47 protein-coding genes, 2 tRNA genes and 1 other RNA gene are annotated in these 57,671 nt (G+C 56.9%); 15 read left to right on the top strand and 35 right to left on the bottom strand.

The window, feature by feature from the left end; genetic code table 11:
* Positions 1–102 precede the first annotated feature (102 nt).
* The 5 genes from pgi to C8K58_RS29805 all read left to right on the top strand — a co-directional run bounded on the left by pgi (position 103) and on the right by C8K58_RS29805 (position 8,800).
* Entirely contained in the window at positions 103–1,767 is a 1,665-nt protein-coding gene (gene pgi / locus C8K58_RS29825) for a glucose-6-phosphate isomerase (RefSeq protein WP_027605377.1), read from the top strand.
* Between the two features lie 105 nt (positions 1,768–1,872).
* The gene (gene acs / locus C8K58_RS29820) at positions 1,873–3,810 is read left to right on the top strand and encodes an acetate--CoA ligase (protein WP_098480918.1); all 1,938 of its coding nucleotides are present in this window, start codon (positions 1,873–1,875) and stop codon (positions 3,808–3,810) included.
* 15 nt (positions 3,811–3,825) lie between these two features.
* Entirely contained in the window at positions 3,826–4,695 is an 870-nt protein-coding gene (locus C8K58_RS29815; protein ID WP_098480917.1) for an oxygenase MpaB family protein, read from the top strand.
* Between the two features lie 67 nt (positions 4,696–4,762).
* Positions 4,763–5,779: a class I SAM-dependent rRNA methyltransferase gene (locus C8K58_RS29810; protein ID WP_098480916.1), complete on the top strand. Its 1,017-nt coding sequence runs from the start codon at positions 4,763–4,765 to the stop codon at positions 5,777–5,779.
* A gap of 87 nt (positions 5,780–5,866) precedes the next feature.
* On the top strand, positions 5,867–8,800 hold the full coding sequence (locus C8K58_RS29805; protein ID WP_098480915.1) for a DUF748 domain-containing protein: 2,934 nt from the start codon (positions 5,867–5,869) through the stop codon (positions 8,798–8,800).
* Between the two features lie 180 nt (positions 8,801–8,980).
* Here the strand turns inward: C8K58_RS29805 and C8K58_RS29800 are convergent, their stop codons facing one another.
* The 16 genes from C8K58_RS29800 to rlmE form a co-directional block, all read right to left on the bottom strand.
* Positions 8,981–9,601 (bottom strand): BON domain-containing protein, encoded by a 621-nt coding sequence (locus C8K58_RS29800; protein ID WP_027605372.1) that lies wholly within the window; start codon positions 9,599–9,601, stop codon positions 8,981–8,983.
* A 294-nt stretch (positions 9,602–9,895) separates the two neighbouring features.
* A complete protein-coding gene (gene pnp / locus C8K58_RS29795) occupies positions 9,896–12,001 on the bottom strand; it encodes a polyribonucleotide nucleotidyltransferase (protein ID WP_027605371.1) in 2,106 nt (701 codons plus the stop codon).
* A 195-nt stretch (positions 12,002–12,196) separates the two neighbouring features.
* Complete coding sequence (gene rpsO, locus C8K58_RS29790; RefSeq protein WP_003176135.1) at positions 12,197–12,466, bottom strand: 30S ribosomal protein S15; 270 nt, start codon at positions 12,464–12,466, stop codon at positions 12,197–12,199.
* Between the two features lie 115 nt (positions 12,467–12,581).
* Positions 12,582–13,499 carry a tRNA pseudouridine(55) synthase TruB gene (gene truB / locus C8K58_RS29785; protein ID WP_098480913.1) on the bottom strand — a complete coding sequence of 306 codons (918 nt, stop codon included), beginning with the start codon at positions 13,497–13,499 and terminating at the stop codon, positions 12,582–12,584.
* Between the two features lie 3 nt (positions 13,500–13,502).
* Positions 13,503–13,898 carry a 30S ribosome-binding factor RbfA gene (gene rbfA, locus C8K58_RS29780; RefSeq protein ID WP_003176137.1) on the bottom strand — a complete coding sequence of 132 codons (396 nt, stop codon included), beginning with the start codon at positions 13,896–13,898 and terminating at the stop codon, positions 13,503–13,505.
* 159 nt (positions 13,899–14,057) lie between these two features.
* Positions 14,058–16,583, bottom strand: coding sequence for a translation initiation factor IF-2 (gene infB, locus C8K58_RS29775; protein WP_027605369.1), 2,526 nt, complete (start codon positions 16,581–16,583; stop codon positions 14,058–14,060).
* A gap of 27 nt (positions 16,584–16,610) precedes the next feature.
* A complete protein-coding gene (gene nusA / locus C8K58_RS29770; protein ID WP_003212187.1) occupies positions 16,611–18,092 on the bottom strand; it encodes a transcription termination factor NusA in 1,482 nt (493 codons plus the stop codon).
* 47 nt (positions 18,093–18,139) lie between these two features.
* Complete coding sequence (rimP, locus tag C8K58_RS29765) at positions 18,140–18,598, bottom strand: ribosome maturation factor RimP (RefSeq protein WP_003235029.1); 459 nt, start codon at positions 18,596–18,598, stop codon at positions 18,140–18,142.
* 140 nt (positions 18,599–18,738) lie between these two features.
* A tRNA-Met gene (locus tag C8K58_RS29760) sits at positions 18,739–18,815 on the bottom strand.
* A 96-nt stretch (positions 18,816–18,911) separates the two neighbouring features.
* Positions 18,912–18,997, bottom strand: a tRNA-Leu gene (locus tag C8K58_RS29755).
* Between the two features lie 22 nt (positions 18,998–19,019).
* Positions 19,020–19,403, bottom strand: a complete 384-nt coding sequence (secG, locus tag C8K58_RS29750; RefSeq protein ID WP_010206600.1) for a preprotein translocase subunit SecG — start codon at positions 19,401–19,403, stop codon at positions 19,020–19,022.
* Between the two features lie 4 nt (positions 19,404–19,407).
* Entirely contained in the window at positions 19,408–20,163 is a 756-nt protein-coding gene (tpiA, locus tag C8K58_RS29745) for a triose-phosphate isomerase (RefSeq protein WP_015885920.1), read from the bottom strand.
* 66 nt (positions 20,164–20,229) lie between these two features.
* A complete protein-coding gene (gene glmM / locus C8K58_RS29740) occupies positions 20,230–21,567 on the bottom strand; it encodes a phosphoglucosamine mutase (protein ID WP_098480912.1) in 1,338 nt (445 codons plus the stop codon).
* Positions 21,568–21,583: 16 nt separating this feature from the next.
* Positions 21,584–22,435, bottom strand: coding sequence for a dihydropteroate synthase (gene folP / locus C8K58_RS29735; RefSeq protein WP_027605366.1), 852 nt, complete (start codon positions 22,433–22,435; stop codon positions 21,584–21,586).
* An 8-nt stretch (positions 22,436–22,443) separates the two neighbouring features.
* On the bottom strand, positions 22,444–24,354 hold the full coding sequence (gene ftsH / locus C8K58_RS29730) for an ATP-dependent zinc metalloprotease FtsH (protein WP_027605365.1): 1,911 nt from the start codon (positions 24,352–24,354) through the stop codon (positions 22,444–22,446).
* A 200-nt stretch (positions 24,355–24,554) separates the two neighbouring features.
* Positions 24,555–25,205 (bottom strand): 23S rRNA (uridine(2552)-2'-O)-methyltransferase RlmE, encoded by a 651-nt coding sequence (rlmE, locus tag C8K58_RS29725; protein ID WP_015885924.1) that lies wholly within the window; start codon positions 25,203–25,205, stop codon positions 24,555–24,557.
* 105 nt (positions 25,206–25,310) lie between these two features.
* On the opposite strand from rlmE, the gene C8K58_RS29720 reads away from it, so the two are divergent.
* Positions 25,311–25,619 carry a YhbY family RNA-binding protein gene (locus C8K58_RS29720; RefSeq protein ID WP_017139256.1) on the top strand — a complete coding sequence of 103 codons (309 nt, stop codon included), beginning with the start codon at positions 25,311–25,313 and terminating at the stop codon, positions 25,617–25,619.
* A 9-nt stretch (positions 25,620–25,628) separates the two neighbouring features.
* Here C8K58_RS29720 and C8K58_RS29715 read toward each other — a convergent pair whose 3' ends face one another.
* The 8 genes from C8K58_RS29715 to grpE all read right to left on the bottom strand — a co-directional run bounded on the left by C8K58_RS29715 (position 25,629) and on the right by grpE (position 36,093).
* Positions 25,629–26,033 (bottom strand): hypothetical protein, encoded by a 405-nt coding sequence (locus tag C8K58_RS29715; RefSeq protein WP_027605364.1) that lies wholly within the window; start codon positions 26,031–26,033, stop codon positions 25,629–25,631.
* Between the two features lie 28 nt (positions 26,034–26,061).
* Positions 26,062–26,538 carry a transcription elongation factor GreA gene (gene greA / locus C8K58_RS29710; protein ID WP_027605363.1) on the bottom strand — a complete coding sequence of 159 codons (477 nt, stop codon included), beginning with the start codon at positions 26,536–26,538 and terminating at the stop codon, positions 26,062–26,064.
* Entirely contained in the window at positions 26,535–29,756 is a 3,222-nt protein-coding gene (gene carB, locus C8K58_RS29705; RefSeq protein WP_027605362.1) for a carbamoyl-phosphate synthase large subunit, read from the bottom strand. Before carB ends, greA begins: the two co-directional genes overlap by 4 nt.
* Before the next feature lie 104 nt (positions 29,757–29,860).
* The gene (gene carA / locus C8K58_RS29700; protein WP_027605361.1) at positions 29,861–30,997 is read right to left on the bottom strand and encodes a glutamine-hydrolyzing carbamoyl-phosphate synthase small subunit; all 1,137 of its coding nucleotides are present in this window, start codon (positions 30,995–30,997) and stop codon (positions 29,861–29,863) included.
* Positions 30,998–31,256: 259 nt separating this feature from the next.
* Complete coding sequence (gene dapB, locus C8K58_RS29695; protein WP_027605360.1) at positions 31,257–32,063, bottom strand: 4-hydroxy-tetrahydrodipicolinate reductase; 807 nt, start codon at positions 32,061–32,063, stop codon at positions 31,257–31,259.
* A 10-nt stretch (positions 32,064–32,073) separates the two neighbouring features.
* Positions 32,074–33,198 carry a molecular chaperone DnaJ gene (gene dnaJ, locus C8K58_RS29690; RefSeq protein ID WP_065925314.1) on the bottom strand — a complete coding sequence of 375 codons (1,125 nt, stop codon included), beginning with the start codon at positions 33,196–33,198 and terminating at the stop codon, positions 32,074–32,076.
* Positions 33,199–33,516: 318 nt separating this feature from the next.
* A complete protein-coding gene (gene dnaK / locus C8K58_RS29685) occupies positions 33,517–35,430 on the bottom strand; it encodes a molecular chaperone DnaK (RefSeq protein ID WP_027605358.1) in 1,914 nt (637 codons plus the stop codon).
* Between the two features lie 102 nt (positions 35,431–35,532).
* Positions 35,533–36,093, bottom strand: coding sequence for a nucleotide exchange factor GrpE (gene grpE / locus C8K58_RS29680; protein ID WP_027605357.1), 561 nt, complete (start codon positions 36,091–36,093; stop codon positions 35,533–35,535).
* A gap of 254 nt (positions 36,094–36,347) precedes the next feature.
* On the opposite strand from grpE, the gene recN reads away from it, so the two are divergent.
* Positions 36,348–38,021 (top strand): DNA repair protein RecN, encoded by a 1,674-nt coding sequence (recN, locus tag C8K58_RS29675; RefSeq protein ID WP_027605356.1) that lies wholly within the window; start codon positions 36,348–36,350, stop codon positions 38,019–38,021.
* Positions 38,022–38,106: 85 nt separating this feature from the next.
* On the opposite strand, the gene fur is transcribed toward recN, so the two are convergent.
* Positions 38,107–38,511 carry a ferric iron uptake transcriptional regulator gene (fur, locus tag C8K58_RS29670; RefSeq protein ID WP_010562662.1) on the bottom strand — a complete coding sequence of 135 codons (405 nt, stop codon included), beginning with the start codon at positions 38,509–38,511 and terminating at the stop codon, positions 38,107–38,109.
* Between the two features lie 98 nt (positions 38,512–38,609).
* On the opposite strand from fur, the gene C8K58_RS29665 reads away from it, so the two are divergent.
* Positions 38,610–39,137, top strand: coding sequence for an outer membrane protein assembly factor BamE (locus C8K58_RS29665; RefSeq protein WP_027605355.1), 528 nt, complete (start codon positions 38,610–38,612; stop codon positions 39,135–39,137).
* 62 nt (positions 39,138–39,199) lie between these two features.
* Here the strand turns inward: C8K58_RS29665 and C8K58_RS29660 are convergent, their stop codons facing one another.
* Both C8K58_RS29660 and C8K58_RS29655 read right to left on the bottom strand, forming a co-directional pair.
* Positions 39,200–39,502, bottom strand: a complete 303-nt coding sequence (locus C8K58_RS29660; RefSeq protein WP_027605354.1) for an RnfH family protein — start codon at positions 39,500–39,502, stop codon at positions 39,200–39,202.
* The gene (locus tag C8K58_RS29655; RefSeq protein ID WP_027605353.1) at positions 39,495–39,929 is read right to left on the bottom strand and encodes a type II toxin-antitoxin system RatA family toxin; all 435 of its coding nucleotides are present in this window, start codon (positions 39,927–39,929) and stop codon (positions 39,495–39,497) included. The genes C8K58_RS29660 and C8K58_RS29655 overlap by 8 nt, the downstream gene beginning before the upstream one ends.
* A gap of 168 nt (positions 39,930–40,097) precedes the next feature.
* On the opposite strand from C8K58_RS29655, the gene smpB reads away from it, so the two are divergent.
* A complete protein-coding gene (gene smpB, locus C8K58_RS29650) occupies positions 40,098–40,580 on the top strand; it encodes an SsrA-binding protein SmpB (RefSeq protein WP_014719962.1) in 483 nt (160 codons plus the stop codon).
* A gap of 35 nt (positions 40,581–40,615) precedes the next feature.
* On the opposite strand, the gene C8K58_RS29645 is transcribed toward smpB, so the two are convergent.
* Positions 40,616–41,383, bottom strand: a complete 768-nt coding sequence (locus C8K58_RS29645) for an FCD domain-containing protein (protein ID WP_027605352.1) — start codon at positions 41,381–41,383, stop codon at positions 40,616–40,618.
* Between the two features lie 261 nt (positions 41,384–41,644).
* Here C8K58_RS29645 and C8K58_RS29640 point away from each other — a divergent pair, with 261 nt between their 5' ends.
* The 5 genes from C8K58_RS29640 to C8K58_RS29620 all read left to right on the top strand — a co-directional run bounded on the left by C8K58_RS29640 (position 41,645) and on the right by C8K58_RS29620 (position 48,606).
* Positions 41,645–43,339 carry a lactate permease LctP family transporter gene (locus tag C8K58_RS29640; protein WP_027605351.1) on the top strand — a complete coding sequence of 565 codons (1,695 nt, stop codon included), beginning with the start codon at positions 41,645–41,647 and terminating at the stop codon, positions 43,337–43,339.
* Positions 43,340–43,444: 105 nt separating this feature from the next.
* A complete protein-coding gene (locus tag C8K58_RS29635; RefSeq protein ID WP_108574811.1) occupies positions 43,445–46,255 on the top strand; it encodes an FAD-binding and (Fe-S)-binding domain-containing protein in 2,811 nt (936 codons plus the stop codon).
* A gap of 138 nt (positions 46,256–46,393) precedes the next feature.
* On the top strand, positions 46,394–46,672 hold the full coding sequence (locus C8K58_RS29630) for a hypothetical protein (RefSeq protein ID WP_027605349.1): 279 nt from the start codon (positions 46,394–46,396) through the stop codon (positions 46,670–46,672).
* A 94-nt stretch (positions 46,673–46,766) separates the two neighbouring features.
* Positions 46,767–47,163: a transfer-messenger RNA gene (ssrA, locus tag C8K58_RS29625) on the top strand.
* Between the two features lie 186 nt (positions 47,164–47,349).
* Positions 47,350–48,606 carry an integrase domain-containing protein gene (locus C8K58_RS29620; protein WP_108574810.1) on the top strand — a complete coding sequence of 419 codons (1,257 nt, stop codon included), beginning with the start codon at positions 47,350–47,352 and terminating at the stop codon, positions 48,604–48,606.
* A gap of 664 nt (positions 48,607–49,270) precedes the next feature.
* On the opposite strand, the gene C8K58_RS29615 is transcribed toward C8K58_RS29620, so the two are convergent.
* The 6 genes from C8K58_RS29615 to C8K58_RS29590 all read right to left on the bottom strand — a co-directional run bounded on the left by C8K58_RS29615 (position 49,271) and on the right by C8K58_RS29590 (position 55,471).
* Positions 49,271–50,488 carry an OprD family porin gene (locus C8K58_RS29615; protein WP_371921660.1) on the bottom strand — a complete coding sequence of 406 codons (1,218 nt, stop codon included), beginning with the start codon at positions 50,486–50,488 and terminating at the stop codon, positions 49,271–49,273.
* A 349-nt stretch (positions 50,489–50,837) separates the two neighbouring features.
* Positions 50,838–51,641, bottom strand: a complete 804-nt coding sequence (locus C8K58_RS29610; protein ID WP_108574818.1) for an amino acid ABC transporter ATP-binding protein — start codon at positions 51,639–51,641, stop codon at positions 50,838–50,840.
* The gene (locus tag C8K58_RS29605; protein WP_108574808.1) at positions 51,641–52,579 is read right to left on the bottom strand and encodes an amino acid ABC transporter permease; all 939 of its coding nucleotides are present in this window, start codon (positions 52,577–52,579) and stop codon (positions 51,641–51,643) included. The genes C8K58_RS29610 and C8K58_RS29605 overlap by 1 nt, the downstream gene beginning before the upstream one ends.
* Positions 52,576–53,469, bottom strand: coding sequence for an ABC transporter substrate-binding protein (locus C8K58_RS29600; protein WP_218279014.1), 894 nt, complete (start codon positions 53,467–53,469; stop codon positions 52,576–52,578). Before C8K58_RS29600 ends, C8K58_RS29605 begins: the two co-directional genes overlap by 4 nt.
* 29 nt (positions 53,470–53,498) lie before the next feature.
* Positions 53,499–54,290 carry a deaminated glutathione amidase gene (locus tag C8K58_RS29595; protein WP_108574806.1) on the bottom strand — a complete coding sequence of 264 codons (792 nt, stop codon included), beginning with the start codon at positions 54,288–54,290 and terminating at the stop codon, positions 53,499–53,501.
* A gap of 215 nt (positions 54,291–54,505) precedes the next feature.
* Complete coding sequence (locus C8K58_RS29590; protein WP_108574805.1) at positions 54,506–55,471, bottom strand: ABC transporter substrate-binding protein; 966 nt, start codon at positions 55,469–55,471, stop codon at positions 54,506–54,508.
* Positions 55,472–55,586: 115 nt separating this feature from the next.
* Between C8K58_RS29590 and C8K58_RS29585 the strand changes: the two genes are divergently transcribed.
* A complete protein-coding gene (locus C8K58_RS29585; RefSeq protein WP_054092780.1) occupies positions 55,587–56,951 on the top strand; it encodes a PLP-dependent aminotransferase family protein in 1,365 nt (454 codons plus the stop codon).
* Between the two features lie 150 nt (positions 56,952–57,101).
* On the opposite strand, the gene C8K58_RS29580 is transcribed toward C8K58_RS29585, so the two are convergent.
* On the bottom strand, positions 57,102–57,671 hold a 570-nt coding region (locus tag C8K58_RS29580; RefSeq protein ID WP_108574804.1), incomplete at its 5' end, for a TauD/TfdA family dioxygenase.

Below are 57,671 nucleotides of genomic sequence, written 5' to 3'. Positions count from 1 at the left end.
TGGTTAGCGCTGTCTGGAACCCAATCCTTGAGATAAGACTGGATGTTCCGGGCTTTGAAGTGTCCTAAAGGCAGTCCCCGTAATAAAAGGAAACCCGCAGCGATGGCGTACTACCGCACCCCTCATGACGTTACCGCTCTGCCCGCCTGGCAAGCGCTCAATCAACATCGCCAAGCCATGCAGGATTTCAGCATGCGCGAAGCGTTCAATGCCGATCCCCAGCGCTTTTCCCAGTTCACCTTGAGCAGCTGCGGACTTTTCCTCGATTACTCGAAAAACCTGATCACCGGCGAAACCCGCGACCTGCTGGTGGGCCTTGCCAACGAAGTGGGCCTTAAAGACGCAATCAACTCGCTGTATGCGGGCGAGCCGGTCAACTCCTCCGAAGGCCGCCCTGCCCTGCACACCGCCCTGCGCCGCCCGGTGGGCGACAAGCTGTCGGTCAACGGCGTGAACATCATGCCGGACGTGCATAAGGTGCTGAACCAGATCACCGACCTGGTCGGCCGCATCCACGACGGCCTGTGGCGTGGCTACACCGAGAAGCCAATCACCGACGTGGTGAACATCGGCATCGGCGGCTCGTTCCTCGGCCCGGAGCTGGTCTCTGAAGCGCTGTTGTCCTACGCCCACAAAGGCGTGCGCTGCCACTACCTGGCGAACATCGATGGCAGCGAATTCCATGAGCTGACCATGAAGCTGCGCGCCGAGACCACGCTGTTTATCGTCTCGTCGAAATCCTTCAACACCCTGGAAACCCTGAAAAACGCCCAGGCCGCCCGCGCCTGGTACCTGGCCCAGGGTGGCTCGGAAGCCGAGCTGTACCGCCACTTTATCGCCGTGTCGAGCAACAACGCGGCCGCCGTGGCCTTCGGTATCCGCGAAGAAAACATCTTCCCGATGTGGGACTGGGTGGGCGGCCGTTATTCGTTGTGGTCGGCCATCGGCCTGCCAATCGCCCTGGCCATCGGCATGTCCAACTTCAAGGAACTGCTGTCCGGTGCCTACACCATGGACCAGCATTTCCAGAACGCACCGTTCGAACAGAACATGCCGGTGCTGCTGGGCCTGCTGGGCGTGTGGTACGGCAACTTCTGGGGTGCGCAGAGCCATGCGATCCTGCCATACGACCACTACCTGCGTAACATCACCAAGCACTTGCAGCAGCTGGACATGGAATCCAACGGCAAGAGCGTGCGCCAGGACGGCAAACCGGTGTCCACCGACACAGGCCCGGTGATCTGGGGCGGCGTCGGCTGCAACGGCCAACATGCTTATCACCAATTGCTGCACCAGGGCACCCAACTGATCCCGGCCGACTTCATCGTGCCGATCGTCAGCTTCAACCCGGTGTCCGACCACCATCAATGGCTTTACGCCAACTGCCTGTCCCAAAGCCAGGCCCTGATGCTCGGCAAGACCCGCAGCGAAGCCGAAGCCGAGCTGCGCGACAAGGGCATCCCGGAAGACGACGTGCAGAAGCTGGCACCGCACAAGGTGATCCCGGGCAACCGTCCGAGCAACACGCTCGTGGTTGAACGCATCAGCCCGCGTCGCCTGGGCGCCCTGGTTGCGATGTATGAACATAAAGTGTTCGTGCAAAGCGTGATCTGGGGCATCAACGCCTTCGACCAATGGGGCGTGGAGCTGGGCAAGGAGCTGGGCAAGGGCGTATACAATCGCCTCACCGGCGCCGAAGAAACCTTGGCCGAAGACGCGTCGACCCAGGGCCTGATCAACTACTTCCGCGGCCGTCACCGCGGCTGATGCAGGCAACGCAAGGCCAACGTCCGTTTGGACGTTGGCCTTGAACCCTCTCCATACAGGGTGCATCTTTATGACTTGTCGCAAAAACAAGAATAAGGATCGCTCATGTTCGATATCAGCACGTTTCCCACCGCCGATGCCGTCCGCCGGGCTGCGCAACTCAGTCAAGAGGACTACCAGCGCCTCTATCGCCAATCCATCGAACAGCCGGGCACGTTCTGGTCCGAACAGGCCAAGGCCTTTCTCGACTGGATAACACCGTGGCACACCGTCCAGCAGTCAGACATCCAGACCGGTGCCGCCCAGTGGTTTGCCGGTGGCCAGTTGAACGTCAGCTACAACTGCATCGACCGTCACCTGGCGCAACGCGCCGATCAGCCGGCCTTCATCTGGGAAGGTGACGATCCTGCAAAATCGTCCAAAATCACCTACCGCCAACTGCACCAAAACGTCTGTCGCCTGGCCAATGTGCTGAAAAGCCGTGGCGTGAAAAAAGGCGACCGGGTGTGTATCTACATGCCGATGATCCCGGAAGCGGCCTACGCCATGCTGGCTTGCACACGGATTGGCGTGGTGCACTCGGTGGTATTTGGCGGGTTCTCACCGGACGCTCTGCGTGACCGCATCCTGGACGCCGACTGCCGCACCGTGATCACAGCCGATGAAGGCCTGCGCGGTGGTAAGCCGGTGGCGTTGAAACAGAATGTCGACAAGGCCCTGGCCAGTTGCCCCGACGTCAGCACGGTGCTGGTGGTACAGCGCACCGGCGCCCCAGTGAACTGGAGCGAAGGCCGCGACCTCAAGTATCAACAGGCCCTGGATGCAGCGAGCGACCATTGCCCTCCAGAACCGATGGACGCCGAAGCCCCGCTGTTTATCCTCTACACCTCCGGCAGCACCGGCAAACCCAAGGGCGTGCTGCACACCACGGGCGGCTACCTGCTCCAGGCGGCAATGACCTTCAAGTACGTACTCGATTACCGCGACGGTGAGGTGTTCTGGTGCACCGCCGACGTGGGTTGGGTCACCGGCCATAGTTACATCGTGTACGGGCCGCTGGCCAATGGCGCGACCTCGCTGATGTTCGAAGGTGTGCCGAGCTACCCGGACAGTTCGCGCTTCTGGCAGGTCATCGATAAACACCAGGTGAATATCTTCTATACCGCCCCCACCGCCTTGCGCGCGTTGATGCGCGAGGGTCACGCCCCGCTGCAGACGACCTCCCGCGCCAGCCTGCGCCTGCTGGGCAGCGTGGGCGAACCGATCAACCCGGAAGCCTGGGACTGGTACTTCAACGCGGTGGGCGAACAGCGTTGCCCCATTGTCGATACCTGGTGGCAGACCGAGACCGGCGGCATCATGCTCAGCCCGCTGGTCAGCGCCCAGCGGATCAAACCGGGTTGCGCCACCCAGCCGATGTTTGGCGTGCAGCCCGTGCTGCTGGATGAACAAGGCAAGGTCATCAGCGGTGCCGGCAGCGGCGTACTGGCGATCAAGGCCAGTTGGCCGGGGCAGATTCGCAGCGTCTACGGCGACCCGCAGCGCATGGTCGACACCTATTTCAAACCCTACCCCGGTTACTATTTCACCGGTGACGGCGCGCGCCGCGATGAGGACGGTGACTACTGGATCACCGGGCGTATCGACGATGTGATCAACGTATCCGGCCACCGTATCGGCACCGCCGAGGTAGAAAGTGCGTTGGTACTGCATGACCAGGTGGCCGAGGCTGCCGTGGTGGGCTACCCCCACGATGTCAAAGGCCAGGGCATCTACGCCTTTGTCACCCCCATGAATGGCGTCGAACCCAGCGAGGCGCTGAAAAAACACCTGCTGGAACTGGTCAGCAAGGAAATCGGCAGCTTTGCCAAGCCGGAACTGATCCAATGGGCACCGGCCTTGCCGAAAACCCGATCCGGCAAGATCATGCGCCGGATTTTGCGCAAGATCGCCTGCAACGAACTGGACAGCCTGGGTGACACCTCGACCCTGGCCGACCCCAGCGTCGTCGACGGCCTGATCGACAAACGCCTGAACCGCTAGGAAACCCGAGTCGCCATGGAATTTATCCGCAGCCGTATCGAAACCCAGTTGATGAGCCTCACCGGTTTGTCACTGGGCCAGCTGGACCTGGAAAACCCCAAGGGCGATCCGGGCCTGTTCGGGCCGGACTCGGTCAGTTGGCAAGTCCATGGTGACTTCAGCAGCATGCTTATCGGCGGCATCAGCGCCTTGATGCTGCAAGCCCTGCACCCATTGGCCCTGGCCGGCGTGTGGGACCATTCGAATTTTCGCCAGGACATGCTTGGGCGCCTGCGCCGTACCTCGCAGTTTATTTCCGGTACCACGTTCGGCGCGCGCAAAGACGCCGACTGGCTGATCGAAAAAGTGCGCACCATTCACCTGCAGGTGGTGGGCCATGCCCCGGACGGGAGGCCTTACGCGGCCAGCGATCCAGCGCTGCTGACCTGGGTGCATGTGGCGGAGGTGAGCAACTTTCTTGCTGCCCACTTGCGCTATCGCAACCCGCACCTCTGCGGCCGTGATCAGGACCGTTACTACAACGAGATCGCCGTCGTCGCAGAACGGCTCGGCGCGCAGGATGTGCCGCATTCACGCCAGGAAATTTCCGATTACCTTGAGAGCATCCGCCCGCAATTGCTGTGCGACGAGCGCAGCCGCGAAGTGCTGCGCCTGTTGCTGAACGCACCCTCCCCCAGCCTGTTGGCCAAGCCTTTTGGTGCCTTGATGATGCAAGCCGGGATCGACCTGCTGCCGGACTGGGCCAGCACTCTGCTCGATCAGCACCAGAGCCCGCTGCAACGCCGGATGATCCGTGCCGGGGTCAAGCGCAGCGCGCCGTTGTTGCGCTGGGCGATGCGTAACGGTTCGGTGCAGCGTGCACACCGGCGGATGGGGTTGATGTAGGCAACGCGCCATAGCTGCTAAACTCCGCGCCCTTATTTCCCCCATTTACCTAAGCAAGGCGCGCTCCATGTCTCCCTTGAATCAGGCGCTGCGCGCCGCCCTCGATCATCGCCAGGATCTGATCAGCGAACTGCACGCCCAGGGCACCGACTGCTATCGGCTGTTCCATGGCAGCCAGGAAGGCGCCGGCGGCCTGACCATCGACCGCTATGGCCCGCAGTTACTGGTGCAAAGCTTCCATCAGTCGCTGGAAACCGCCGACCTGCTGGAGCTGCACCAACTGATCAACCAGTACATGGGCCTGGAGTTGCTGCTGGTCTACAACGACCGCTCCCGCGGCAACTCGCGGGTCGATCGCGAAGATTCGGTATACCGCGCCGAACCTGCCGCGCTGGAAGACCTGGTCGGCCACGAATGGGGCCTCAATTACCGTGTCCGTGGGCGCCACGCCGGCCAGGACCCACTGCTGTTCCTCGACCTGCGCAATACCCGCGGCTGGGTCAAGGACCACAGCGCCGGCAAAAGCGTACTGAACCTGTTTGCCTACACCTGTGGGGTGGGCCTGAGCGCCGCTGCCGGTGGTGCGCGCGAGGTATGCAACCTGGACTTCGCCGAGGGCAACCTGGCGGTGGGACGTGAAAACGGCCAGCTCAATCCACAGCTTCCCACCATGGAGTTCGTGCAATCGGACTACTTCCCGGCGATTCGCCAACTGGCCGGGCTGCCGATCACCCAGCGTCGCGGGCAGAAACTGCCGAGCTATCCGCGCCTGGAGCAGCGTCAATATGACCTGGTGTTGCTCGACCCGCCGGCCTGGGCCAAGAGTGCCTTCGGTACCGTCGACCTGTTGCGTGACTACCAGAGCCTGCTCAAGCCGGCACTGCTCGCTACAGCAGACAATGGCGTGCTGATCTGCTGTAACAACCTGGCAAAAGTCAGCATGGAGGATTGGCGTGAACAGGTGCTGCGTTGTGCGCAAAAGGCTGGGCGTCCGGTGCGGGACTGGAAAATCATGACGCCCGGCGCGGACTTTCCCTCACAAGATCAACAACCACCGCTGAAGACTCTGATACTTCAACTGTAAGCAGCATCCTAAAGGCCCGGTTCTTCGGAACCGAAAACCCGTGCCATACTCCAAGGCACTCCTGTTTGACATAGATGGCGCCGCCCCATGCCCAAAGGATTGATTCGCGCCGCTGGCGCCTTGTTGACTGCCCTCGCGTTGTACAGCTTGCTGGGCTTTCTGATTTTGCCTGGCATCGCCCTTCGCATTGCCAACCAACAGTTGGCCAATTACGCCACAGTGCCGGCACGCATCGAACGGATCGAACTTAACCCGTTCAGCCTGGAAGTCACGGTATGGGGCTTGAAGATCGGCGAGCCCGGTAAGGAACAGGTAGGTTTCGAACGGCTTTACGCCAACCTGCAGGCCGATAGCCTGTGGACCCGCGCCCTGCACCTGGCGGATGTGCAACTGGACAAGCCCAGGACCGAGTTGTTGTTCGACAAATCAGGCCAGCTGAATCTGGCGCAGTTGTTCAAGCTGCCACCGAGCGAGCCGACCCCGGCAGACCCTGACGCCAAACCGTTCCCGCTGCGTGTCGACAGTATCAAGCTGGCTGGCGGTTATTTGCATTTCCAAGACCTGCGCCCCAGCGAACCCATCGAATTCCTCTACGATACCCTCGACTTCGAGCTGAAGAACCTCAGCACCCTGCCGGAAGACAATGCGGACATGACCTTGGTCGCCGCCGGCCCTGAAGGCGGACAGATCGACTGGAAAGGCAACTTCAGCCTGGTGCCGATCACGTCCGAAGGTACGCTCAAAGTCACCGGCGGCAAGATGAAAGCCTGGTGGCCGTATGTGCGTGACGCCTTACCCCTGGTACTTGAAGACGGCGTGCTCAACTTCAGTACCGAATACAGGTTCAGTCTGGCCAAAGAAACCGAGCTGAACCTGACCAATACCGCCGCCAGCATCGCACCGTTCGCCATCAAGGCCCCGGATGGCCGGCCGTTGGTGCGCCTGGAGCGTTTGGACGTCAGTGAGACCACGGTGGACCTGGCCAAACAGCAGGTGGTGGTGGGCAAGATCCGCAGCAATAAACTCGAGACCTGGGCGGCTCGTGAAGCGGATGGGCAACTGGACTGGCAAAAACTGTTCGCCGGCCAGCCAGGCAAACCGGCCAAGGCGCCGGAGCCTGCGACTGCACCCGCCACGGCCGACTCGCCAAAGCCTGCGCCCGTCGCCCCAAGCAAGCCCTGGCAAGTGCTGCTCAAGGATGTACAGCTGCGCAACTACCAGGTGCACTTGGCCGACCGCCAGGCCAAACCTGCGGTGGCGCTGGAGCTCGGCCCGTTGAACGTCGACGTGCAGAACTTCGACAGCCTCAACCAGAGCCCCTTCACCCTGAAGGTCGACACCGGCCTGGGCAAGCAGGGCAAGATCCAGGCAACCGGCACGGTCAACCTCAACCCGGTCAGCGCCAAGTTGAAGGTCAATACCAAGGACATCGACCTGCGGGTCGCCCAGTCCTATATCAGCCCGTTTATCCGCCTGGAACTGCGCAGTGGCATGCTTGGCAGCGACCTCGACGTGAACCTGAAAAGCACCGATCCCCTTGCGCTGCAGATCACCGGCCGCGCGCAGGTTGACCAATTGCATACCCTCGACACCCTCAAGACCCGCGACTTCCTCAAATGGCAGCGCCTGGTGCTCGAAGGCGTGAACTACCAACACGGCGACAGCCTGTCGATCGACAAGGTCAACCTGCTGCAGCCCTATGCGCGGTTCATGATCAACGATGACCGCACCACCAACGTCGACGACCTGCTGATCCCGCAGCCGGCCGACAGTGGCGCCAAATCGTCAGCCAAACCTGCCGCGAGCAAAGAAAAATCCCTGGGCATCCATATCGGGCAGATTGCGATCAACGACGGTTCGGCCAACTTCGCCGACTTCAGCCTCACCCCCAACTTCGCCACTGCGATCCAACAGCTCAACGGGCAGATCGGCACCATCGACAGTCGCCAGGCCAAACCGGCGAGCGTTGACATCAAGGGCAAGGTCGACCGTTATGCACCGGTGACCATCAAAGGCAGCGTGAACCCGTTTGACCCGATGGCGGCGCTGGACATCGCCACCAGCTTCAAACGTGTCGAGCTGACCACCCTGACGCCTTACTCGGGCAAGTTCGCCGGTTTCCGCATCCGCAAGGGCCGCCTCAACCTTGACCTGCATTACGTGATCACCAAGGGCCAGTTGAAGGCTGAGAACAAAGTGGTGGTCGAGCAATTGCAACTGGGCGAAAAAGTCGACAGCGCCGATGCCGTGGACTTGCCGATTCGTCTGGCAATCGCCTTGCTCAAGGACAGCGACGGCAAGATCTCCATCGAACTGCCCGTATCCGGTGACCTGAATAACCCGCAATTCAGCGTGATGCCCATTGTGTGGCAAACCCTGCGCAATCTGGTGGTGCGAGCGGCCACTGCGCCGTTCAAGTTTATTGGCGGATTGGTCACCGGAGGCGGAGCGGAGGACTTGGGTAGCGTGTCGTTCGCGGCAGGCTCCAGCGAGTTGAACAAAGATGCCGAAGGCGCTCTCAACACCTTGGCCAAAGCCTTGAAAGAACGCCCTGCCCTACGCCTGGAAATCGAAGGCACGGCCGCAGCCAGCAGCGACGGCCCATTCCTGGCGGCCCAGCGACTGGAGCGGGAATACCAATACAACTACTACAAAATGCTGCAGCGCCGTGGCGAGAAAGTCCCGGCCCAGGCGTCCTTGCTGGAAGTCCCTGAGAGCGAAAAAGCCCCCTTGCTCGAAGGTATTTACCGCACCCGCTTGAAACAGCAGCCTCCGGCTGAATGGAAGGACCTGAGCAGCAGTGACCGCACCGCCAGGTTGAAAGAGGGCGTGATCAAGTTCTGGAGTGGCAGTGACGTGCTGCTGCGCCAGTTGGGCCAGGACCGTGCGAGCACGATCAAGGACTACCTAGTGGATAAAGCCCAGCTGGAGGACGACCGGGTCTACTTCATTGACGCGCAACTGGGCCAGGCAGAGAAAGACGGTCGAGTGATAACGCCGATGCACCTGGACGCCGAGTAGGCGTCCAAGGCAAGCCGCTGGCGCATTACTTTCCCGCCCCAATAGAACAGGCCCCGACACAGAAGTGCCGGGGCCTGTAATGACCACATCCGTGTGGTCGGTCGCATGAAACTTAGAGGTGCATTGAGTGGATATCTAACTCACGCGCCGCCGCCGCTAGTTCAGACGAATTCTTGAGCGTTACTCTGCTTTCAGGCCATCGGCCGATACAGCTTTAACGCCTTTGATTTTCTTGGTGATGTTCACCGCGGTCGTTTTCTGTGCCTCGGTCACAGCGACCGAAGAGGACAAGGAAACTACACCCTTGTTGGTTTCGACTTTGATGTCGGTGCCAGGAATGCCTTTCTCGGTGACCAGGTCAGCTTTGACTTTGGTGGTGATCCAGGTGTCGGAGGTTGCGCCTTTGGCGTCAGCCGCTGCACCTTTGGTTTTGTCGATGTTGTCTGCCTTGGTAGCGCCGCCAGCCAACAGGCCGTCAGCCGAAACTGCGGTTACACCTTTGATTTTCTTGGTGATCGCTACGGCAGTTTCTTTCTGCGCGTCCGAAATGGCTACGGTCGAAGACAGGGAAACCACACCTTTGTTGGTCTCAACCTTGATGTCCGAACCAGGGATGCCTTTTTCGGTCAGCAGATCGGATTTAACTTTGGTGGTGATCCAAGTATCCGAAACGCTTTCTTTTGCCTTGGTGGCTTCACCGGCCGCCAGGGTCATTGGAGCTTGGGAAGTCTGGGCAAAGGCCACGTTAGCACCCATGGCCAGGGTCAGAGCGGTAGCAGTAGCGAGAGCGAACTTCTTCATACGAGTAACTCCTGTTTTATTAAAAGTCTGCAGTGTGTGAACCTTGATGCTGCAGCGTTAACAGGGTTATTGCAGGCAGTGTGCCAAGTCGCCACAGAAGATTAAATCGTTAAAAATCATATACTTATAAAAACACTCGAATTTCGGAATCGTGCAACTTGCATGAACGCCATCATGCCTGCGTGCAAGTTGCGGCTTTTGCGATTTACTAAGCGTCTGATTTTTCGGCATTTTCCTTCAGGCGTAAAAAAAGGACTCCGAAGAGTCCTTTTTTTCAGCGTTAGCCTGGGGTAATTAAACGCCCGAAGCCTTGGCTGCTGCTACGTCCTTGATGGACAGCTTGATACGGCCGCGGTTGTCCACGTCCAGTACCAGCACTTCCACTTCCTGGCCTTCTTTCAGAATGTCGGTCACTTTCTCAACGCGAGCGTCGCTCAGCATGGAGATGTGAACCAGACCGTCTTTGCCTGGCAGGATGTTGACGAATGCGCCGAAGTCGACGATGCGCTCAACCTTACCGACGTAGATCTTGCCGATCTCGGCTTCAGCGGTGATGCCCAGGACGCGTTGACGCGCAGCTTCTGCAGCTTCCTTGGTTTCGCCGAAGATCTTGATCGAGCCGTCGTCTTCGATGTCGATCGAAGCCTTGGTCTCTTCACAGATCGCACGAATGGTCGCGCCGCCTTTACCGATAACATCACGGATTTTGTCGGTGTCGATTTTCATCGCGATCATGGTCGGAGCATTTTCCGACAGTTCGGTACGGGACTGACCAATGATCTGGTTCATCTGACCGAGGATGTTCAGGCGCGCTTCCAGGGCTTGGCCCAGGGCGATTTCCATGATTTCTTCGGTGATGCCCTTGATCTTGATGTCCATCTGCAGCGCGGTAACACCTTTGGCGGTACCGGCTACTTTGAAGTCCATGTCGCCCAAGTGGTCTTCGTCGCCCAGGATGTCGGTCAGGATGGCGAACTTCTCGCCTTCTTTAACCAGGCCCATGGCGATACCGGCAACCGGCGCCTTCATCGGCACACCCGCGTCCATCAGCGCCAGGGAAGCACCGCAGACCGAAGCCATGGAGCTGGAACCGTTGGACTCGGTGATTTCCGACACCACACGGATGGTGTACGGGAACACGTCAGCAGCAGGCAGCATGGCCTGGACCGAACGACGGGCCAGACGGCCGTGACCGATTTCGCGACGACCAGCGCCACCCATGCGACCACACTCGCCCACCGAGAACGGCGGGAAGTTGTAGTGCAGCATGAAGGGGTCTTTTTTCTCGCCTTCCAGGGTGTCCAGCAGCTGTGCGTCACGGGCAGTACCCAGGGTCGCGACGACCAGTGCCTGGGTTTCACCACGGGTGAACAGTGCCGAGCCGTGAGTCTTCGGCAGAACGCCGACTTCGATGTTCAGCGGACGAACGGTGCGGGTGTCGCGGCCGTCGATACGTGGCTTGCCGTTAACGATGTTTTCGCGAACGGTGCGGTATTCGATTTCACCAAAGGCTGCTTTGACTTCGCTGGAAGAAGGCTGGCCTTCTTCGCCGGACAGCTTGGCAACAACCTGGTCCTTCAACTCACCCAGGCGAGCGTAACGGTCGGCCTTGACGGTGATGGTGTAGGCGTCGGAGATCGCTGTACCGAACTCGGAGCGGATAGCGCCCAGCAGTTCGGTGGCTTCGGCTTGCGGAGCCCAGGCCCAGGTCGGCTTGGCAGCTTCGGCAGCCAGTTCTTTAACAGCGTTGATCACAACCTGGAACTCGTCGTGAGCAAACAGTACTGCACCCAGCATCTGGTCTTCGGTCAGCTCTTTGGCTTCCGATTCAACCATCAATACGGCTTCCGACGTACCGGCAACGACCATGTCCAGGCTCGATGCTTTCAGTTGCTCGTAAGTCGGGTTCAGCAGGTAGCCGGTGCTTTCGTGGAAAGCAACGCGGGCTGCGCCGATCGGGCCATCGAAAGGAATACCGGAGATGGCCAGGGCAGCCGAAGTACCGATCATCGCCGCGACGTCAGGATCGGTTTTCTTGCTGGTGGAAACGACGGTGCAGACAACCTGCACTTCGTTCATGAAGCCTTCTGGGAACAGCGGACGGATCGGACGGTCGATCAGTCGGGAAGTCAGGGTTTCTTTCTCGGAAGGACGGCCTTCGCGCTTGAAGAAACCGCCAGGGATCTTACCGGCAGCGTAAGTCTTTTCCTGGTAGTGAACGGAAAGAGGGAAGAAGCCTTTGCTTGGGTCGGCGTGCTTGGCGCCAACAACGGTCACCAATACGGTAACGTCGTCGTCAACGGTAACCAGCACTGCGCCGGAGGCTTGACGGGCGATACGGCCTGTCTCGAGGGTAACGGTCGACTGACCGAACTGGAATTTTTTGATAACCGGGTTCACGGTGTCCTACCTTCTTTGTGGCTCTTGGGGAACTTGTCTTCTTGCGAAATTCTTGGGCAATGTCGGGAATCGGCCCAACCCTTGTCCAGGGGTAAAACGTGTATCCAGATAAAACTTGAGGCTGGGAGCCTACCATGGGCCAGCGGGAATCCCACTGACACACGGCAGACAACCAACCTCTAGCGCAATCGCTGATTAGCGACGCAGACCCAGGCGACCGATCAGAGCCTGATAACGACCCAGATCCTTGCCTTTCAGGTAGTCCAGCAGCTTACGGCGCTGGTTTACCATGCGGATCAGACCACGACGGGAGTGGTGATCTTTACCGTTGGCCTTGAAGTGACCCTGCAGCTTGTTGATGTTGTGGGTCAGCAGTGCAACTTGCACTTCTGGCGAACCAGTGTCACCAACAGCTTGCTGGTAGTCAGCTACGATTTGTGCTTTTTCTTGAACGTCGAGAGCCATGAGGCAATCCTTTTTTCAGGAAACCACCCAAAGGGCAGTTTCAACAGGCCAGGGACAAATCCCTGTATCTAAAAATGAGTGTTGACCGTGCCTGTTAACAGCCACACTCGTTCGGTCATTCTGACCGAATCAGTCGACGTGGCGCGATGCGCCCGTCTTCGCTCACTTCACCGATACCGATAAAGCGACCGTTATGATCCTGTACCCGCACCATGCCGAACTTCGGGGCATCCGGGGCGCGTACCGGCTGGCCGTTAAGCCAGTAGAACGCGCTGTGTTCCGAAAAGTGCAGTAATGGCCAATCCAGCAAGCCACTGTCCGACGGCATCAGGAAGCGATCAACCGCTTCGTTGCCACCTTCGGCGTGTACCGCCTCCAACTCTTCCAGTGTGACCGTCTGGGCCAGGCTGAAAGGTCCGGCCTGGGTGCGTCGCAGTTCAGCTACATACGCGCCGCAACCGAGCCGCTCACCAATATCTTCCACCAGAGTACGGATATAAGTGCCTTTGCTGCAGTCCACGGCCAAGCGTGCGGTGTCACCTTCACAGGCGAGCAATTCCAAGCGCGCAATAGTAACAGAACGCGGTTCGCGCTCCACTACTTCGCCCGCACGTGCCAGCTTGTAAAGGGGCTGCCCATCACGCTTGAGCGCCGAGTACATCGGCGGTATCTGACTGATTTGCCCACGAAAAGCAGGTAAAGCAGCTTCGATATCAGCACGACCAACGGTCACGTCGCGAACCTGCAAAACATCACCTTCGGCGTCTGCCGTGGTGGTGGTCTTGCCCAGTTGCATCAGGGTTTCGTAACCCTTGTCGGAATCGAGCAGGTATTGCGAGAACTTGGTGGCCTCGCCAAAGCACAACGGCAGTACACCGGTGGCCAGGGGATCGAGGCTGCCGGTGTGTCCGGCCTTCTCGGCATTGAGCAACCAGCGGACCTTCTGCAACGCGGCATTGGAGGTAAAGCCAATCGGCTTGTCGAGCAGAATGATGCCGCTGACGTTGCGACGGATACGTTTGACCTGAGCCACCGCTTACTCCTTGGCGTCTTCAGGTGTGGATGGGTGCTGGCTGTCTTCAGCCACGGCGCGCTCGATCAGTGCCGACAGGTGCGCGCCACGCACAACGCTTTCGTCGTAGTGGAAGTGCAACTGGGGCACGCTGCGCAGCTTCATTTCACGGGCCAACTGCATGCGCAGGAAACCTGCGGCCGAGTTGAGTACCTTGATGCTTTGCGCGATTTCTTCGCTGTTGTCCTGCCCCATCACGGTGATGAAGATCTTCGCGTGACCCACGTCACGGCTCACTTCAACAGCGGTGATGGTGACCAGGCCAACGCGGGGGTCTTTGACTTCGCGACGGATCAGTTGGGCCAGCTCACGCTGCATCTGATCGCCGATACGCTGGGTACGGCTGTATTCTTTTGCCATGTCTTGTTACCTGTTACTGCCACACGGTGAAACCCATGGGGTCTGAAAGCGGCAAACGCCCGGCCTGACAAAAGCCAGACCGGGCGTTGCGTTTAGAGTCCTCACGCTGCGCGGGGCATTTGCATGCCCACACGCGGCGTGGCTCCTGAAGTGCGCGAGTTAGAGGCTGCGAGCAACCTGAACCTTCTCGTAGACTTCGATCTTGTCGCCAGCCTTGACGTCGTTGTAGCTCTTGACGCCGATACCGCATTCCATGCCGGCACGCACTTCGGAAGCGTCATCCTTGAAGCGGCGCAGGGATTCCAGCTCGCCTTCGAAGATAACGATGTCTTCACGCAGTACACGGATTGGACGATTACGGTACACGGTACCTTCGATAACCATGCAGCCGGCGATCGCACCGAATTTCGGCGAGCGGAACACGTCACGTACTTCGGCGACACCCAGGATGTTCTCCCGGACGTCACTGCCAAGCATACCGGTGAGGGCTTTCTTGACGTCTTCGATGATGTCGTAGATGACGTTGTAGTAACGCATGTCCAGGCCTTCCTGCTCGACGATCTTGCGAGCGCCAGCATCGGCACGCACGTTGAAGCCGAACAGTACAGCGTTGGAAGCCAGTGCCAGGTTGGCGTCGGACTCGGTAATACCACCGACACCGCCACCCACAACACGCACTTGCACTTCGTCGTTACCCAGGCCATTCAAGGCGCCGTTCAACGCTTCGAGGGAACCACGAACGTCAGACTTGAGGACGATGTTAAGCGTCTTCTTCTCGGCCTGGCCCATGTTCTCGAAGATGTTTTCCAGCTTGCCGGCATGCGCGCGAGCCAGTTTGACTTCACGGAACTTGCCTTGACGGAACAGAGCCACTTCACGGGCTTTCTTCTCGTCAGACAGCACGCTCATCTCGTCGCCAGCGTCCGGGGTACCGTCCAGGCCGAGGATCTCGACAGGGATGGAAGGACCGGCTTCCTTGATTGGCTTGCCGTTCTCGTCGAGCATGGCACGTACACGGCCATAGTTCGAACCGACCAGTACCATGTCGCCTTGACGCAGGGTACCGTCTTGAACCAGTACGGTTGCAACCGGGCCACGACCCTTGTCGAGACGCGACTCAACCACAACACCACGACCTGGGGCCGATGGGGTTGCTTTCAGTTCAAGTACTTCAGCTTGCAGCAGGACAGCTTCGAGCAGTTCGTCCACGCCAGTACCGACTTTCGCCGAAACCGAAACGAATGGCGTATCACCGCCCCACTCTTCAGACGTCACGCCATGAACCGACAGTTCGCTACGGATGCGATCGAGATCGGCGCCCGGCTTGTCGATCTTGTTCACGGCAACAACCAGAGGAACACCAGCGGCTTTAGCGTGCTGGACAGCTTCAATGGTCTGCGGCATCACGCCGTCGTCCGCTGCAACGACCAGGATCACGATGTCAGTCGCCTTGGCACCACGGGCACGCATTGCGGTAAACGCGGCGTGACCTGGGGTGTCGAGGAAGGTGACCATGCCGCGCTCGGTTTCAACGTGGTACGCACCGATGTGCTGGGTGATACCGCCGGCTTCGCCAGCAGCTACCTTGGCACGACGGATGTAGTCGAGCAGCGAAGTCTTACCATGGTCAACGTGGCCCATTACGGTCACGACTGGCGCACGGGAGAATGTCTCGCCTTCAAACTTCAGGGACTCAGCCAGGGAATCTTCCAGGGCGGTGTCGCTGACCAGGGTCACTTTGTGGCCCAGTTCTTCGGCTACCAGTTGAGCAGTTTCCTGATCAAGCACCTGGTTGATGGTCGCTGGAGTACCCAGTTTGAACATGAACTTGATGATTTCAGCAGCCTTGACCGACATCTGGTTGGCAAGATCGCCAACCGTGATGGTCTCGCCGATCTGCACATCACGCACGACAGGGCCGGTTGGGCTCTGGAAACCGTGGGCGTTGCGTTTCTTCAGCTTGGCCTTGCCGCGACCACCACGACGGAAGCCATCGCTTTCTTCGTCGGTAGTCCGTGGAGCAACGCGTGGAGCAGGCGCTTTCTCTTTGACCGAAGCACGATGCGGAGCGTTTTTGCGCTCGCCATCGCCACCACCACCGCGACGATTGTTATCGTCGGCACGTGGTTTATCCGGACGACGAGGTTCTTCGCGCTTGCGGGCATCGGCAGCAGGTGCTGGTGCAGCGGCAACCGGAGCGGCCTCACGCACAGCGTCTGCAGGAGCGCCAGGCGCGGCTACCGCTTCAGTGGAAGCAGTTTGCGCAGCAGCAGGCTGACGACGCGCTTCTTCTTCGGCGCGACGCTTGGCTTCTTCTTCAGCCTTCTGACGTGCAGCATTTTCTACTGCGCGACGTTCTTCCAGTTCGCGTTTGCGCTCGGCTTCGATTTCTTCCGGGCTGCGCTGTACGAAGACTTTCTTCTTGCGTACTTCAACGCTGATGCTCTTGCTACCCGCAACCCGCAGGGTGCTGGTGGTTTTGCGCTGCAATGTAATCTTGCGCGGTTCTTCCACTTTCGCCTTGTGGCTGCTCTTCAAGTGAGTCAGCAAAGACTGCTTCTCACTATCGCTCACACCTTCATCGGCGGCGGTGTGCGGCAGACCTGCCTCACGCATCTGCTGCAACAGGCGCTCTACCGGTGTTTTGACCTCATCGGCCAGTTGTTTCACCGTGACTTGCGTCATGCACTTCTCTCCTCAGGCCGCGCCTAATTACTCGAACCAATGGGCTCGGGCGGCCATGATCAACTTGCCGGCACGATCATCGTCAATGCCGTCGATGTCGAGCAGATCGTCAATAGACTGCTCGGCCAGGTCTTCGCGGGTAATTACGCCGCGCACCGCCAGTTCCATCGCCAAATCCTTGTCCATACCCTCAAGCGAGAGCAGGTCTTCGGCCGGATGGGCGTCTGCCAGCTTTTCCTCAGTAGCGATGGCTTTAGTCAACAAACGATCCTTGGCCCGAGCGCGAAGCTCGTTGACGGTGTCTTCGTCAAAGCCGTCGATGTTGAGCATTTCTTCCAACGGTACGTAGGCAATCTCTTCCAGGCTGGTGAAGCCTTCATCTACCAGCACCTGCGCCAGGTCTTCGTCGACTTCCAACTCGTCGATGAAGTTGCGCAGGATGTCACCGGTTTCAGCTTGCTGCTTAGCCTGGATGTCCGATTCGGTCATTACGTTCAGGGTCCAGCCGGTCAACTGGCTGGCCAGACGCACGTTCTGACCACCACGACCAATGGCCTGGGCCAGATTGTCTGCGCCAACGGCGATGTCCATTGCATGGGCATCTTCGTCAACGATAATTGCCGCCACTTCAGCCGGCGACATGGCATTGATCACGAACTGCGCCGGGTTATCGTCCCAGAGGACGATGTCCACACGCTCACCACCCAATTCGCCCGACACTGCCTGGACGCGCGAACCGCGCATACCGATGCAAGCGCCTTGCGGGTCGATGCGTTTGTCCTTGGAGCGGACCGCGATCTTGGCACGCGAACCCGGGTCGCGGGACGCAGCCATGACTTCGATCAGGCCTTCGGCAATTTCCGGCACCTCGATACGGAACAACTCAATCAGCATTTCCGGCGCAGTACGCGACAGAATCAACTGAGGGCCACGGTTCTCGGTGCGGATTTCCTTGAGCAGCGCACGCAAACGCACGCCAACACGGAAGGTTTCGCGAGAGATGATGTCTTCGCGGGCCAGCAACGCTTCAGCGTTGTTGCCCAGGTCGACGATCACATTGTCGCGGGTCACTTTTTTCACGGTGCCGGAGATGATTTCCCCCAGGCGCTCGCGATAGGCATCAACGACTTGAGCGCGCTCGGCTTCGCGAACCTTCTGCACGATGACCTGCTTGGCGGTCTGTGCAGCAATGCGGCCGAACTCGATGGACTCGATCTTTTCTTCAACGACATCACCGACCTGGGCGCCTGGGTGCGTTTCAGCAACCTTGCTTGGCCAGGTTTCGATGGCCGGATCATCAAGATCGGCCTCTTCGACGACCGTCCAGCGACGGAAAGTCTCATAGGCACCGGTGTGGCGGTTGATTTCCACACGCAGATCAACTTCGTCTTCAAAACGCTTTTTGGTAGCAGTGGCCAGGGCCAGCTCCAGCGCTTCAAAAATCACGTTTGCCGGTACGCCCTTTTCATTGGATACCGACTCAACAACCAGCAGTACTTCTTTGCTCATCGTACGCCTCGCCTTTCGCAAGCCATTGGATCCGCGGGATCCGCGTCTCAGTCAAAACTGGGAATAATGTTGGCCTTGTCGATCATATCGATCGGCAACAGGAACTCATGGTCTTCTACCTGCACCACGACATCCTGTTCTTCTACACCGCGCAGAAGGCCCTGAAAGTTGCGACGCCCTTCAAACGGGGATCGCAGCTTGATCTTCACTTGTTCACCGGCAAATTTTGCAAACTGATCAATAGTGAACAGTGGGCGTTCCATGCCTGGCGAGGAAACTTCGAGGGTGTACTCAACGGAGATAGGATCTTCAACATCCAGAACACCGCTGATCTGACGGCTGACAATGGCACAATCGTCCACCAGCACGCCGCCCTCTTTATCGATATAAACGCGCAACATTGAGTGGCGACCTTGAGCCGAAAACTCAATACCCCAGCATTCATAGCCTAGGGCCACGACCACCGGGGCCAACAAGGCCTGCAACTCTTCTAGCTTGCTCGACACCTGAACCCCCTCGTGCATGTATGTGCATGCTGTGCAAAATAAAAAAATGGGCGAAACGCCCATCCTTGAAACGCCGTCGAACAGCGGCGTTGAAAGTGTCCAGCTAACAAAAAGCCCCTTAAAAGGGGCTCCGCTAAAACTGGTTGCGGGGGCCGGATTTGAACCGACGACCTTCGGGTTATGAGCCCGACGAGCTACCAGACTGCTCCACCCCGCGACAAAGCTGGGGCGGAAGTATACGACCGATCCCTTACAGGGTCAATGTAACCTTCCACCTACAAGAAAGCCCGCAACAGCGGGCTCTCCTGATAATTGGTACCGAGAAGGGGACTCGAACCCCTACACCCTATGGGCACAACCACCTCAAGGTTGCGTGTCTACCAATTCCACCACCTCGGCAATACAGCGTTTACAACCCTTCTTACTTCTGCTCTTGAGCTGGAGGTACGTCAGTCGCTGGAGTAGCCGACTTTTGCTCTTGAAGCACCGGGACATCATCAGAAGCCGGTTTTGCTTTTGGAACTTCCAACACTGCTGGGTTTGGCAAACCTACCTGAGTCAGCACATGAGCCTTCTCTTTAGCAAAGTAACCTAACCCCAAGCTGGTTATGAAGAAACCGGCGGCAAGTATAGCAGTAAACTTACTAAGAAAGGTAGAGGAACCTTGGCTTCCGAACACAGTATTTGAAGCACCTGCACCGAAAGACGCACCAGCATCCGCACCTTTACCCTGTTGCAACAAAACCAGGGCAACTACGCCCAGGGCAGCCAACAGATGAAAAACGACTACGACTGTTTCCAGCATTTTTTCAGTTTCCCGCGGCGCGACAAATCGCACCGAACTCATCTGCATTCAGGGAAGCTCCACCAATGAGCCCCCCATCGATATCCGGCATGCCGAACAGTTCGACCGCATTGGCCGCCTTCACGCTGCCGCCGTATAGAAGCCGCACACCTTGTGCGACTTCAGAATTCTCTGCCGCCAACTGCGCGCGGATGGCTGCGTGCACATCCTGCGCCTGTTGCGGTGTAGCAGTCAGCCCGGTACCAATGGCCCAGACCGGCTCGTAAGCAATTACCGCCTTTGCGAACGCACCAACACCCAGCTCCTCGATGATACTGCCAAGCTGACGCGAGACAACTTCAAGAGTCTTGCCCGATTCCCGCTGCTCAAGGGTCTCCCCAATACACAACACCGGAATCAAGCCACAAGCCTGCGCTGCTGCGAACTTGCGATTGAGTGTCCCATCACGCTCGCCCATCATCTGACGGCGCTCGGAGTGCCCGACAAGCACATAGGAACAACCCGCATCAACCAGCTGACTCGGTGCAATCTCACCGGTCAACGCACCTTGCATGGCTTCCACCGCAGAGTTCTGCGCGCCGACCTGAATCGACTTACCTTTCAAGCCATCCACCACTTGGGTGATATGCAAGCAAGGCGGGAACACCGCGATATCAACACCGCTAGGCAAGGCCAAGTGACGAAGGCCATTGATCAGCTCAGCGACACTGGCGCGGGTACCGTGCATCTTCCAGTTACCAGCTACCATAGTGCGACGCATGCTGTACCTCGTCGGTCAAAGTGGGCGCAGATGTTACCCAACCACATCATCACTGGCAAGCCGAATTCAGGCGCAAACTTCAGTTACCAGTTTTGCCAGGTCTTCGGCATGGCCGCGAACCTGTATTTCGTCGTCACCTTCGACCATGACGCGTACCAAAGGCTCTGTGCCGGACTTGCGTAGCAATACCCGTCCACGACCAGCCATTGCCAGGGTCGCGCGCTCACAAGCCTCTTTGACAGCAGGGTGCTCGATCGGGTTTTCCCCACCTGCGAAACGCACGTTCAGCAATACTTGCGGGCATTTGCGCAAAGCCTGACGCGCCTGGGCCAGGCTCTCTTCGCGGCGACGCAAAGCCAATAGCACCTGCAACGCCGCAATAATCGCGTCACCGGTGGTGGCGTGCTGGAAGCACACCACGTGCCCGGAGTTCTCACCACCTACCTGCCAGTTACGCTCCAGCAGCTCGGCGATCACATACCGGTCACCGACGTTGGCGCGAACAAAAGGAATACCCAGGTCTGCCAACGCCAACTCAAGCCCCAGGTTGCTCATCAGCGTACCGACGACACCGCCTTGCAGCTTGTTACGCTCATGCAGGTCGCGGGCAATGATGAACAACAGATCATCGCCGTCCACCACGGCACCCGTGTGGTCAACCATCAGCACGCGGTCGCCGTCACCGTCGAAGGCAATCCCGAGGTCGGCGTGCTCGGCCAGGACAGCGGCCTGCAACTGCTCCATATGGGTGGAGCCGCAGTTTTCGTTGATGTTCAATCCGTTGGGCTGAGCCGACAGCACTGTCACGTCTGCGCCAAGCTCCCTGAATACGCTTGGCGCGACTTTGTAGGTCGCACCATGGGCGCAGTCGACAACAACCTTCAGGCCGGCAAAATTGGTACTGGTAGGCACACTGCTCTTGCAGAACTCGATATAACGACCGGACGCGTCATTGATGCGCGACACCTTGCCCAGCTTGCTGGACTCGACCACGGTCATCGGCGCATCCAACAGTTCCTCGATCATAAGCTCAATCTCATCCGGCAACTTGGTGCCCTGACCGGAGAAGAACTTGATGCCGTTGTCGTCATGTGGATTGTGCGAAGCACTTATCACAATACCGGCCTCAGCGTGAAAGGTACGCGTCAGGTATGCAATCGCGGGCGTCGGCATTGGCCCCAGCAACATCACATCGGCGCCTGCGGCGGATAAGCCGGCCTCAAGCGCTGATTCAAACATGTATCCCGAAATCCGGGTGTCCTTGCCCACCAGGATGCGGCACGCCCCCATGCTGCGGAAAGCCATACCAGCCGCCCATCCAAGCTTGAGCATGAAATCAGGAGTAATCGGAAACTCGCCGACCCGACCACGGATACCGTCGGTGCCAAAGTATTTTTTAGTCATAAGTGCTCCATCATTCTTATTCGGCTGATTCCACAGCTGCAATCATGCGTACCACATCCACGGTCTCAGCAACGTCATGCACACGCAAGATGCGCGCACCCTTGGTCACCGCGAGCGCCGCCAGTGCAAGACCGCCGTACAACCGCTCACCCACCGGACGGCTCAATGCCAGCCCTATCATGCTCTTGCGCGAAACACCGACCAACAGGGGCCGACCAAGGGCATGCAAGGACTCCATGTGTTTGAACAAACTCAAATTGTGTTGCAGGGTCTTGGCGAAACCAAACCCCGGATCAAGGATGATCCTTTCCGGCGCAATACCTACCGCGACGCACTGGGCAACGCGCTCGGAGAGAAAACCACTCACTTCACCAACCAGGTCATCATAGTGCGGGCTGTCCTGCATATTGCCGGGCTCACCCAGCATATGCATCAAACACACCGGCAAACCGGTGGCTGCGGCTGCATCCAGGGCACCGTCGCGCCGCAGGGACCGCACATCGTTGATCAAGCCGGCACCTAATCGCGCAGTCTCACGCATCACGGCCGGGGTGGAGGTATCAACCGAAATGATCACATCCAACTCTCGAGCGATGCGCTCGACAATCGGCGCCACGCGCTCCAACTCCTCCAGAGGAGAAACTGCGCGAGCACCAGGCCGAGTCGATTCACCGCCCACATCAATCAAGGTCGCGCCAGCCGCCACCATGGCTTCTGCGTGGCGCAATGCAGCATCAAGCTGGCTGAAGCGGCCACCATCGGAAAAGGAGTCAGGGGTTACATTAAGAATGCCCATGACATGCGTATGGGCCAAATCAAGAACCCGGTTGCCGCAAGGCAACCGGGGGGAGGACGGAGCAAAAGTCATTTCAAACCTTAATGGTCAGCTGCCGGGCCGCCGATTGGGGTTTCAGGGCGCTCGTTCTGAACCACTGGCGGGGTGCCCGAAGTACCCGAACCACCTTCCCAATCACGAGGCTCACGAGGCGCCCGACCGGCCATAATGTCGTCGATCTGGTCTGCATCGATGGTCTCGTACTTCATCAACGCATCAGCCATTGCATCAAGCTTGTCGCGATTATCGGTCAGGATCTGCTTGGCCGTGCCATAGCACTGGTCAATGATACTGCGCACCTCAGAATCGATCAGCTTGGCTGTCTCACCGGAGAAACTGGCGTTTTGACCACCGCCGCCACGCCCCAGGAATACTTCACCTTCTTCTTCGGCATACATCAAAGGACCGAGCTTTTCCGACAAGCCCCACTTGGTCACCATGTTCCGCGCAATCTGGCTGGCGCGCATGATGTCGTTGGAAGCCCCAGTGGTCACGCCGTCGAAGCCCAAGGTCATTTCTTCAGCAATTCGACCGCCGTACAGCGAGCAGATCTGGCTGATCAGCGCACGCTTGGAGAGGCTATAACGATCCTCTTCCGGCAGGAACATGGTGACACCCAACGCACGACCACGAGGAATGATCGACACTTTGTAGACCGGGTCATGCTCAGGCACGACACGCCCCACAATGGCGTGACCCGCTTCGTGGTAAGCAGTGTTCTGCTTCTCTTTTTCGGACATGACCATGGATTTGCGTTCAGCGCCCATCATGATCTTGTCTTTCGCCAGCTCAAACTCTTTCATTTCAACGATGCGCTTGCCGGTACGGGCTGCAAACAGCGAAGCCTCGTTCACCAGGTTGGCCAGGTCAGCACCCGAGAACCCCGGGGTACCACGGGCAATCACAGCCGGTGCAACGTCGTCGCCCATTGGCACTTTGCGCATGTGCACTTTCAGGATTTGTTCGCGCCCACGGATGTCCGGCAGGCCAACCACCACCTGGCGGTCAAAGCGGCCTGGACGCAGCAGCGCAGGATCCAACACGTCCGGACGGTTGGTTGCCGCGATGACGATGATGCCGTCATTCATCTCGAAACCATCCATCTCGACCAGCAACTGGTTGAGGGTTTGCTCACGCTCATCATGACCACCGCCCATGCCAGCACCACGATGGCGACCAACGGCGTCGATTTCATCGATGAAGATGATGCATGGCGCATGCTTCTTGGCCTGTTCGAACATGTCGCGAACGCGGCTCGCACCGACACCGACGAACATTTCAACGAAGTCAGAACCGGAAATGGTGAAGAACGGTACCTTGGCTTCGCCGGCAATGGCCTTGGCCAGCAAGGTTTTACCGGTACCTGGAGGGCCGACCATCAGCACTCCGCGAGGAATACGGCCACCCAGGCGCTGGAATTTGCCTGGATCGCGCAAGAACTCAACCAACTCGCCGACTTCTTCCTTGGCTTCGTCGCAACCCGCTACGTCCGCCAGGGTAGTCTTTACCTGATCTTCAGAGAGCAGGCGCGCCTTGCTCTTGCCGAAGCTCATCGGCCCGCCCTTGCCTCCAGCACCGCCTTGCATCTGGCGCATGAAGAACATGAACACGGCAATGATCACCAGGATCGGGAAGCTTGCCACCAGGAGTTGAGTCCAGATGCTCTGCTGCTCAGGCTGCTTGCCTTCGACAACCACGTGGTTATCCACCAGGTCGCCGATCAGACCGTTGTCCTGAATTGCCGGACGAATGGTCTTGAAGCTGTCGCCATCGTTGCGTTTGCCGGTGATCACGTAGCCATCAACCGCTACGCGCTCGACCTTGCCATCCTTAACTTGCTGGATGAAGTCGGAATAGTTGAGGGTCTGCGGCTCGTTAGGGCTGGAGAAGTTGTTCATCACCGTCACGAGGACAGCCGCGATGATCAACCACAGGATCAGATTCTTTGCCATATCGTTCAATTAACTACCCTCTGAAGCAAGCTCCGCTACTGGCGCGCGCTTCGCATGATATTCACCGGCCTAACTTACTACATTACCTACAACTCTGGCAGGCGCCGTCTGTAACCCTTTGTGAAACTTTGACTACACAATATTCGTAAAGCTTCGTGACGAAAGCGATATAAAAAAACCTATCGCCCTCCTCGAATTCCTCAAAAACGCTCTTCACTCGCCGCGCCTTCGACGCCACGGAAGCCGCGGCACAGCAGGTATTGCTCCCTGGACCGGTCCCGGGAAGAGTCTGGTTTACGCGTCTGCACCTTGTCGAACAATTTGCGGATGTTCTTGTGGTACTCGTCGAAACCCTCTCCCTGGAACACCTTCACCAGGAAATCGCCACCGGGACGCAACACCCGACCCGCCAAATCCAGCGCCAATTCGCAAAGGAACATGGCCCGCGGCATATCAACGGCCGGTAATCCACTCATATTGGGGGCCATGTCGGAAATCACAAGGTCTACCTGCGAATTTCCCACAGCCTCAAGGATCTGGGCGAGCACTGTGTCCTGGGTAAAGTCTCCATGAACAAAGGTCACATCCGGGATGCTGTCCATTTCCAGGATGTCGGAAGCAATCAGGCGACCTTGACCACCAATCAGACGACTGGTCACCTGGGACCAGCCACCGGGAGCCGCGCCAAGATCGATGACGCTCATGCCTGGACGAATCAACTTGTCCTTGTCCTGGATCTCCAACAGCTTGTAGCTGGCCCGGGAACGATAGCCATCCTTTTGCGCCTTTTTGACGTAAGGATCGTTGAAATGCTCTTGCAGCCACTTAAGGCTAGTTTTGGAACGGGCCACGGGCCACCTCGAAAATAAAACGGGTCGTGATTAACTGGGCGGTCCCGGACTCGCTCGGGTAAACTGGCCGCCGCTTTTTACAAGATCAGACGCAGGGGTCAGATTATGCCGCTCACTCAAGAGCAGAAGAAACAGTACAAATCCATTGGCCACCATCTGAAACCAGTTCTGATTGTGGCAGACAACGGTTTGACTGAAGGTGTGTTAGCCGAACTTGAACGCGCATTGGGCGATCACGAACTGATCAAGATCAAGGTCAACATCCTTGACCGCGAGGCGCGCCTGGCCGCCATTGCAGAACTGTGCAAGGTTGGCAAGGCGGACCTGGTTCAGGTCATCGGCAAGATGGCGCTGCTGTATCGCAAGAACTTCAGCGTCAACAAGCAACTGTCGAACGTACACCGCTTCAAGTAATACAAAGGGTCACGGGCGTGCTTCGCGCGCCCCGCCACTCCATCCCGGAGCAGGCTGTATAACCAGCACCAGGCCGGAGAACCCTAGCACAAGATAGCTGAATAGCTGCCAGCGCAACGCTTCCGGCAGCCAGACATGCACAATGCAATACATTGCACACGCATACAGCGCCATCAACAGCAGTTGGCCGCGAATATCCCGCCACAGACTCTCCAAGCCTTCAGCCTTGACCAGCACCAACGCCTGAAGCGCTACGCACGCCGCCGCGAAACCCACCAGCAGCGCACTCAGTAATCCATCGATTTCATCGATCAGCAACGGAGCCAGGCCAATCACGCCCAGCACCGGCAATACACCAAGATGTAACAACCATAGGCCGCCCACCCAAAGCATCTGGGCAAGCTGCCAAAGCATGGCGCCCGCACGAAGCGGGCGCCGCCTTTCAGATGTGACGAACTTCAACAATCTCGTACTCGATCACACCGCCTGGCGTTTTGACAGACACCACATCACCCTCTTCCTTGGCGATCAAGGCACGGGCCAGTGGTGAGCCGACGGAGATCTTGCCGAGCTTGAAGTCAGCCTCGTCCTCTCCCACGATGTGGTAGACCACGCTCTCGTCAGTCTCAACGTTGGCGATCTCCACGGTGGTACCGAAAATCACCTTGCCAGTGTGGGGAATAGTCGTGACGTCGATGATCACCGCATTCTGCAAACGGCCTTCGATATCACGGATCCGCGCTTCGACCATACCCTGCTGCTCACGAGCAGCGTGGTATTCGGCGTTTTCCTTCAGGTCACCCAGCTCGCGGGCCGTACCAATGTCCTGACTCAGCTTTGGACGTACGACCTTGGTCAGATGGGCGTGCTCCTCTTCCAGGGCCTTGGCACCCTGGACGGTCATTGGGTATTTGATCATGCCTTCAATCCTGCGTGTAGATCCTGCAAGCGACGCACGGTCTTTTCCGGACCGAACTTGAGCGCTTCGCAGATAGCTTCGCCAGCAGCAATAGTGGTGGTGCAGTAGATCTTGTGCTGCAAGGCATTACGGCGAATGGAGTAGGAATCCGCGATCGACTGGCGACCTTCGGTGGTGTTGATGATCAGCGTGACTTCATCATTCTTGATCATGTCGACCACATGCGGACGGCCTTCCGTCACCTTGTTCACGCGGCGCACTTTCAAGCCGGCCGCTTCGATCAGCTTGGCGGTCCCGGCAGTTGCCACGATTTCAAAGCCCAAGTTGATCAGATCACGGGCCACGCCTGCAACCAGCGGCTTGTCATCATCACGCACGCTGATAAACGCAGTACCGCCGGTCGGCAGCACTTCGCTGGCGCCCATCTGGGCCTTGGCGAATGCTTCACCGAAGGTGTCGCCCACGCCCATCACTTCACCGGTGGACTTCATCTCCGGACCGAGGATCGGGTCCACACCAGGGAATTTGGCAAATGGGAACACTGCCTCTTTCACACTGTAGAAGTTCGGAATGATTTCCTTGGTGAAGCCAATTTCCTTCAGGGTCTTACCCGCCATCACACGCGCAGCGATCATGGCCAGGGACACGCCGATGCACTTGGAAACGAACGGCACGGTACGCGAAGCACGCGGGTTGACTTCAATGACGTAGATGTCTTCGCCCTGCAGCGCCAACTGTACGTTCATCAGGCCGACAACACCCAACTCCAAGGCCATTTTCTTGACCTGCTCGCGCATCTCGTCCTGGATATGTGCAGGCAACGAATACGGCGGCAGCGAGCACGCGGAGTCACCGGAGTGAACGCCCGCCTGCTCGATGTGCTGCATGATCGCGCCGATGACCACGTCGGTACCGTCGCAAACTGCATCCACGTCCATTTCGATGGCGCAGTTGAGGAAGTGGTCCAGCAGCACCGGGCTGTCGTTGGACACTTTTACCGCATCACGCAGGTAACGCTTGAGCTCTTCTTCTTCGTAGACGATTTCCATCGCCCGGCCGCCCAGCACGTAGGATGGACGCACCACCAGCGGGTAGCCGATCTTGCTGGCTGCACGGATGGCCTCGTCTTCGCTGCGCACGGTAGCGTTTGGCGGCTGGCGCAGGTTCAGGCGCTCAACCATTTGCTGGAAGCGCTCACGATCTTCGGCACGGTCGATGGCGTCAGGGCTCGTGCCGATGATTGGCACGCCGGCGGCCTCAAGGGCACGCGCCAGTTTCAGCGGGGTTTGGCCGCCGTACTGGACGATCACGCCTTTGGGCTTCTCGACGCGACAGATTTCCAACACGTCTTCCAACGTTACCGGCTCGAAGTACAGGCGGTCGGAAGTGTCGTAGTCAGTGGAAACAGTTTCCGGGTTGCAGTTGACCATGATGGTCTCGTACCCGTCTTCGCGCAGCGCGAGGGCGGCATGTACGCAGCAATAGTCGAATTCGATGCCTTGGCCGATACGGTTCGGACCACCACCCAGGATGATAATCTTGTCGCGGCCCGACGGCGCGGCCTCGCACTCTTCCTCGTAGGTGGAGTACAGGTACGCAGTGTCGGTGGCGAACTCGGCGGCACAGGTGTCAACGCGCTTGTAGACCGGGAAGATCTCCAGCTTGTGGCGATGCGTGCGCAGGTTTTTCTCGGTCACACCCAGCAGCTTGGCCAGGCGCTGGTCGGAGAAGCCTTTGCGCTTGAGGCGGAACATCATGTCGCGGTCGATGCTGGCCAGACCCAGGGTCTTGACCTTCTCCTCTTCCTTGATCAGATCTTCGATCTGCACCAGGAACCACGGATCGATCATGTTCATGCCGAAGATGTCTTCGACAGTCATGCCGGCGCGGAAGGCATCAGCCACATACCAGATACGCTCGGCGCCCGGCACGGTCAGCTCGCGCTTGAGGATGCTCATGCTTTCCGGGTTGCTCAGGTCGAGCTTCTCGTCCAGGCCGCAAACGCCCACTTCCAGGCCACGCAGGGCTTTCTGCAGGGACTCCTGGAAGGTTCGGCCGATGGCCATGACTTCACCCACCGACTTCATCTGGGTGGTCAGGCGCGCGTCGGCTTTGGCGAACTTCTCGAAGGCAAAGCGTGGCAGCTTGGTCACGACATAGTCGATGGACGGTTCGAAGGACGCCGGCGTAGCGCCGCCCGTGATTTCGTTTTGCAGTTCGTCCAGGGTGTAACCGATAGCCAGCTTGGCGGCGATACGCGCAATCGGGAAGCCGGTCGCTTTCGATGCCAGCGCCGAAGAACGCGATACACGCGGGTTCATCTCGATCACGACCATGCGGCCGGTGTCCGGGCAGATACCGAACTGAACGTTGGAGCCACCGGTTTCAACGCCGATCTCACGCAATACCGCCAACGAGGCGTTACGCATGATCTGGTATTCCTTGTCCGTCAGGGTCTGCGCCGGAGCAACGGTGATCGAGTCACCGGTGTGCACACCCATCGGGTCGAAGTTTTCGATGGAGCAGACGATGATGCAATTGTCCTTTTTGTCACGGACAACCTCCATCTCATACTCTTTCCAGCCAATCAGGGATTCGTCGATCAGCAGCTCTTTGGTCGGAGACAGGTCCAGGCCACGGGCGCAGATTTCTTCGAACTCTTCACGGTTGTAGGCAATGCCACCACCGGTGCCGCCCATGGTGAAGGACGGACGGATAATGCACGGGAAGCCGAGCTTTTCGAGAACTGCGTTAGCCTCCTCCATGCTGTGGGCGATACCGGAGCGCGGGCAGTCAAGGCCGATGGACTTCATGGCCTTGTCGAAGCGCGAACGGTCTTCAGCCTTGTCGATGGTGTCGGCATTGGCGCCGATCATCTCTACGCCGAATTTTTCCAGGACGCCTTCGCGCTCCAGATCCAGGGCGCAGTTCAATGCAGTCTGGCCGCCCATGGTCGGCAGCAGTGCGTCCGGACGCTCTTTCTCGATGATCTTGGCAACCGTCTGCCACTTGATCGGCTCGATGTAGGTAGCGTCGGCCATGTCCGGATCGGTCATGATGGTGGCCGGGTTGGAGTTCACCAGGATGACGCGGTAACCCTCTTCGCGCAGGGCTTTGCAGGCCTGGGCGCCGGAGTAGTCGAATTCGCAGGCCTGGCCGATAACGATCGGGCCAGCGCCGAGAATCAGGATGCTTTTTATGTCTGTACGTTTTGGCATGGGTTTGTCACTCAAATCCGCAGGTCAGTCGGCAAGCCGTCTTGAACAATCTTCGAAGAGCCTGCAGGGGCCGCCAAGGTAGGGGCCGCCCGCAGGCCGCTCAGTCAGCGTCGCTTGGCCATCTCATTGATGAAACGGTCGAACAGCGGTGCTACGTCGTTCGGGCCCGGGCTTGCTTCAGGGTGGCCCTGGAAGCTGAACGCGCTCTTGTCAGTACGCTCGATACCCTGCAGGGAACCGTCGAACAACGACTTGTGAATCGCGCGGACATTGCTCGGCAAGGTCGCTTCATCCACCGCAAAACCGTGGTTCTGGCTGGTGATCATCACAACGCCGGTGTCCAGGTCCTGCACAGGGTGGTTGGCGCCGTGATGGCCATGACCCATTTTCAGGGTCTTGGCGCCGGAGGCCAGCGCCAGCAGTTGGTGACCGAGGCAGATACCAAATACCGGAATCTCGGTTTCCAGCACTTCCTTGATGGCCTGGATGGCGTAGTCACAAGGCTCAGGATCACCCGGGCCGTTGGACAGGAACACGCCGTCAGGTTGCAGGGCCAGCACGTCGCTGGCAGGCGTTTGCGCCGGCACCACGGTCACGCGGCACCCACGCTCGACCAGCATACGCAGGATGTTGTACTTGACGCCGTAGTCGTATGCGACCACGTGATACGGCAGGTCAGCCGCTTCGATAGTCTCGTGGCTGTCGGTCTTCAAGTCCCAGACAGTGGAGCGCCACTCGTACTGCTCCTTGGTGCTGACGACTTTCGCCAGGTCCATGCCTTTCAGGCCTGGGAAGCCTTGCGCTGCAGCAATCGCCGCTGCTTCGGAAATATTGTCACCGACCATGATGCAGCCATTCTGCGAGCCCTTTTCACGCAGGATGCGCGTCAGGCGGCGCGTATCGATACCGGCGATCGCCACAACGTTGTTGGCTTTCAGGTAATCGGACAGCGACATCGTGTTACGCCAGTTGCTCGCAACCAGTGGCAGATCACGAATGACCAGACCCGCCGACCAGACACGATCAGACTCAACGTCTTCCGGCGTAGTACCGGTGTTGCCGATGTGCGGATAGGTCAGGGTAACGATCTGTTGGGCGTAGGAAGGATCGGTAAGGATTTCCTGATAGCCGGTCATGGCAGTGTTAAACACCACCTCTCCAACGGTTTGACCGTCGGCTCCAATGGCTTCGCCGCGAAAAATGCTGCCATCAGCAAGGGCGAGTATGGCTGGCTTAGTCAAGAAGACCTCCCGTAAATAAAGCCTGAAAGGGCGATCGCAGGTTGTAAAAAAGCGGAGTGACGTATGGACACGTCACCCCGCTTCTTCACTGAATTATTCTGCGCGCTTTTAGTGGACACACTAAAGCTGTAGCTTACAGAAAAAGGCTTTTTTGGTCCACCGCTAATGAGCCTTAAAGGCAGGAGAATGCGACAGGACGTCGCTTAGCGGGTAAAAACGGGGCCTTAGGATAATCCCGAGGCCCGGTTTTAGCTACTGCTTAGTGCAGATCCAACACATCGCGCATGTCGTACAGACCAGCCTCGCGACCTTCCAACCAGAGCGCGGCACGCACCGCGCCCTTGGCGAATGTCATGCGGCTCGAAGCCTTGTGGGTAATTTCCAGGCGCTCACCCTCGGTAGCAAACAAGACCGTGTGGTCGCCTACGACATCACCGCCACGGACGGTCGCAAAACCAATGGTGTCACGCGCACGCGCACCGGTATGCCCTTCGCGACCGTAAACCGCCACTTTGGACAGATCACGCCCCAGCGCATCGGCAATAGCCTCCCCCATGCGCAGCGCGGTACCCGACGGCGCATCGATCTTGTGACGGTGATGCGTCTCGATAATCTCGATATCCGCCTCATCCCCCAGCACCCGCGCCGCCATGTCCAGCAACTTGAGCGACAGATTCACGCCGACACTGAAGTTGGCTGCGAAGACGACGGGAATATCCTTACCCGCCTCCTCCAACAACTGCTTCTGCTGCGCAGTCAAACCCGTGGTACCAATCACCATCGCCTTGCCCGCCTTGCGGCAGAACGCGAGGTTTTTCAGCATCACTTCCGGCAGGGTGAAGTCGATCAGCACATCGAATTCGTCAGCCACCTGCTCCAGGCTGCCTGACAATGAGACACCGATACGCCCCAGCGAAGCCAACTCACCCGCATCCGCACCGATCAACGTGCTACCGGGACGAACAATCGCCGCGGTCAGCCCAGAGGCCGGGGAGCGCTGCTGCACCGCCTCGACCAGCGTCTTGCCCATGCGCCCGGCAGCGCCCATTACGGCTATACGTCGCATACTCACTTCCTTACAGGTCGCCGAAGAAGCGCTTCACGCCTTCGAAAAAGCCAGTGGTTTTCGGCGAATGCGTGTCATCGCCCTCCAGCGAACTGCGGAATTCCTCAAGCAATTCACGCTGACGGCGCCCAAGATTGACCGGAGTCTCCACGGCCACACGACACATCAAGTCGCCAGCACCGCCACCGCGCACCGGCGCTACGCCCTTGCCACGAATACGGAACTGCTTGCCGGTCTGCGTACCTTCAGGGATCTTGAGCTTGACCCGACCGTCCAGGGTCGGGATCTCCAATTCGCCACCCAGGGCTGCATCGACAAAGCTGATCGGCACTTCACAGAACAAGTGCTTGCCGTCGCGCTGGAAGATCGAGTGCTCGCGCACATTGATCACCACGTACAGGTCGCCCGTAGGACCGCCCTGGGTACCGGCCTCACCCTCACCCGACAGACGAATACGGTCTCCGGTATCGACTCCCGCCGGCACTTTTACCGCCAGGGTCTTGTACTCTTCGACGCGGCCTTCGCCGTGGCAGGAATCGCACGGATCGGAAATGATCTTGCCCTGCCCATGGCAACGCGGACAGGTCTGCTGCACCGAGAAGAAACCCTGCTGCATACGCACCTGGCCGATACCGCCGCATGTCGGGCAAGTAATCGGCGCGGAACCTTTCTTGGCACCCGAACCATCACACGGCTTGCAGTTAACCAGCGTCGGTACGCGAATATTGACGCTGGTGCCGCGTACAGCTTCTTCCAGGTTCAGCTCCAGGGTGTAACGCAAGTCGCTGCCACGCTGAGCACCGCCACGCTGACCACCCCGGCCACCACCAAAGAAGTCACTGAATACATCACCGAAAATATCGGAGAAGTTCTGACCGCCAAAACCGGCACCGCCGCCGCCCATGCTCGGGTCGACACCGGCATGTCCATACTGGTCGTAGGCCGCACGCTTGTTGGGATCAGACAAACATTCGTAAGCCTCGTTGGCCTCTTTGAACATGTCTTCGGATTCTTTGCTATCCGGATTACGGTCCGGGTGGTGCTTCATTGCCAGGCGACGGTAAGCCTTTTTCAGGTCCGCCTCGCTGGAGCCGCGCTCCACACCCAACACTTCGTAATAGTCACGCTTTGCCATAAGTCTTTGCACTCTTAAGGACGTCCAGCCAGACCCTCCTGAGCCTGGCTAAACTCGTTGAGCCCCAATACAGGCCCGGACCCAACTCACGTCAATTCAACGATCCTGGTCGTTACTACTTTTTAGCCAGGGACCCGGCCAAAAACGCGGTATTCATTGCTCGGAAAGCAGGAGCATCCCCGATCACACCGCCAACATCCGAACACAGTCGCATGCTGTAAAAATTCGCATACCCCAGACACGCCAACGCGGGAGCAAGCTCCCGCGCGGCGACATCCTACCAGTCACCGCTTGATAGCGGTCAACCGGACGACCAACTTACTTCTTGTCGGTAACTTCTTCGAACTCGGCATCGACAACATCGTCTTTAGCTTCTGGCTCTGCCTGTTGAGCAGCACCGTCAGCCGGCTGAGCCTGTTCGGCGTACATTTTCTGAGCCACTGGCGCGGAAACTTTCGACAACTCTTCAACCTTGGCTTCAATGGCAGCCTTGTCGTCGCCTTTGACAGCGGCTTCCAGGGCAACTACAGCAGCTTCGATCGCGGCCTTCTCTTCAGCGGTCACTTTCTCGCCAGCATCAGCGATCATTTTGCGTGTCGAGTGAACCAGTGCGTCGCCCTGGTTACGGGCACCTGCCAACTCTTCGAACTTCTTGTCAGCTTCAGCATTGGTTTCAGCATCACGGATCATCTGTTGAATTTCTTCATCAGAAAGACCGGAGTTGGCCTTGATGGTGATCTTCTGCTCTTTGCCGGTAGCCTTGTCTTTCGCACCTACGTGCAGAATGCCGTTGGCGTCGATGTCGAAGGTCACTTCGATCTGTGGCACGCCACGTGGTGCTGGTGGAATCTCAGCCAGGTCGAACTTGCCCAGGGACTTGTTCTGAGCAGCCTGCTTACGCTCACCTTGCAGCACGTGAATGGTCACAGCACCCTGGTTGTCATCAGCCGTCGAGAACACCTGGGATTTCTTGGTAGGAATCGTGGTGTTTTTCTCGATCAGCGCAGTCATCACGCCACCCATGGTTTCGATACCCAGGGTCAGCGGGCTTACGTCCAGCAGCAACACGTCTTTCACGTCACCGGCCAATACCGCGCCCTGGATGGCAGCACCCATGGCAACCGCTTCGTCCGGGTTCACATCTTTACGTGCTTCTTTGCCGAAGAACTCGGTAACCAACTTCTGAACCAGTGGCATACGGGTCTGACCGCCTACCAGGATCACGTCGTTGATCGCACCAACATCAATACCGGAGTCTTTCAGCGCAATGCGGCATGGCTCGATAGTGCGTTGAACCAGGTCTTCGACCAGCGCTTCCAACTTGGCGCGAGAAATCTTCACGTTCAAGTGCTTAGGACCGGTGGCGTCTGCGGTGATGTACGGCAGGTTAACGTCGGTCGACTGAGCAGAAGACAGCTCGATCTTGGCTTTTTCAGCAGCCTCTTTCAGGCGCTGCATCGCCAGCGGGTCACCCTTGAGGTTCATGCCGCTTTCTTTCTTGAATTCGTCAACGAGGTAGTCGATCAGACGAATGTCAAAGTCCTCACCACCCAGGAAGGTGTCGCCGTTGGTGGCCAACACTTCGAACTGGTGCTCGCCGTCTACTTCAGCGATCTCGATCACGGAAACGTCGAACGTACCGCCACCCAGGTCATAAACGATCACGGTGTGATCGCCCTTGGCCTTGTCCATACCGTAAGCCAGAGCAGCTGCGGTCGGTTCGTTGATGATACGTTTTACATCCAGGCCCGCGATGCGGCCGGCGTCTTTGGTCGCCTGGCGCTGGCTGTCGTTGAAATAGGCTGGAACGGTGATCACCGCCTCAGTCACTGTCTCACCCAGGTAATCTTCGGCAGTCTTCTTCATCTTCTTCAAGATTTCAGCCGAGATTTGCGGTGGCGACATTTTCTGGCCATTTACTTCAACCCAGGCGTCACCGTTGTCAGCCTTGGCGATCTTGTAAGGGACCATTTTGATGTCTTTTTGTACGACTTCTTCGTCGAACTTACGACCGATCAGGCGCTTCACCGCGTACAGGGTGTTATGCGGGTTGGTCACAGCCTGGCGCTTGGCCGACTGGCCAACGAGGATTTCACCATCGTTGGCGTAAGCGATGATCGACGGCGTGGTACGCGCGCCTTCGGCGTTTTCGATTACTTTTGCAACGCCGTTTTCCAACACGGAGACGCAGGAGTTGGTGGTCCCCAGGTCAATACCGATAATTTTGCCCATGATTTACTCTCCCGAAACTTGAATTTGGTTGCCGCAGCAGTGGTGGCTAACTGCGGTAGCACTTAAACGCTTGACTTATAAATGGGGGCCTTGCGGCGGATTTCAAGCCTGCTCATCAATAGAAGGTGCAACGGGTGCAGGAGCCTTGCTCACCACCACCATTGCAGGGCGCAACAGGCGACCGTTGAGCTGATAGCCCTTCTGGAACACTTTCAACACACTATTGGGCTCGAGGTCGTGGCTTTCTTGCATGGCCATGGCCTGGTGAAGCTCAGCGCTGAACGGTTCGCCGCCTTGCGGATCAATGGCTTCCAGCTGATAACGCTTCAGGGTGTCCTGAAACATTTTCAGGGTCAGTTCGATCCCTTCGCGCATCGGGCGGATGTTTTCGTCATCCGGGTTGGACAACTCGAGGCCACGCTCCAGGCTGTCAATAATTGGCAGCAGGTCGCCCGCGAACTTCTCCAGCCCGAACTTGTGAGCTTTTTCTACGTCCTGCTCGGCACGGCGGCGGACGTTCTGCAGATCGGCGGCAACACGCAAAGACTGATCCTGCGCAGCGGCCAACTGCTCTTCGAGCACTTGCACACGAGTTGCCAGTTCATCACCGACAGCCGAATTGGCGTCCGGAGTTTGCGTATCCTGCGTCTGTTCGTCAGCCATAGATTTCTCCTTTCAAAATCATGCGCGAACTCAACTCGCGCTTCTGTTCCGGTATATGGGGCCACAATTTCCAGGTTCAAGGGTGCAGGCTCTACCAAAAGTCTTTCGCCTGCCCCAGATCAACTTCGGCCCGATCATTCTCCTTTGCACTAAAAAAGCTGAACGACCGAGCAAATTGAGCTAAGCATCAGGATTGTCAGCCCAGAACAAAACACTGTATAAATAACCAGACCTAAAGCCTGGGAGCGGCCGTCATGCTCGTGCACCTGTCTGTACACAACTACGCCATCGTTGAACATCTGGATCTCGAACTGGATCGCGGGATGAGCGTAATCACAGGCGAAACCGGCGCCGGCAAGTCGATCATGCTCGACGCCCTGGGCCTGACCCTGGGCGACCGCGCCGACAGTGGCGTGGTGCGCCCGGGCGCGGACAAGGCCGACATTCTGGCCACCTTCGACCTCGCGGACATCCCCGAAGCCGAAGCCTGGCTGGTCGAGCGCGACCTTAATAACGACGGCCCGTGCATCCTGCGCCGAGTCATCACCGCCGAGGGGCGCTCGCGCGGCTACATCAATGGAACCCCCTGCCCCCTTGGCGACCTGAAGGCCCTGGGTGAACTGCTGATTGACATCCATAGCCAGCATGAACACCAATCCCTGCTCAAAACCGACACCCATCGCCGCCTGCTTGACGAGTACGCTGGCGCCACCGACCTTGCCCGGCAGGTACAACTGGCTGCCCAGCGCTGGCGCCAGACCCGACAGGAGCTGGAGCGACTGTCCAATTCCGGTGACGAGCAACGCGCTCGCCATCAATTGCTCAGCTATCAGCTTGAAGAGCTGGAAAGCCTGGGTCTGGGCGAAACCGAGCTGGAACAACTGGAACAGGAACACAAGAACCTCACCAACGCCGAAACCCTGCTGTCTATCTGCCGCCAGGTGGTGGAGCAATGCAGCGAGAGCGATTCCGGCAATGTGCTCAACGCACTCACCGCCAGCCTCAACCGACTGTCCAGCGTTAACAGCGCTTCGGGCTCGCTGAGTGAAGCCACCACCCTGCTGACCAGTGCGCAAATCCAGGTAGAAGAAGCCGTCGGCGAACTCAATCGCTTTCTCGATCATTTCGACGCCGACCCGGCGCGACTGCAGGAAATAGAAGAGCGCCTGGACACCATCTATACGCTGGCGCGCAAACATCGAATCCAGCCCACCGAAGTGGCAACCATGCAGCAGAAACTGCTGGATGAAATCGAGACCCTGAACGCGAATGACGAATCCATTGAGCGACTGGGCGAAGAGCTCGGCTCTTTTGCCCGCCACTATCAGGAGAAAGCCCGCGAACTGAGCGATCTGCGCAAACAGGCTGCGACCAGCCTCGCTGGCGCCGTCGAGCAGGAAATTCAGCGCCTGGGCATGCCGGGCGGGCGCTTTACCATCGAGTTGCGCACCAACGCCAGCAATGAGCTGCAGCCCTACGGCCTGGAGCAGGTAGAACTACTGGTCAGCGCCAACCCGGGGCAACCGCTCAAGGCACTGGCAAAAGTGGCGTCTGGTGGCGAGCTCTCGCGAATCAGCCTGGCGATCCAAGTGATTACCGCGCAAACCTCACGGGTACCGACACTGGTGTTCGATGAAGTAGACGTAGGTATCGGTGGCCCCACGGCGGAAATTGTGGGTCAGTTACTGCGCCGCCTGGGGGATCGCGGCCAGGTGCTGACCGTCACTCACTTGCCGCAAGTCGCGGCCCAAGGGCATCAACACTTGTTTGTGCACAAGGTCAGAGGCAGCGAAGCGACACACACGGCAGTATCCAAACTGAACAAGTCGGAGCGCGTGGAAGAAGTGGCACGGATGCTCGGCGGGATCGACCTGACCAAAGAGTCTTTGGCACACGCGAAGAAAATGGTCGTAGCCACCAAGGCCTGAGCCGAGCTTTTCCTTATTATAGAAAGCACGAAGGCGACCCTAGGGTCGCCTTCGATCGTTTCGCAGAGCAATTCTGCGTCGCTTTTTACTTTTTCTTACGGATGTACAACACAAGATTGTGGTCGACCAAATCGAAACCATGCTCCTCAGCAATTTCGTGCTGGAGCTTTTCGATTGCCGGGCTGGTGAACTCGATAACCTCATTGGTATCCAGGTCAACCATGTGGTCGTGATGACCACCGTCAGCCAATTCGAACACAGCATGACCGCCGTCGAAATTATGACGAACCACCAGCCCTGCGGCTTCAAACTGGGTCAGTACACGGTAAACCGTGGCCAGGCCGACGTCCTCGTTAGACTCCATCAGCGCCTTGTAAACATCCTCGGCACTCATGTGGCGCTGCTCAGCAGAATCGAGCATTTGTAGAATCTTGACTCGTGGCAGAGTCACTTTAAGACCGGCTTTGCGTAGTTCGCTATTTTCAACCATGGTTAGCTTTCTCGCGGATGCTGCTTCGCAGCTTCTCTTAATACGGGTATGATCGGCGTTTACGTTGTCCCAGCCAAGATAGTGGAAGTCGCCCACCGATGCAAAACACCAAGCTCTTGCTAACCAGTTTCACCTTTGTGGGACTGCTCGCACTCGCCGGTTGTTCATTCCCCGGGGTTTACAAAATCGACATCCAGCAGGGCAATGTCGTCACGCAGGACATGATAGACCAGTTACGCCCGGGAATGACCCGACGGCAAGTACGGTTTATCATGGGCAACCCCCTGCTGACCGACACTTTCCACGCCGATCGCTGGGATTATCTCTACAGCCTGCAGCCTGGTGGCGGTGAACGCCAACAGGAGCGTGTCAGCGTCATTTTCAATGGCAATGACCAGCTTGTCAGCCTGTCGGGTGACTTCATGCCAGGCGTAAGCCGTGATCAAGCGCTGCTCGGCAACGATAACGGCACAAACGTGACTGCACCTGTGCAGGAAAGCGAGAAGCCGAAGTCCGAAGTACCGGCCAAGCCAGGCTCCTTGCTCGACAAGATCCAGAAAGACGTCGACGGGGTCGAAACGGTCCCCGTCCCGACGCCTCAGCCTCTGGACACCAGCCCGCAGTAACATTGCGGCGCATATAAAAAGCCCGGCATGCCGGGCTTTTTGCTGCCTGTCATTCAGCCAGCCTATGGATGCTGCCGCTTCGCCAACGCCGCCTTGGCAGCACGCAGCCTGCGCACTTCTTTAGGGTCCACAAGCAAGGGCCGATAGATTTCAATGCGATCGCCCGATTGTGCGGGGCGCACCTCCGCATCCGTGACGACCTTACCGAATACCCCCAAGGGGCAAGCAGCCAGATCCAGCTCAGGAAACTGCATAGCCATCCCTGACAATTGCACGGCTGCACGCAGACTGGTTCCCGAAGCCACCGTCAGCGCCAGCAGAACCTGGCGATCCTCGGCGGCATAAACCACCTCGACCTCAACCATGCAATTGCTTGGCTCGCTGACAGAATGCATCCACCAGGGTATTGGCCGCCTGATTGAACAACGGCCCCAATGTGGCCCGCACAATCGGCCCAGCGTAATCAAACGACAAATCCAGGCTGATCTTGCAGGCTTTGTCGGTAAGCGCCTTGAAAACCCATACACCATGCAGCTGGGTAAACGGCCCTTCCTGCAAATTCATTTCAATGGACTTGCCCGGCACCAGCGCATTCCGCGTAACAAAGTGCTGACTGAGCCCGCCTTTCGCCACCCCAACACTGGCAACCATATGTTCATCACTGCTTTCCAGCACCTCGGCAGTTGAGCACCAAGGCAGGAATTCCGGGTAACGCGCCACGTCGTTGACCAGGTCATAGAGCGCCTGCGCCGGATAGGGCAGCAGGGCCGAACGTTGAATATGCGTCGTCATGTGTGCGTGATTTCCACAGCTGAGCGGCAAACATCGCGAAACAACAGTCCGATCCGCGAAAGAAAAAAACCAAAGAACTGCCGGTATTGTCCGGGATTCGACCAACACGCTCAAGCACGCAGGTTGACCGTAGCCGACACGCTCGCAACTCCCTATAATGCCGCCCCTATGGCTAAACAAAAGAAACACCCCACAGGGACCATCGCGCAAAATAAAAAAGCGCGACACGATTACTTCATCGAACATCGGTTCGAGGCTGGTCTGGTCCTGGCCGGCTGGGAAGTAAAGAGTCTGCGTGCCAGCAAGTTGCAACTGGTCGACAGCTACGTATTGCTCAAGGATGGCGAGGCATGGCTGCTTGGCAGTCATATCACCCCGCTGACAACCGCGAGCACCCACGTGATTGCCGACCCGGTGCGCACGCGCAAACTATTGCTCAATGCCCGCGAACTGGAAAAGCTCGCCGCAGCCGTACAGCAGAAAGGCTATGCCTGTGTCTGCCTGTCCTGGTATTGGAGCAAGCACCTGGTCAAGTGCGAGATCGCACTGGGCAAGGGCAAGAAGGAATACGATAAGCGTGATACTGAGCGCGAACGCGATTCCAACCGCGAACTGCATCGCGCGGTGCGCAACAAAGGCAAGGAAGAATAATCCTTGTAACGATGTAGCCTCGGGACTTCCCCCGGCTACATCCCCTTGCGCCGCTCCGCCCGCGCCACGCGCTGAACCTCCTGACGTACTTCCTCCAACACTTCCTGCACGTACTCCAGGTGACGTGTCGAGACTTCTCGCGCGTGTTCTGCCCGGCCCTCGATAATCGCCATGTACAGCTCTCGGTGCTGACTGATCAGCATGTCGCGCGTCTCCGTACGTTGCTGATACATGCCGCCAATATTGGTCACCACGTTACGCTTGAGCAGGTCGAACAAGCCGCGAATGGTGTGCAGCAACACCGCGTTATGGCTGGCCTCCGCAATGGCCAGGTGAAACTGTGCATCCGCAGCCCCCTCCTCGACCCGGCTCACGTCATCAACGCGGGCATAGCAATCCTGCAACGTCTCGAATGCAGCGGTCAGCCGCTCACGGTCGACCTCAGTCGCTCGCAATGCTGCGTAATAAGCACAGGACGCTTCAAGGGTCTGGCGAAACTCCAGCAGGTCACGCTGGGCCTCAGGATTGTTTTCCAGCAGATGCAGCAGCGGATCGCTGAACGTCGAGCCCAGTGACTCGGCAACATAATTGCCCCCTCCCTGACGGCTCACCAACAAGCCCTTGGCCGCCAGCTTCTGAATCGCCTCCCGCAACGACGGACGCGACACACCAAACTGTTCAGCCAAAGCGCGCTCGGCCGGCAAGCGTTCACCCGACTTCAACGTGCCCTCAAGGATCATCCCCTCAAGCTGCTCGACAATATCGTCAGACAAACGGCGCTGACGCACCTGATCAAACCCCATAACTCACTCTCCACCATCCCGACCACTCGCCGGGCCCTCTATTCTGGCCTATCGCCGCCCTTCCAGCACCTATCAGAACCGCTTCGATTCACCCGATCAAACCACCTCGCCTGCCGGGCTACGACCAAAGTTTCGCAAGCGGCAAATTGACACATACCCCGAAGACTTTTAACCTAGCCTCCGGCGATTGTAAATTGGTATTACCAATTATCCAAATCGACTATGAAGTGCCTGACCAACAACAATTAGGGGCCACCCCATATGCAAACCTGGCAACAGCTCTACAGCCCGCTCGGCAGCCTCGGCCTGTCCGCACTGGCCGCCGTTATTCCGATCGTGTTCTTCTTCCTGGCTCTGGCCGTGTTTCGCCTCAAAGGCCACGTGGCCGGCAGCATCACGCTGGCGTTGTCGATACTGGTAGCGATCTTTGCCTTCCACATGCCAGTGGACATGGCGCTGGCCGCCGCCGGTTACGGTTTTGCCTATGGCCTGTGGCCTATTGCCTGGATCATTGTCGCGGCGGTGTTTCTCTACAAACTCACCGTCAAGAGCGGCCAATTCGAGATCATCCGCAGCTCTGTCCTGTCGATCACCGATGACCAGCGTCTGCAGGTGCTGTTGATCGGCTTCTGCTTCGGCGCATTCCTGGAAGGTGCTGCCGGTTTCGGCGCCCCCGTGGCGATTACCGCCGCACTGCTGGTAGGCCTGGGCTTCAACCCTCTGTACGCGGCCGGCCTGTGCCTGATTGCCAACACCGCACCCGTCGCCTTTGGCGCCCTGGGAATTCCGATCATCGTTGCCGGGCAAGTGACCGGAATCGATGCATTCAAGATCGGCGCCATGACTGGCCGCCAACTGCCGCTGCTGTCGCTGTTCGTGCCGTTCTGGCTGGTCTTCATGATGGATGGCCTGCGCGGCGTTCGCGAAACCTGGCCAGCTGCGCTGGTCGCGGGCCTGAGCTTTGCCATTACGCAGTACTTCACGTCCAACTTCATCGGCCCGGAACTGCCGGACATCACCTCGGCCCTGGCCAGCCTGATCTCTCTGACCCTGTTCCTGAAAGTCTGGCAACCCAAACGCACTGCGGGCGCGCAGATTGCCGGCGCCACTTCCGACGCAGCGATTACCGCCAGCGCCGGCGGCTTCGGCCTGCCGCGCAGCACCGTCGCCTCACCTTACAGCCTGGGGCAGATCTTCAAGGCCTGGTCACCTTTCCTGATCCTCACCGTGCTGGTCACCATCTGGACCCTCAAACCGTTCAAGGCGATGTTCGCCGCAGGCGGTTCGATGTACAGCTGGGTATTCAACTTCGCGATCCCGCACCTGGATCAAATGGTGGTCAAGGTCGCACCCATCGTGACCAACCCGACTGCGATCCCAGCGATATTCAAGCTGGACCCGATTTCAGCGACCGGTACCGCGATTTTCTTCTCCGCACTGATCTCGATGCTGGTTCTGAAGATCAACATCAAGATTGGTCTTACCACTTTAAAAGAGACGTTCTACGAGTTGCGTTGGCCGATCCTGTCTATCGGCATGGTGCTGGCCTTCGCCTTTGTCACCAATTACTCCGGCATGTCTTCGACCATGGCGCTGGTATTGGCCGGCACCGGCGCAGCCTTCCCGTTCTTCTCGCCTTTCCTAGGCTGGCTGGGGGTTTTCCTGACAGGCTCCGACACATCGTCCAACGCCCTGTTCAGCTCGTTGCAAGCCACCACGGCGCACCAGATCGGCGTCAACGACACGCTTCTGGTCGCTGCCAACACCAGCGGCGGCGTGACCGGCAAAATGATTTCGCCGCAATCGATCGCCGTGGCCTGCGCCGCTACCGGACTGGTGGGTAAAGAATCCGACCTGTTCCGCTTCACCCTCAAGCACAGCCTGTTCTTCGCCACGATCGTCGGGCTGATCACCCTGGCCCAGGCTTACTGGTTTACCGGCATGCTGGTGCACTAAAGCCGTAGCAATAGGGTCATAAGCGACGCCGGGCTATAACTTCGGCGTCGGCTTTGCGCAATCGTGTCAATACGGCGCCCAGGGGGTGCTGATCCTGGAGGACCAATGAGTCTGCCTGCCGCTTTCCTTGCTGACGTCGCACAGCTGATCCCACAAGATCGACGTTTCGACGATCCACTTTCCACCCTCGCATTCGGCACCGACGCCAGTTTTTACCGATTGATCCCACAACTGGTGATCCGCGTCGAATCGGAAGACGAAGTGGTGGCGCTGCTGCAACTGGCCCAGCGTGAACGTGTGCCGGTAACCTTCCGCGCAGCCGGCACCAGCCTGTCCGGACAAGCGATAAGCGACTCGGTACTGATCGTACTGGGGGACAATTGGAACGGCCGTGAGATTCGTGGGCAAGGCACTCAGATCCGCCTGCAACCCGGCGTCATCGGCGCACAGGCCAACGCCTGGCTGGCGCCATTCGGGCGCAAGATCGGCCCAGACCCGGCGTCGATCAATGCCTGCAAGATCGGCGGAATCGTCGCCAACAACGCCAGTGGCATGTGCTGCGGTACGGCGCAGAACACCTATCACACCCTGGCCGGAATTCGTCTGGTCCTGGCCGATGGCAGCCGCCTCGATACAGAAGACGCAAGCAGCGTTACGGCGTTTCGTGAACAGCACGGCGCACTGCTCGAGCGCCTGGCCACACTCGGCCGTGAAACGCGGGCAAACGCTGAATTGGCAGCAAAAATCCGCCACAAATACCGTCTGAAAAATACCACCGGCCTGTCACTCAACGCCCTGGTGGATTTTGATGAACCACTGGATATCCTCAGCCATTTATTGGTGGGCTCCGAGGGAACCCTAGGGTTTATCAGCGCAGTCACCTACGACACCGTGATCGACCACCCGAACAAGGCGTCGGCGTTGATCGTGTTTCCGGATGTGGAGACCTGCTGCAACGCAGTCACCGTCCTGAAGACCCAACCGGTGTCGGCCGTCGAGCTGCTGGACCGACGCAGCATGCGCTCGGTGCAGAACAAACCGGGCATGCCCGCATTCGTACAGCACTTGTCAGAAAGTGCCTGCGCCCTGCTGATTGAATCCCGCGCCGCATCGCCGTCATTGCTGCATGAACAATTGGCGCTGATCATGGCGTCGCTGGCCGGTTTCCCGGTGGAGAAACAGGTCGACTTCACCGAAGACCCTGTGGAAAACGCCCGCCTGTGGGCCATCCGCAAGGACACCTTCCCCGCCGTAGGAGCCGTACGCAAAACCGGCACCACGGTGATCATCGAAGACGTCACCTTCCCGGTCGAGCAACTGGCCATTGGCGTGAACCGTTTGATCGAACTGTTCGACAAGCATCACTACGACGAAGCCATCCTTTTCGGACATGCCCTGGAAGGCAATCTGCACTTTGTGTTCACCCAAGGCTTCAACAGCGCGGATGAAGTCACACGCTATCAAGCGTTCATGGATGACGTCGCGCAATTGGTGGCCGTGGAGTTCGGCGGTTCGCTGAAAGCCGAACACGGTACCGGCCGCAATATGGCACCCTTCGTGGAGCTGGAATGGGGCAGCGACGCCTATCAATTGATGTGGCAACTCAAACGCCTGCTCGACCCCAACGGCATCCTCAACCCGGACGTGGTGCTCAGCCAAGACCCGCAGATTCACCTCAAGCACCTCAAGCCGCTGCCTGCGGCCGACGAGCTTGTGGATAAGTGCATTGAGTGCGGTTTCTGTGAACCGGTGTGCCCATCGAAAGGCCTGACGTTGAGCCCGCGCCAGCGCATCGTGATCTGGCGAGATATACAGGCGAAAAAACGCGCCGGCGTCGACACCACCGAATTGGAGGCGGCCTACCACTACCAGGGCATCGACACGTGCGCCGCCACCGGCCTATGCGCCCAACGCTGTCCGGTAGGAATCAATACCGGCGACCTGGTGAAAAAACTGCGAAGCCGTGACGCCGACCGTACGAAAACCGCCGAATGGCTGGCCACCCATTTCGCCACGGCACTGCAAGGTGCACGCTTTACCCTGCATGTAGCCAATGGTGCACGCATGCTGCTGGGAGCGCCTCGCCTGGCGAAGCTGTCGGCCACCATGACCAAGTTGTCCAAGGGGCAGATTCCGCAGTGGACCAACGCCATGCCACAACCGGAAAAAGCCATTCGCTTCAGCCCGGCGGTGACGGATGAGCGGCCACGGGTGGTCTACCTAGCGGCCTGCGTCTCACGCGCCATGGGCCCGGCGGCCGGTGATAAAGAGCAGATGTCGTTGTACGAAAAAACCCAGGGCCTGCTGGAAAAAGCCGGTTACCAGGTCGTGTTTCCCGACAACCAGGACAACCTGTGCTGCGGCCAGCCTTTCGCTTCCAAAGGCTACGCCGAACAGGCAGAACACAAACGCCAGGAACTGATCGGCGCCCTGCTCCATGCCAGCCGCGGCGGCCTGGACCCGATCTATTGCGACACCAGCCCCTGCACCCTGCGCCTGGTGCAAGACCTTGGCGAAACGCGCCTGGACCTTTACGACCCCGTACGTTTCATCCGCACGCACCTGATGGACCGTCTCGACTTCACACCGCAGGAGGCGCCGATCGCCGTACACGTCACCTGCAGCACCCAACACCTGGGAGAAAGCCAGGCGCTGATCGACCTGGCCCGCCGTTGTGCCAAGACCGTGGTGATCCCGGAAGGCATTCACTGCTGCGGGTTTGCCGGCGACAAAGGTTTCACCACGCCGGAACTCAACGCCCACTCGCTGCGCTCCCTCAAGGATGCAGTGCAGTACTGCAGTGAAGGCATCTCCACCAGCCGCACCTGCGAGATCGGCCTGAGCCAGCATGGCGGCATCGACTATCACGGATTGGTGTACCTCGTGGATCGCGTGACCCAGGCCCGCGCCCATTGATCCCGCAAAAAAAACAGAACCCCTGCGCGCTGGCGTAGTCATCTGCATAGGCCTCGACGCACGAGGCCCATCAGTGATGTCGCTGGCAGCCCATGAACGCCAGCAGCGTCGAGCCTTTTTTGCGCAAGGAGATACCCTATGAAGCGTTCCGCTCTTGCTGGCTTGTTCATTACCGCTGCGATGTTGGCCTCCCCTGCTTTCGCTGCTGGCGAGCCCGACCTGTGCAAGATCAACCTGGACAAAATCAACAACGGTAAAGCGCTGCTCGCCACTGACACCAGTGGCAAAAGCGGCGAAATCGACACAGCCGTCTCCCAAGCCAAGGCCGCCCACGCCGCTGGTGATGACAAGAAGTGCATCGAAATCACCTCCAAGGCCCTGCAAGACCTGCAGAACCTCGACAAAGGCGGCCAGTAAACGAGAGGGTCAACCTTCGGGTTGGCCTTCCGTGACCGTTTGGCGTACACTGCACAGGCTTGTCACTCACTATGAAACAACGAGTTACAAGCACGGGGCCGTTTAGGATTCGACGCCGGTCGCGAAACTTTAGGTGCATGCCGAGTTGGTAACAGAACTCGTAAATCCACTGTTGCAACTACTTATAGTTGCCAATGACGAAAACTACGGCCAGGAATTCGCTATCGCTGCGTAAGCAGCCTTAGACCTGAGCTTCTGGTACCTTCGGGTCCAGCAATCACCAGGGGATGTCTGTAAACCCAAAGTGATTGTCATATAGAACAGAATCGCCGTGCAGTACGTTGTGGACGAAGCGGCTAAAACTTACACAACTCGCCCAAAGCACCCTGCCCTTCGGGTCGCTGAGGGTTAACTTAATAGAAACGGCTACGCATGTAGTACCGACAGCGGAGTACTGGCGGACGGGGGTTCAAATCCCCCCGGCTCCACCACTTTTACATCTAAAGACGTCCAAGGACGTCTTTTTTTGTGCCTGAAATCCAGCAAATACGGGGATTTCAGGGCTATTGTGGGCTTTGGAAGTTTTCTGAGTTCCAGGCACTTTGGTATCCCAGGTGGTATCCCGGGCTACCAGGTGCTATTTTCAGGATACCAAAACGGTGCTGGAGGTAGCCCCCATGCCTACTAACGCAACCCGCCTCTCTGATCGCCAGCTCAAGGCAGTTAAGGCAACTGGTAAAGACTTCGTCCTCAGCGACGGCGATGGCTTGCAGCTTCGAGTACGCGCCAGCGGCTCGATGATGTGGAATTTTAATTACCGCGAGCCGTTAACCAGAAGCCGTATCAATATGGCACTCGGTCCATACCCAGACCTCTCGTTAGCCAACGCCCGAAAGAAAGCCGTAGAGGCACGTGAGTTGCTCGCTCTGGGCATTGATCCCAAAACCCAACGCGATGAGCTACGGCAAGCCAAGCTCGCTAAAACTGAACACACGTTCGAGAAGGTGGCCACGGCCTGGTTCGAGTTGAAGAAAGACTCCGTAACCAAGGCCTACGCCGAAGACATCTGGCGTTCGCTAACTCTTCATGTTTTCCCCAGCATGAAAACGACGCCGCTCTCGCAAATCACTGCTCCGATGGTTATCAAGATCCTCCGTCCAATTGAGGCCAAAGGCAGTCTCGAAACGGTGAAGCGATTGAGCCAACGGCTCAACGAGATCATGACCTACGGGGTCAACTCCGGGCTGATATTCGCGAACCCCCTCAATGGAATTCGGGCAGTGTTCAAAAAGCCCAAGAAAGAGAACATGGCCGCGCTACCACCCGAGGAGCTGCCCGAGCTCATGATGGAAATCGCGAACGCCAGCATCAAGCGCACAACTCGCTGCCTGATCGAATGGCAACTGCACACGATGACTCGTCCTGCCGAGGCGGCGACCACCCGATGGGCAGACATCGACTTCGACAAGCGCATTTGGACCATTCCCCCAGAGCGCATGAAAAAGCGTCGGCCGCACACAATCCCGCTAACCGACCAGGCACTCTCGTTGCTGGAGACACTCAAGCACCACAGCGGGAACAGGGAATACGTATTCCCTTCAGACAGGAACCCGCGCACCCACGCCAATAGCCAGACCGCCAACATGGCGTTGAAACGCATGGGCTTTCAGGACCGTCTCGTCAGCCACGGCTTGCGCTCGATGGCGAGCACCATCCTGAATGAGCATGGCTGGGACCCGGAGCTGGTTGAGGTCGCGTTAGCGCATGTCGACAAGGATGAAGTTCGGAGCGCTTACAACCGAGCGGATTACATCGACCGCCGGCGCCCGATGATGGCGTGGTGGAGCGAGTACATCCAGAAGGCAGCAATCGGCAGTCTATCGGCGTCTGCGATCAACCAAACCAAGGAACGAAACGTCTTCCCAATACGCTAAGCGTGGATAGGTTGGCGACAGCGGGACAACCCGCGTAATCCATGGCGTGCTGCATCGCGACGGAAGTAGCGACTGTCGCCAAATCTCACCCATGCGCGCGGCACTCCAGCCAAGCCCTGAACATGGGAAGGCTCATCGCTGGTTGAGCAACTGCGAAGCTACAGTACGAGGCCAAACATCGAGGACCTTCCGGTATCGTAGGATATTGTTAGCTTGTCGCCACGCGACAGTCCAGCAACGCGTAGTCTGTCGCCCCCTTTCAGGGATCCACTCAACCTTGATAGAACGAGCAAGTGAGGAAACTGCCGCTGTATCACCAGTAGTTATTTCCTCTGTAAAGTGAACATAATGAGGACAACTCTCCGGATACAAAAAAAGCGACCCAAAGTCGCTTTTTTAGTTTCACCTCGCAGGTTCAGTCCCTCAAAGCTATGTATGGCGCAGCGGACGGGCTCATAACTCATCCTCTAAATTATTGTAGCTGGAGGTAGGCATGCATGCGCATGCCTACTAAAAAAGCGCAACAAAGAAAAATCGACATTAACTCGTGAAGCAACCTAGCCAGAATCATCAACAATCGCTAGCCAGGACAGCCAGATACGCACGCGGTGTAAAACTACATCAACCAGTAGCGATCGTAGGTATCACAGCGCGCATAGTAGACTTAAAATATATTGATCGGATAGTTGGTGATGATGCGAAAGTCATCCAACTGGCCGCCACGATCACCACTTCGATAACTGGCTTGGCGCAACGCAACTGATAGGTTCTTGACTGGACCACTTTGCACGACATATCGAATATCCATGTCGCGCTCCCAAGCCTTACCATCGATATCGCCACCGACGCTATCTTTGAAATCGTACCCTTTGACATAACGAGCCATGAAGGTGAGCCCTGGAATCCCGTACGGCGCCAGATTCAGATCATATCGGGCCTGCACAGATTTTTCGTTTTCATAGTCGAAATCCGAATAGGTCACGCCATTGTCGAATGAATAAGTGGAGCCACCATCCGGTCCATATTTATAATCACCAGTCCCAGTAACTTTCTGATACCCCAAAGAGAAGCCATGAGCACCGATGGTATAGGTAACGAGCGCACTCCAAATTTTGTTATCAAGATCGCCAGCTCTAGCTTCTTCAATACTTTTAGTACCATAACCGTTGAAAGCGATGTTCACCGTTTGCCCAGCAGTAACCGGATAGAGGTAGTTGACGTTAACATAGTATTTCCGCCAATACTCTTCAGTTTTTGCGTAGTACAAGCTACTTGTCAGACCAGGCACTGACTCCTTGAAGTTATAAACACCACCAATGTAATCAACAGCTGTCATGCCCACGCTATCGCGGGTGCTCTGGTTTAGCCCGGTCAGACTGGTAAAATGGCCTGCGTCTACTCGCAGGTTCTTGATCTCTTTACTACTCAACGAGAACCCGTCCAAGGTCTGGGGCAGCAGACGGCCATCATTGGTATACAAGACAGGAATGGTGCTGGTTTGAGTACCATATTTAAACACGGTGTTTGAAATGCGGACTTTGAAAACACCTCCGCCTTTGGAGTAATTATCCTTTGCTCCATGTGAATCATATTCAAGCAGACTTGTGCCACCGCCGTACCGGCCATCACCGGTATCGAGTTTCTGCCCATACATCCCTATTATTCCAACGCCGAAGCCGACAGTTCCTTGGGTGAAACCGGATTCGAGTATGCCAGTGAAACCCTGAGCCCACTCCTCACCGTAACTTCGTGTCGCGCCAGCAGCACGGTTGTCACGGTTCATATAAAAATTGCGAGCATTGATGGTGAATTTGGAATCCTCGACAAAGCCCTTTGAATCGGACTGATCACTTGCAAATGTAGTCTGGCTCCCCGCCATCATCACAATCGAGGACACCAATGCCAACTTATTGAAATTTTTCATTGCCACTCCTAAAGTATATCGCTCTAGATATACGGCGATTTAGAAACAGTATGGGCAGTAGTAAAGCGCGCAGCTGTTGGCCGGCCGCTCTATGGCAGCCACACCTGGACATCCTAGTAACTAAACTATTGAGAACAAGATCATCTTACAAACTAAACAGTCAGTATTTGACAGCGCAAAGCGAATGTCGGAATTCACTTTTTCCTGATATGCGGGGGAGCCTCATACTGCGCTGCACTTGGTATCGCGCCTCGTTCCTCCCTCTCGAACCACCGACATAACACGATTACATCCGTGTATTGTTCAATCAGGTGAAACGACTTAAGAACATCTGCGTTCGAGGGTGCTGAGGATTACCAATTACCTCCTCAGGAGTACCAGCCTCAACCACTACACCTTGATCCATGAACACCACTCGATCAGCAGCTTCCTTAGCAAATGAAATTTCGTGGGTAACAACTATCATTGTCAGCCCCTGATCCGCCAAGGAGCGCATAGTAGCGAGGACTTCTCCTACCAGCTCCGGATCCAGTGCTGATGTAGGCTCATCAAAAAGCATTAATTTCGGCTTTATAGCAAGTGCTCTGGCAATTGCAACGCGCTGTTGCTGCCCGCCCGAGAGTTGCTTTGGATAGGAATTCGCTTTTTCAAACAATCCGACACTTTTCAATAGAGTTTCTGCTTCAGCCTTTGATTGTTTGAAATTTTGTTTATGCACCCCGACAGGCGCTTCGAAAATATTCTCCAGAATCGTCAGGTGCGGGTACAGGTTAAATTGCTGGAAAACCATACCAATTTTGCTGCGTTGCTTAGCTACTGCGGCAGATGACGCCTTACGCAAGAGACCTCGTTTGACCGTGTAGCCAACTTGTTCATCACCAACAAGGATAGAGCCAGAGTCCATTTTTTCGAGGTGATTTATACAACGAAGAAATGTCGATTTCCCGGATCCTGAAGGACCAAGAATTACGACCACTTCACCCTCGCGAACATCCAAATCAATCCCTTTCAAAACTTGGTGGGCACCAAAGCTCTTGCAAACATTTCTAGCTGTAACAACCAATTGGCGCTCGTGCTTCGACTTGTTTTTGCCGCTGGACAAATTGCTCATCATTTCACCTCAAATCCAACGGTAGTAGAATGCTCAACCGCTTCATTCGCTGGATTGGATACATTTAAACCATGCTCTCCTCGGGCGTAGTAACGCTCAATATAGCGTTGGAAAACATTCAGTATCGACGTGATAAACAGGTACCAGGCGACTGCGACCATCAGCATAGGTATGATTTCAAACGTTCGGTTATACACGGCTTGCACAGAGTACAACAGATCACCCATAGCAATAACACTGACTAGTGATGTAGCTTTGATTAGACTGATCACTTGGCTCCCGGTTGGAGGAATTATGGTACGCATTGCTTGGGGTATAATGATCCGCCGTAACGCCCGCCCTCGCGTCATCCCAAAAGCCATCGCTGTTTCAGCTTGCTTACTATCGACTGAGATGAGGCCACTTCGAATGATCTCAGTCATATAGGCCGCTTCATTCAACGCAAGTCCAACGATTGCAGCCGTTAAGGGAGTAATCAAGCTATTGGTAGTCCATTGCCCCAAAGTCGGACCAAATGGAATGCTGACGGTGATTTGTGGAAACAATGCCGAGAGGTTGTACCAGAAAATCAACTGCACCAATAACGGTGTACCTCGGAATATCCAAATATACACGCCGGACATGTTTCTTAGCAGCAGGCTATCGGATACCCGCATCAACGCCAAAACGATCCCAATGACGATGCCCAGCACCATTGCCACGGCTGTTAATCCAAGAGTCACAGCAAGGCCGTCAAGGACACTAGGATTGAAAAGCCATTTCCCTACGACGGGCCATTGAAAGCTGTCGTTATGCGAAATAAGCCAGATAAATTTAGCTAAAATGAACAGCGCAACTGCCCAGGCCAGCCACCGACCATATGGCCTTGATGCGAGCGCCCGGGAGACATCCCGATCTATGGAGTTGGCTCCCAGAGGTGAGGACTTGGGAATGTTCATTTACCAGCTCCGCTTCCAGCCATATTGATGCCAGGCTTTGGAATCATATTGCTTTCCAACTCCCACTTTTTCATGATGGCCGCATATGTCCCATCGTTGAAAAGCTCTTCCATTGCCGCCAAGAGGACCGGCCCAACTGGGGAGTTTTTAGCGACTACGGCACCTTGATAAAGGTGAGGGAAACCATTATCACTACCCGCTCCCGCGATCTCTAGGGCGCCATTGGAACCCTTGACGAAGTGTTTCAGAACGGTCTGAGAGGTGAAAAATGCATCTGCTCGGCTAGCACGGACAGCCAGTACTGCCGCCGGCTCATCAGCGTATGTCTGCACTTCTAGTTCTGGCTTATTATCGTTCTTACACGTTTCAGCCTGTCGCTTAGCCGCCTTTTCGGCAGCCCCACCAGCAAATACCGCTACACGCACACCACATGCCGCTGCCATGCTGTTAATGGCCTTGGGATTTCCTTTCGGGACTGCAAAGACCACATGCTCTTGCACCCAGTCCACAAAATCGTTAGACACCTGCCGATCAGGGAAATCCCCTGCTGGCCCCATGGTCAACTGGTATCGGCCTGAGTTAATTCCCATCAGAATCGCGGGAAAACCCGTGACCACTTCGTGTTGAAATTTAACTCCCAGTAACTGGCTTACGGCATTAGCAAGATCGACACTTGCACCAGCGAGTTGGCCCTTTTCGTCGAGCATCTCGAAAGGTGGAGTGGATGTAGCATTAACTACTGTTATAATCCCGGAATCCAGGATCTCTTTCGGAAGTTTATTTCTCAGCGTGTCATTTACGCTGTGCGCTGGAATATCATTGGCGGCTAGTGCGTGAGCAACTGACCCTATCGCTAGACCAAGAGCAACGACGACGGACGCTAATTTCATGCTATTCACCTCATTGGGTATCAACGATCTTATTTTAGTTCTGGACGTGCAAAACGGCGGTTTTTCAAAACGGGTAATGCTTGGCGCGCGTAGGAGAGCCTTTCAGGATCGATATCAGCAAAAATTAACTGCGGCGCTTCACCCGCGCCGGAAATCACAACACCAAGCGGATCAACCGCGAGACTGGCACCGATATTGCGTTCACCGCATTCACCCACCGCAACCAGATAGCAGGTATTTTCCAGAGCACGGGCCGTACAGAGCGTATTCCAGTGCATTTCTTTTAACGGCCCCTTGACCCACGCGGCCGTCAGTACCAGAACGTCAGCGCCATCGTCTGCAAGCCTTCTAGCCATCTCTGGGAATCGAAGATCGTAGCAAGTCATAAGTCCGATTTTCAGCCCATCGACGTCGATGAGGCTAGGGATTTCCTCGCCCGGAATGACATCATCTGACTCTTTGGCATCAAAGGCATCATAGAGGTGCAATTTTAGATATTGCCCGATGATCTCGCCATCGCGGATAGTGATAAAGTTATTGCGTACACGGCCGTCGGTCGCGGGATTATGTATACTAAACATCGTCGTTAGGTCACTGCCGCGACTGGCCTCGAGAAGCGCTTTTACAAAAGGACCGTCCAAAGATTGTGCAGTCCGGCGGACAATATCTGGATCGACAATATCCCGCGCCAAAATACCCTCAGGCAGAACGAGTAGTTTCGCGTTAGACTTTTGTGCCGCAACCATATGTTCCACGCAAGTACGAGCATTATCTTGCCACTCACGACTGACGGCAAACTGCCCTAAGGCTACTTTAAGCATTGGTTTAACTCTCTTCTATTTCGGGTAAAAATAACTAGGCACAGCGAATCATCTACTCGGCAAGCGGCAAGTATTCACAATGCTAAAATTCGGCAGATCAACTCAAAGCTTTCGCGCACACAGATTGCGCACTAGATCTTAGCTGTATTCAGTCACGCCTAATGTCGCGACTGTAATTTTGTAGTCTTAACTTATTTCTTATTTTCGTTATTAAGCTAGATTTTGGCAGTATTTGGAAATAACTCTTCTGGCGTCATAACACTGGTTAAGATTCCTTGGGCATGCAGTTCGCAAGCAAAATCTTTTACCATCTTGTAATTTTTAGAAAACCCATTTTCCGACCAATCTTTCTGTAGGTCTTGGGCGGTCCTTCTCAACTCGTCAATGATCCAAGGTGTGGTATCAGCATATTTCTCTCTTTTCTGAATCCACATGTCGGTAGACCGATCAAACAAGTTACTAATCTCGTTGCCCAGCCAAGGCCTATCAGCGAGGACCTCTCTTTTAACCGCGAGCAGGTGGATACCTGGAACATATCCGACACTCTTATAGTAATCTACCTCTTCCGAGCGGCAGGATGGCAGCAACTGCCGTAAACCTGATCCAGGATCATAAAAGCCCCTGGGCATGAAAGGAGTAAATACAGCATCAAGCGTACCCGTCCTCAGCGCATCAACTAAAGACTCATCATTCGGTAACTCACTGATCCTGCCTGGGCGTCCGAAGCCATTTAGACGGTCGAAAATAGAATCATCTTTCGTTAGCCGTCCAACATACCAATCGACATCATTAATATTAATCTGTTCTCTACGCAGTAGGGCTCTTGTCCATGTATTACCGGAGTCGGGCCACCCTGTCAGACCAATTCGTTTACCCGCAAGATCGCCAATGGATTTCAAAGGACTTTCCGTGGTGGTAATAATGCATCGATGTCGGAACGCTCTCATCAAAAAATGAGGAATACCTACCATCTTTACTCCGCCCGCCGCTCGATATTGTGCGTACTGGCTAAACGAAACTTCTCCTCCATCGTAATGACTATTAAGCTCAAGCTCTGGAGGATCCAAGAGTTGGTTGACTCGATCGAGATTTAGCTGCACAGAATCAGACAAAACATCCCCTAGCGCCAAAGGCGTCAGGTAGTCCCAGTCTCGAACAGCTAATCGTAAGCAAAGATTCATGTAGCGATACCTGATTCGTAATATCGACCTGGAAATACATATGGCGTATAGGGATACTAATGATCAATAATCGCCTGTACAATCACTGCTTTGTTATTGAACATTTATAATAGCTATGACTAACAACATATCGATAGACTGGTACATTGATAAGCTTGCGGACACTTCAACCCGTGGCATAGCGCGCGACATGGCGCATCTGATCCGGTGCGGGGACATTCCCTTAGGTACGAAGTTGCCAGCGGTGCGCGACCTAGCCGAAGCAATGAGCGTAAGCCCTGCTACTATCTCGGCCGCATGGAGTCAGCTTCGCCGTTTTCATGTCATAAACGGGAGAGGACGCAACGGCGTCTGGGTGACAGGGGATAGAGCCTCATTAAGGCCTATTCGGTTTGAGACTGAGATAGCAGGTCACTTTGGGGATCGGATCATTGCGAACCTGACGTTAGCACCACCAGATGCAGACCTCTTGCCAGACCTGAATCAAGCCCTGGCTTATGGCGCAAAGGCTCAAAATTTGAACAGCTACGATCGGGAACCCATCACTGAAAACCTATCAAGGGTGGTTGCATCTCGATGGCCTTATCATCCCGAATCCTATCTTGCGCTCAACGGGGGAATTGAAGCCGTCTATACCGTGTTGCGCACCCTGGTCATGCCGGGCACCATGGTTGCTATAGAGAACCCCACAGCAACCAGGTTGCTTGATATCCTCGAAGGACTTGGTGCAAACATAGTTCCTGTAGCCTGCGATGCGCATGGTCCCATTCCGTCATCATTGAAATCGGCGCTGCAGGATGGGGCAGGGATTTTCCTTTTTCAGCCGCGCACTAACACAACCACTGGCCACGTGGTCACACTAACTCGATTAAAAGCTCTGGCTGATGAACTCAAGAGTCACCAGGCACTCATCATCGAAGACGATGGGCTTGGCGACCTTTCTGCTGTTCCTCCAGCAAGCATTGGACAATGGCTTCCTTTGCGGACAGTACACATCGTGTCTTATTCAAAATCCTTAGGGCCGGATTTGCGTGTCGCAGTTCTTTCCTGCACGGGCGAGATTGCCCAACAGATCCGCTCATACCGCAATTTTGGCGCTAGCTGGACAAGTCGCATCCTGCAAGACGCAGTAGCATGGCTGATGGAGGATGCTGCCACACAAGACGCAATTACCGAGGCGCGATCGGTATACTACAAGCGGCGCATGCGCTTGGTGGATGAGCTCTCGCTGCGAGGCGTCGAGGTTAGCGGTGTAGACGGATTGTCTGTATGGCTGCGGGTTCCTGACGAGCAGACTGCGCTCGTGAATATGGCACTGCGTGGCTTTCCTATCTTGCCCGGTAACCAGTTCTCCTTGAACCTCCCTGATCACTATATAAGGGTGGCTACGAGTAGGCTGTCTGAGCACTATGAGGCGATCGCCGAGGCAATTAAAATCTGCGTGAATTTAGGTTCTGGTAAAGAGGGGCGCCGATTCTGATTTACCGAAACCTCAGTTACAACTTACCCACGACGCCAGCGTCACCGCGACCATAGAGTTTCAGAAGCAAGAGCTGATGACCGTTCAATTGCCCTTTCTGAACGTTCGGATGACGTGCCATCAGCTTTTATCGCGATGCTATTTGCGGTTTTAAATTGGCCGCTCGCCGGCAGTCGTAGTGCGGTGCATGATTCGAACACATTCTGGACTGAAAGAGTCCCGCCTGTGCATCGTACAGCGGTTATCCCACATCACCATGTCGCCTTTATGCCAGTGCTGGGTAAAGACCTCACCATTGCAGGCGTGCTTCCAAAGCTGGGCAATCAGGTCATTACTCTCATCCAACGGCATACCAACAATCCACGAACCAACGTCCGCGGCATCTTGGTCGCCTAGATACAAAGCCTGGCGACCACTTTCGCCGTGCGTCCGCACCAGAGGATGCACAATACCCTGCCACTCACGAAAATCTTTGGACTTAGGCACTTCCTTGCCAAGTCTCAAAGCACCTGTCGCATCGTATACGCTTTGGAAGAAAATCTGACGACCTTTAACAGCATTACTCAGGGAGTCCGGCAGCGTTTCATACGCCTGATACATAGATAACCAGTAGGTATCACCGCCTGTTGGTGGAACCTCAACCGCCCGCAAAAGGGCACCAGCTGGGGGACGTTCATAGAACCAGGTATCCGTATGCCAACCCGCTTCACTGTTCCCCAT

This window comes from Pseudomonas sp. GV047, from assembly GCF_003058245.1.
Classification (GTDB): domain Bacteria; phylum Pseudomonadota; class Gammaproteobacteria; order Pseudomonadales; family Pseudomonadaceae; genus Aquipseudomonas; species Aquipseudomonas marginalis.
Note: the sequence above shows the minus strand (reverse complement) of the source record. Positions and strands in the feature narration are given on the sequence as shown.

Excerpts from the sequence above, each read along its gene's own strand:
- pgi (WP_027605377.1), top strand. The coding sequence starts at position 103 with ATGGCGTACTACCGCACCCCTCATGACGTTACCGCTCTGCCCGCCTGG.
- acs (WP_098480918.1), top strand. The coding sequence starts at position 1,873 with ATGTTCGATATCAGCACGTTTCCCACCGCCGATGCCGTCCGCCGGGCT.
- C8K58_RS29815 (WP_098480917.1), top strand. The coding sequence starts at position 3,826 with ATGGAATTTATCCGCAGCCGTATCGAAACCCAGTTGATGAGCCTCACC.
- C8K58_RS29810 (WP_098480916.1), top strand. The coding sequence starts at position 4,763 with ATGTCTCCCTTGAATCAGGCGCTGCGCGCCGCCCTCGATCATCGCCAG.
- C8K58_RS29805 (WP_098480915.1), top strand. The coding sequence starts at position 5,867 with ATGCCCAAAGGATTGATTCGCGCCGCTGGCGCCTTGTTGACTGCCCTC.
- C8K58_RS29800 (WP_027605372.1), bottom strand. The coding sequence starts at position 9,601 with ATGAAGAAGTTCGCTCTCGCTACTGCTACCGCTCTGACCCTGGCCATG.
- rpsO (WP_003176135.1), bottom strand. The coding sequence starts at position 12,466 with ATGGCTCTCGACGTTCAAGAAAAAGCACAAATCGTAGCTGACTACCAG.
- rbfA (WP_003176137.1), bottom strand. The coding sequence starts at position 13,898 with ATGGCAAAAGAATACAGCCGTACCCAGCGTATCGGCGATCAGATGCAG.
- infB (WP_027605369.1), bottom strand. The coding sequence starts at position 16,583 with ATGACGCAAGTCACGGTGAAACAACTGGCCGATGAGGTCAAAACACCG.
- nusA (WP_003212187.1), bottom strand. The coding sequence starts at position 18,092 with ATGAGCAAAGAAGTACTGCTGGTTGTTGAGTCGGTATCCAATGAAAAG.
- secG (WP_010206600.1), bottom strand. The coding sequence starts at position 19,403 with ATGCTGGAAACAGTCGTAGTCGTTTTTCATCTGTTGGCTGCCCTGGGC.
- tpiA (WP_015885920.1), bottom strand. The coding sequence starts at position 20,163 with ATGCGTCGCACTATGGTAGCTGGTAACTGGAAGATGCACGGTACCCGC.
- glmM (WP_098480912.1), bottom strand. The coding sequence starts at position 21,567 with ATGACTAAAAAATACTTTGGCACCGACGGTATCCGTGGTCGGGTCGGC.
- folP (WP_027605366.1), bottom strand. The coding sequence starts at position 22,435 with ATGACTTTTGCTCCGTCCTCCCCCCGGTTGCCTTGCGGCAACCGGGTT.
- ftsH (WP_027605365.1), bottom strand. The coding sequence starts at position 24,354 with ATGGCAAAGAATCTGATCCTGTGGTTGATCATCGCGGCTGTCCTCGTG.
- C8K58_RS29720 (WP_017139256.1), top strand. The coding sequence starts at position 25,311 with ATGCCGCTCACTCAAGAGCAGAAGAAACAGTACAAATCCATTGGCCAC.
- C8K58_RS29715 (WP_027605364.1), bottom strand. The coding sequence starts at position 26,033 with ATGCTTTGGCAGCTTGCCCAGATGCTTTGGGTGGGCGGCCTATGGTTG.
- greA (WP_027605363.1), bottom strand. The coding sequence starts at position 26,538 with ATGATCAAATACCCAATGACCGTCCAGGGTGCCAAGGCCCTGGAAGAG.
- carB (WP_027605362.1), bottom strand. The coding sequence starts at position 29,756 with ATGCCAAAACGTACAGACATAAAAAGCATCCTGATTCTCGGCGCTGGC.
- dapB (WP_027605360.1), bottom strand. The coding sequence starts at position 32,063 with ATGCGACGTATAGCCGTAATGGGCGCTGCCGGGCGCATGGGCAAGACG.
- dnaJ (WP_065925314.1), bottom strand. The coding sequence starts at position 33,198 with ATGGCAAAGCGTGACTATTACGAAGTGTTGGGTGTGGAGCGCGGCTCC.
- dnaK (WP_027605358.1), bottom strand. The coding sequence starts at position 35,430 with ATGGGCAAAATTATCGGTATTGACCTGGGGACCACCAACTCCTGCGTC.
- grpE (WP_027605357.1), bottom strand. The coding sequence starts at position 36,093 with ATGGCTGACGAACAGACGCAGGATACGCAAACTCCGGACGCCAATTCG.
- recN (WP_027605356.1), top strand. The coding sequence starts at position 36,348 with ATGCTCGTGCACCTGTCTGTACACAACTACGCCATCGTTGAACATCTG.
- fur (WP_010562662.1), bottom strand. The coding sequence starts at position 38,511 with ATGGTTGAAAATAGCGAACTACGCAAAGCCGGTCTTAAAGTGACTCTG.
- C8K58_RS29665 (WP_027605355.1), top strand. The coding sequence starts at position 38,610 with ATGCAAAACACCAAGCTCTTGCTAACCAGTTTCACCTTTGTGGGACTG.
- C8K58_RS29660 (WP_027605354.1), bottom strand. The coding sequence starts at position 39,502 with ATGGTTGAGGTCGAGGTGGTTTATGCCGCCGAGGATCGCCAGGTTCTG.
- C8K58_RS29655 (WP_027605353.1), bottom strand. The coding sequence starts at position 39,929 with ATGACGACGCATATTCAACGTTCGGCCCTGCTGCCCTATCCGGCGCAG.
- smpB (WP_014719962.1), top strand. The coding sequence starts at position 40,098 with ATGGCTAAACAAAAGAAACACCCCACAGGGACCATCGCGCAAAATAAA.
- C8K58_RS29645 (WP_027605352.1), bottom strand. The coding sequence starts at position 41,383 with ATGGGGTTTGATCAGGTGCGTCAGCGCCGTTTGTCTGACGATATTGTC.
- C8K58_RS29640 (WP_027605351.1), top strand. The coding sequence starts at position 41,645 with ATGCAAACCTGGCAACAGCTCTACAGCCCGCTCGGCAGCCTCGGCCTG.
- C8K58_RS29635 (WP_108574811.1), top strand. The coding sequence starts at position 43,445 with ATGAGTCTGCCTGCCGCTTTCCTTGCTGACGTCGCACAGCTGATCCCA.
- C8K58_RS29630 (WP_027605349.1), top strand. The coding sequence starts at position 46,394 with ATGAAGCGTTCCGCTCTTGCTGGCTTGTTCATTACCGCTGCGATGTTG.
- C8K58_RS29620 (WP_108574810.1), top strand. The coding sequence starts at position 47,350 with ATGCCTACTAACGCAACCCGCCTCTCTGATCGCCAGCTCAAGGCAGTT.
- C8K58_RS29615 (WP_371921660.1), bottom strand. The coding sequence starts at position 50,488 with ATGATGGCGGGGAGCCAGACTACATTTGCAAGTGATCAGTCCGATTCA.
- C8K58_RS29610 (WP_108574818.1), bottom strand. The coding sequence starts at position 51,641 with ATGAGCAATTTGTCCAGCGGCAAAAACAAGTCGAAGCACGAGCGCCAA.
- C8K58_RS29605 (WP_108574808.1), bottom strand. The coding sequence starts at position 52,579 with ATGAACATTCCCAAGTCCTCACCTCTGGGAGCCAACTCCATAGATCGG.
- C8K58_RS29600 (WP_218279014.1), bottom strand. The coding sequence starts at position 53,469 with ATGAAATTAGCGTCCGTCGTCGTTGCTCTTGGTCTAGCGATAGGGTCA.
- C8K58_RS29595 (WP_108574806.1), bottom strand. The coding sequence starts at position 54,290 with ATGCTTAAAGTAGCCTTAGGGCAGTTTGCCGTCAGTCGTGAGTGGCAA.
- C8K58_RS29590 (WP_108574805.1), bottom strand. The coding sequence starts at position 55,471 with ATGAATCTTTGCTTACGATTAGCTGTTCGAGACTGGGACTACCTGACG.
- C8K58_RS29585 (WP_054092780.1), top strand. The coding sequence starts at position 55,587 with ATGACTAACAACATATCGATAGACTGGTACATTGATAAGCTTGCGGAC.